The organism is Nitratireductor sp. ZSWI3, from assembly GCF_024655565.1.
Taxonomy (GTDB): domain Bacteria; phylum Pseudomonadota; class Alphaproteobacteria; order Rhizobiales; family Rhizobiaceae; genus Nitratireductor.
In genome coordinates this window covers 1-54,047 of sequence record NZ_JANKOF010000021.1, presented here as the reverse complement: position 1 = coordinate 54,047, position 54,047 = coordinate 1, and the positions used below count along the sequence as shown (strand labels likewise).

The 54,047-nt window shown below is 66.0% G+C and carries 61 protein-coding genes, 1 tRNA gene and 1 pseudogene (1 of these 63 running past the window's edge); 31 read left to right on the top strand and 32 right to left on the bottom strand.

Annotated elements, in window-relative coordinates; all coding sequences use genetic code 11:
- Window positions 1-991 carry the 5' portion of a cation:proton antiporter gene (locus NUU27_RS09420; RefSeq protein ID WP_257761841.1) on the bottom strand. Its footprint begins 218 nt before the window's first position, so only the first 991 of its 1,209 coding nucleotides appear in the window; its start codon is at window positions 989-991; its stop codon lies off the left edge, out of view.
- A complete protein-coding gene (locus NUU27_RS09415; protein ID WP_257761840.1) occupies window positions 991-1,815 on the bottom strand; it encodes a lipo-like protein in 825 nt (274 codons plus the stop codon). Before NUU27_RS09415 ends, NUU27_RS09420 begins: the two co-directional genes overlap by 1 nt.
- Window positions 1,816-2,030: 215 nt before the next feature.
- On the opposite strand from NUU27_RS09415, the gene NUU27_RS09410 reads away from it, so the two are divergent.
- From NUU27_RS09410 to mbfA, 5 genes are all read left to right on the top strand, one after another.
- A complete protein-coding gene (locus tag NUU27_RS09410; RefSeq protein ID WP_257761839.1) occupies window positions 2,031-2,696 on the top strand; it encodes a CerR family C-terminal domain-containing protein in 666 nt (221 codons plus the stop codon).
- A complete protein-coding gene (locus NUU27_RS09405; RefSeq protein WP_257761838.1) occupies window positions 2,693-3,661 on the top strand; it encodes an HlyD family secretion protein in 969 nt (322 codons plus the stop codon). The genes NUU27_RS09410 and NUU27_RS09405 overlap by 4 nt, the downstream gene beginning before the upstream one ends.
- A gap of 104 nt (window positions 3,662-3,765) precedes the next feature.
- A complete protein-coding gene (locus NUU27_RS09400; RefSeq protein ID WP_257761837.1) occupies window positions 3,766-4,683 on the top strand; it encodes an ABC transporter ATP-binding protein in 918 nt (305 codons plus the stop codon).
- Window positions 4,680-5,813 carry an ABC transporter permease gene (locus tag NUU27_RS09395; RefSeq protein WP_257761836.1) on the top strand — a complete coding sequence of 378 codons (1,134 nt, stop codon included), beginning with the start codon at window positions 4,680-4,682 and terminating at the stop codon, window positions 5,811-5,813. The genes NUU27_RS09400 and NUU27_RS09395 overlap by 4 nt, the downstream gene beginning before the upstream one ends.
- Window positions 5,814-5,880: 67 nt before the next feature.
- Window positions 5,881-6,864, top strand: a complete 984-nt coding sequence (gene mbfA / locus NUU27_RS09390) for an iron exporter MbfA (RefSeq protein WP_257761835.1) — start codon at window positions 5,881-5,883, stop codon at window positions 6,862-6,864.
- Between the two features lie 5 nt (window positions 6,865-6,869).
- Here mbfA and NUU27_RS09385 read toward each other — a convergent pair whose 3' ends face one another.
- From NUU27_RS09385 to NUU27_RS09375, 3 genes are all read right to left on the bottom strand, one after another.
- Window positions 6,870-7,217, bottom strand: a complete 348-nt coding sequence (locus tag NUU27_RS09385) for an antibiotic biosynthesis monooxygenase (RefSeq protein ID WP_257761834.1) — start codon at window positions 7,215-7,217, stop codon at window positions 6,870-6,872.
- Complete coding sequence (locus tag NUU27_RS09380) at window positions 7,214-7,546, bottom strand: NIPSNAP family protein (protein ID WP_257761833.1); 333 nt, start codon at window positions 7,544-7,546, stop codon at window positions 7,214-7,216. Before NUU27_RS09380 ends, NUU27_RS09385 begins: the two co-directional genes overlap by 4 nt.
- Before the next feature lie 116 nt (window positions 7,547-7,662).
- Window positions 7,663-7,935, bottom strand: coding sequence for a DUF1127 domain-containing protein (locus NUU27_RS09375; protein ID WP_257761832.1), 273 nt, complete (start codon window positions 7,933-7,935; stop codon window positions 7,663-7,665).
- Window positions 7,936-8,003: 68 nt separating this feature from the next.
- On the opposite strand from NUU27_RS09375, the gene NUU27_RS09370 reads away from it, so the two are divergent.
- Window positions 8,004-8,684: a helix-turn-helix transcriptional regulator gene (locus tag NUU27_RS09370; RefSeq protein WP_257761831.1), complete on the top strand. Its 681-nt coding sequence runs from the start codon at window positions 8,004-8,006 to the stop codon at window positions 8,682-8,684.
- A gap of 233 nt (window positions 8,685-8,917) precedes the next feature.
- Window positions 8,918-9,064, top strand: coding sequence for a hypothetical protein (locus NUU27_RS09365; RefSeq protein WP_257761830.1), 147 nt, complete (start codon window positions 8,918-8,920; stop codon window positions 9,062-9,064).
- Here NUU27_RS09365 and NUU27_RS09360 read toward each other — a convergent pair.
- From NUU27_RS09360 to NUU27_RS09335, 6 genes are all read right to left on the bottom strand, one after another.
- On the bottom strand, window positions 9,061-9,420 hold the full coding sequence (locus NUU27_RS09360) for a DUF1850 domain-containing protein (RefSeq protein ID WP_257761829.1): 360 nt from the start codon (window positions 9,418-9,420) through the stop codon (window positions 9,061-9,063). The genes NUU27_RS09365 and NUU27_RS09360 overlap by 4 nt on opposite strands.
- The gene (locus tag NUU27_RS09355) at window positions 9,417-11,537 is read right to left on the bottom strand and encodes a TRAP transporter permease (protein ID WP_257761828.1); all 2,121 of its coding nucleotides are present in this window, start codon (window positions 11,535-11,537) and stop codon (window positions 9,417-9,419) included. The genes NUU27_RS09360 and NUU27_RS09355 overlap by 4 nt, the downstream gene beginning before the upstream one ends.
- Window positions 11,538-11,726: 189 nt before the next feature.
- Complete coding sequence (locus tag NUU27_RS09350; RefSeq protein WP_257761827.1) at window positions 11,727-12,683, bottom strand: TAXI family TRAP transporter solute-binding subunit; 957 nt, start codon at window positions 12,681-12,683, stop codon at window positions 11,727-11,729.
- 342 nt (window positions 12,684-13,025) lie between these two features.
- Window positions 13,026-13,511: a dUTP diphosphatase gene (gene dut, locus NUU27_RS09345; RefSeq protein WP_257761826.1), complete on the bottom strand. Its 486-nt coding sequence runs from the start codon at window positions 13,509-13,511 to the stop codon at window positions 13,026-13,028.
- Window positions 13,512-13,583: 72 nt separating this feature from the next.
- On the bottom strand, window positions 13,584-14,075 hold the full coding sequence (locus NUU27_RS09340; protein ID WP_257761825.1) for an SRPBCC family protein: 492 nt from the start codon (window positions 14,073-14,075) through the stop codon (window positions 13,584-13,586).
- On the bottom strand, window positions 14,072-14,392 hold the full coding sequence (locus NUU27_RS09335) for a helix-turn-helix transcriptional regulator (protein WP_257761824.1): 321 nt from the start codon (window positions 14,390-14,392) through the stop codon (window positions 14,072-14,074). Before NUU27_RS09335 ends, NUU27_RS09340 begins: the two co-directional genes overlap by 4 nt.
- Window positions 14,393-14,538: 146 nt before the next feature.
- Here NUU27_RS09335 and NUU27_RS09330 point away from each other — a divergent pair, with 146 nt between their 5' ends.
- From NUU27_RS09330 to NUU27_RS09300, 7 genes and pseudogenes are all read left to right on the top strand, one after another.
- On the top strand, window positions 14,539-16,128 hold the full coding sequence (locus NUU27_RS09330) for a peptide chain release factor 3 (RefSeq protein ID WP_257761823.1): 1,590 nt from the start codon (window positions 14,539-14,541) through the stop codon (window positions 16,126-16,128).
- Window positions 16,129-16,309: 181 nt separating this feature from the next.
- Complete coding sequence (locus NUU27_RS09325; RefSeq protein ID WP_257761822.1) at window positions 16,310-16,969, top strand: peroxiredoxin; 660 nt, start codon at window positions 16,310-16,312, stop codon at window positions 16,967-16,969.
- Between the two features lie 152 nt (window positions 16,970-17,121).
- Window positions 17,122-17,466 (top strand): MliC family protein, encoded by a 345-nt coding sequence (locus NUU27_RS09320; RefSeq protein ID WP_257761821.1) that lies wholly within the window; start codon window positions 17,122-17,124, stop codon window positions 17,464-17,466.
- A gap of 78 nt (window positions 17,467-17,544) precedes the next feature.
- Window positions 17,545-17,892: a helix-turn-helix transcriptional regulator gene (locus NUU27_RS09315; protein ID WP_257761820.1), complete on the top strand. Its 348-nt coding sequence runs from the start codon at window positions 17,545-17,547 to the stop codon at window positions 17,890-17,892.
- 42 nt (window positions 17,893-17,934) lie between these two features.
- Window positions 17,935-18,483: an SRPBCC family protein gene (locus NUU27_RS09310; RefSeq protein ID WP_257761819.1), complete on the top strand. Its 549-nt coding sequence runs from the start codon at window positions 17,935-17,937 to the stop codon at window positions 18,481-18,483.
- Window positions 18,484-18,639: 156 nt separating this feature from the next.
- Window positions 18,640-19,080 (top strand): annotated as a pseudogene (locus NUU27_RS09305) (SRPBCC domain-containing protein); the annotation flags it as partial.
- Window positions 19,081-19,104: 24 nt separating this feature from the next.
- Window positions 19,105-19,485, top strand: a complete 381-nt coding sequence (locus NUU27_RS09300; RefSeq protein ID WP_257761849.1) for a VOC family protein — start codon at window positions 19,105-19,107, stop codon at window positions 19,483-19,485.
- Between the two features lie 47 nt (window positions 19,486-19,532).
- Here NUU27_RS09300 and NUU27_RS09295 read toward each other — a convergent pair whose 3' ends face one another.
- From NUU27_RS09295 to ubiE, 7 genes are all read right to left on the bottom strand, one after another.
- Window positions 19,533-20,450, bottom strand: a complete 918-nt coding sequence (locus NUU27_RS09295) for a pirin family protein (RefSeq protein WP_257761818.1) — start codon at window positions 20,448-20,450, stop codon at window positions 19,533-19,535.
- Window positions 20,451-20,558: 108 nt separating this feature from the next.
- Window positions 20,559-21,080, bottom strand: a complete 522-nt coding sequence (locus tag NUU27_RS09290; protein WP_257761817.1) for a GNAT family N-acetyltransferase — start codon at window positions 21,078-21,080, stop codon at window positions 20,559-20,561.
- Complete coding sequence (coaBC, locus tag NUU27_RS09285) at window positions 21,077-22,327, bottom strand: bifunctional phosphopantothenoylcysteine decarboxylase/phosphopantothenate--cysteine ligase CoaBC (RefSeq protein WP_257761816.1); 1,251 nt, start codon at window positions 22,325-22,327, stop codon at window positions 21,077-21,079. The genes NUU27_RS09290 and coaBC overlap by 4 nt, the downstream gene beginning before the upstream one ends.
- Window positions 22,328-22,340: 13 nt before the next feature.
- Window positions 22,341-22,766 carry a type II toxin-antitoxin system VapC family toxin gene (locus NUU27_RS09280; protein WP_257761815.1) on the bottom strand — a complete coding sequence of 142 codons (426 nt, stop codon included), beginning with the start codon at window positions 22,764-22,766 and terminating at the stop codon, window positions 22,341-22,343.
- Window positions 22,750-23,007: a plasmid stabilization protein gene (locus NUU27_RS09275; RefSeq protein WP_257761814.1), complete on the bottom strand. Its 258-nt coding sequence runs from the start codon at window positions 23,005-23,007 to the stop codon at window positions 22,750-22,752. Before NUU27_RS09275 ends, NUU27_RS09280 begins: the two co-directional genes overlap by 17 nt.
- Window positions 23,008-23,386: 379 nt before the next feature.
- Window positions 23,387-24,961 (bottom strand): 2-polyprenylphenol 6-hydroxylase, encoded by a 1,575-nt coding sequence (ubiB, locus tag NUU27_RS09270; protein WP_257761813.1) that lies wholly within the window; start codon window positions 24,959-24,961, stop codon window positions 23,387-23,389.
- Between the two features lie 10 nt (window positions 24,962-24,971).
- Window positions 24,972-25,748, bottom strand: coding sequence for a bifunctional demethylmenaquinone methyltransferase/2-methoxy-6-polyprenyl-1,4-benzoquinol methylase UbiE (ubiE, locus tag NUU27_RS09265; protein WP_257761812.1), 777 nt, complete (start codon window positions 25,746-25,748; stop codon window positions 24,972-24,974).
- Window positions 25,749-25,856: 108 nt separating this feature from the next.
- Between ubiE and NUU27_RS09260 the strand changes: the two genes are divergently transcribed.
- The 3 genes from NUU27_RS09260 to NUU27_RS09250 all read left to right on the top strand — a co-directional run bounded on the left by NUU27_RS09260 (window position 25,857) and on the right by NUU27_RS09250 (window position 28,284).
- On the top strand, window positions 25,857-26,837 hold the full coding sequence (locus tag NUU27_RS09260; RefSeq protein ID WP_257761811.1) for an adenosine deaminase: 981 nt from the start codon (window positions 25,857-25,859) through the stop codon (window positions 26,835-26,837).
- Window positions 26,838-26,908: 71 nt separating this feature from the next.
- On the top strand, window positions 26,909-27,538 hold the full coding sequence (upp, locus tag NUU27_RS09255; protein ID WP_257761809.1) for a uracil phosphoribosyltransferase: 630 nt from the start codon (window positions 26,909-26,911) through the stop codon (window positions 27,536-27,538).
- Between the two features lie 173 nt (window positions 27,539-27,711).
- Window positions 27,712-28,284 carry a TIGR02281 family clan AA aspartic protease gene (locus NUU27_RS09250; RefSeq protein ID WP_257761808.1) on the top strand — a complete coding sequence of 191 codons (573 nt, stop codon included), beginning with the start codon at window positions 27,712-27,714 and terminating at the stop codon, window positions 28,282-28,284.
- 3 nt (window positions 28,285-28,287) lie between these two features.
- Here the strand turns inward: NUU27_RS09250 and deoA are convergent, their stop codons facing one another.
- Genes deoA through NUU27_RS09220 form a run of 6 tightly spaced genes read right to left on the bottom strand, consistent with a single transcriptional unit; the run spans window position 28,288 to window position 34,454 of the window.
- Window positions 28,288-29,607: a thymidine phosphorylase gene (gene deoA, locus NUU27_RS09245; RefSeq protein WP_257761807.1), complete on the bottom strand. Its 1,320-nt coding sequence runs from the start codon at window positions 29,605-29,607 to the stop codon at window positions 28,288-28,290.
- A 7-nt stretch (window positions 29,608-29,614) separates the two neighbouring features.
- A complete protein-coding gene (locus NUU27_RS09240; protein ID WP_257761806.1) occupies window positions 29,615-30,421 on the bottom strand; it encodes a purine-nucleoside phosphorylase in 807 nt (268 codons plus the stop codon).
- Complete coding sequence (locus NUU27_RS09235; protein ID WP_257761805.1) at window positions 30,418-30,813, bottom strand: cytidine deaminase; 396 nt, start codon at window positions 30,811-30,813, stop codon at window positions 30,418-30,420. The genes NUU27_RS09240 and NUU27_RS09235 overlap by 4 nt, the downstream gene beginning before the upstream one ends.
- Window positions 30,813-31,784, bottom strand: coding sequence for an ABC transporter permease (locus NUU27_RS09230; RefSeq protein WP_257761804.1), 972 nt, complete (start codon window positions 31,782-31,784; stop codon window positions 30,813-30,815). The genes NUU27_RS09235 and NUU27_RS09230 overlap by 1 nt, the downstream gene beginning before the upstream one ends.
- Before the next feature lies 1 nt (window position 31,785).
- Window positions 31,786-32,925, bottom strand: coding sequence for an ABC transporter permease (locus NUU27_RS09225; protein ID WP_257761803.1), 1,140 nt, complete (start codon window positions 32,923-32,925; stop codon window positions 31,786-31,788).
- Window positions 32,922-34,454 (bottom strand): ABC transporter ATP-binding protein, encoded by a 1,533-nt coding sequence (locus NUU27_RS09220; protein ID WP_257761802.1) that lies wholly within the window; start codon window positions 34,452-34,454, stop codon window positions 32,922-32,924. Before NUU27_RS09220 ends, NUU27_RS09225 begins: the two co-directional genes overlap by 4 nt.
- A 195-nt stretch (window positions 34,455-34,649) precedes the next feature.
- On the opposite strand from NUU27_RS09220, the gene NUU27_RS09215 reads away from it, so the two are divergent.
- The 4 genes from NUU27_RS09215 to NUU27_RS09200 all read left to right on the top strand — a co-directional run bounded on the left by NUU27_RS09215 (window position 34,650) and on the right by NUU27_RS09200 (window position 36,138).
- Window positions 34,650-34,853: a SlyX family protein gene (locus NUU27_RS09215; protein ID WP_257761801.1), complete on the top strand. Its 204-nt coding sequence runs from the start codon at window positions 34,650-34,652 to the stop codon at window positions 34,851-34,853.
- 382 nt (window positions 34,854-35,235) lie between these two features.
- A complete protein-coding gene (locus NUU27_RS09210; RefSeq protein ID WP_257761800.1) occupies window positions 35,236-35,478 on the top strand; it encodes a hypothetical protein in 243 nt (80 codons plus the stop codon).
- A gap of 17 nt (window positions 35,479-35,495) precedes the next feature.
- On the top strand, window positions 35,496-35,852 hold the full coding sequence (locus tag NUU27_RS09205) for an EF-hand domain-containing protein (protein WP_257761799.1): 357 nt from the start codon (window positions 35,496-35,498) through the stop codon (window positions 35,850-35,852).
- Window positions 35,853-35,889: 37 nt separating this feature from the next.
- A complete protein-coding gene (locus NUU27_RS09200; protein ID WP_257761798.1) occupies window positions 35,890-36,138 on the top strand; it encodes a hypothetical protein in 249 nt (82 codons plus the stop codon).
- A gap of 120 nt (window positions 36,139-36,258) precedes the next feature.
- On the opposite strand, the gene rpsA is transcribed toward NUU27_RS09200, so the two are convergent.
- The 4 genes from rpsA to aroA all read right to left on the bottom strand — a co-directional run bounded on the left by rpsA (window position 36,259) and on the right by aroA (window position 40,831).
- Window positions 36,259-37,959: a 30S ribosomal protein S1 gene (gene rpsA / locus NUU27_RS09195; protein ID WP_257761797.1), complete on the bottom strand. Its 1,701-nt coding sequence runs from the start codon at window positions 37,957-37,959 to the stop codon at window positions 36,259-36,261.
- Between the two features lie 145 nt (window positions 37,960-38,104).
- The gene (gene cmk / locus NUU27_RS09190) at window positions 38,105-38,755 is read right to left on the bottom strand and encodes a (d)CMP kinase (protein WP_257761796.1); all 651 of its coding nucleotides are present in this window, start codon (window positions 38,753-38,755) and stop codon (window positions 38,105-38,107) included.
- Window positions 38,756-38,760: 5 nt separating this feature from the next.
- Window positions 38,761-39,465 (bottom strand): SDR family oxidoreductase, encoded by a 705-nt coding sequence (locus NUU27_RS09185; protein WP_257761795.1) that lies wholly within the window; start codon window positions 39,463-39,465, stop codon window positions 38,761-38,763.
- Window positions 39,466-39,493: 28 nt separating this feature from the next.
- A complete protein-coding gene (gene aroA / locus NUU27_RS09180) occupies window positions 39,494-40,831 on the bottom strand; it encodes a 3-phosphoshikimate 1-carboxyvinyltransferase (protein ID WP_257761794.1) in 1,338 nt (445 codons plus the stop codon).
- Between the two features lie 279 nt (window positions 40,832-41,110).
- Between aroA and NUU27_RS09175 the strand changes: the two genes are divergently transcribed.
- The 7 genes from NUU27_RS09175 to NUU27_RS09145 all read left to right on the top strand — a co-directional run bounded on the left by NUU27_RS09175 (window position 41,111) and on the right by NUU27_RS09145 (window position 46,183).
- Window positions 41,111-41,512 (top strand): TIGR02300 family protein, encoded by a 402-nt coding sequence (locus NUU27_RS09175; RefSeq protein ID WP_257761793.1) that lies wholly within the window; start codon window positions 41,111-41,113, stop codon window positions 41,510-41,512.
- A 172-nt stretch (window positions 41,513-41,684) separates the two neighbouring features.
- Window positions 41,685-41,760 (top strand) — tRNA-Ala (locus tag NUU27_RS09170).
- 241 nt (window positions 41,761-42,001) lie between these two features.
- A complete protein-coding gene (glnH, locus tag NUU27_RS09165) occupies window positions 42,002-42,742 on the top strand; it encodes a glutamine ABC transporter substrate-binding protein GlnH (protein WP_257761792.1) in 741 nt (246 codons plus the stop codon).
- Window positions 42,743-42,806: 64 nt separating this feature from the next.
- A complete protein-coding gene (gene glnP / locus NUU27_RS09160; protein ID WP_257761791.1) occupies window positions 42,807-43,463 on the top strand; it encodes a glutamine ABC transporter permease GlnP in 657 nt (218 codons plus the stop codon).
- Window positions 43,460-44,188, top strand: coding sequence for a glutamine ABC transporter ATP-binding protein GlnQ (glnQ, locus tag NUU27_RS09155; protein WP_257761790.1), 729 nt, complete (start codon window positions 43,460-43,462; stop codon window positions 44,186-44,188). Before glnP ends, glnQ begins: the two co-directional genes overlap by 4 nt.
- On the top strand, window positions 44,178-45,239 hold the full coding sequence (locus NUU27_RS09150) for a C45 family peptidase (RefSeq protein WP_257761789.1): 1,062 nt from the start codon (window positions 44,178-44,180) through the stop codon (window positions 45,237-45,239). The genes glnQ and NUU27_RS09150 overlap by 11 nt, the downstream gene beginning before the upstream one ends.
- A 26-nt stretch (window positions 45,240-45,265) precedes the next feature.
- Window positions 45,266-46,183: a MurR/RpiR family transcriptional regulator gene (locus NUU27_RS09145; RefSeq protein WP_257761788.1), complete on the top strand. Its 918-nt coding sequence runs from the start codon at window positions 45,266-45,268 to the stop codon at window positions 46,181-46,183.
- A 53-nt stretch (window positions 46,184-46,236) separates the two neighbouring features.
- Here the strand turns inward: NUU27_RS09145 and NUU27_RS09140 are convergent, their stop codons facing one another.
- The 4 genes from NUU27_RS09140 to NUU27_RS09125 form a co-directional block, all read right to left on the bottom strand.
- Window positions 46,237-47,283: a LacI family DNA-binding transcriptional regulator gene (locus NUU27_RS09140; protein WP_257761787.1), complete on the bottom strand. Its 1,047-nt coding sequence runs from the start codon at window positions 47,281-47,283 to the stop codon at window positions 46,237-46,239.
- Window positions 47,284-47,322: 39 nt separating this feature from the next.
- Entirely contained in the window at window positions 47,323-48,837 is a 1,515-nt protein-coding gene (locus tag NUU27_RS09135) for a tripartite tricarboxylate transporter permease (protein ID WP_257761786.1), read from the bottom strand.
- An 8-nt stretch (window positions 48,838-48,845) separates the two neighbouring features.
- Complete coding sequence (locus NUU27_RS09130) at window positions 48,846-49,265, bottom strand: tripartite tricarboxylate transporter TctB family protein (protein WP_257761785.1); 420 nt, start codon at window positions 49,263-49,265, stop codon at window positions 48,846-48,848.
- Between the two features lie 72 nt (window positions 49,266-49,337).
- Entirely contained in the window at window positions 49,338-50,384 is a 1,047-nt protein-coding gene (locus NUU27_RS09125) for an ABC transporter substrate-binding protein (RefSeq protein WP_257761784.1), read from the bottom strand.
- A gap of 245 nt (window positions 50,385-50,629) precedes the next feature.
- Between NUU27_RS09125 and araD the strand changes: the two genes are divergently transcribed.
- From araD to NUU27_RS09110, 3 genes are all read left to right on the top strand, one after another.
- The gene (araD, locus tag NUU27_RS09120) at window positions 50,630-52,372 is read left to right on the top strand and encodes an L-arabinonate dehydratase (RefSeq protein ID WP_257761783.1); all 1,743 of its coding nucleotides are present in this window, start codon (window positions 50,630-50,632) and stop codon (window positions 52,370-52,372) included.
- A gap of 19 nt (window positions 52,373-52,391) precedes the next feature.
- Window positions 52,392-53,291, top strand: a complete 900-nt coding sequence (locus NUU27_RS09115; RefSeq protein WP_257761782.1) for a dihydrodipicolinate synthase family protein — start codon at window positions 52,392-52,394, stop codon at window positions 53,289-53,291.
- Between the two features lie 47 nt (window positions 53,292-53,338).
- Window positions 53,339-54,047, top strand: a 709-nt coding sequence (locus NUU27_RS09110) for a ribonuclease activity regulator RraA (RefSeq protein ID WP_257761781.1), incomplete at its 3' end; no start/stop codon positions are given.

The window sequence follows — 54,047 nt, the reverse complement described above, 5'->3', positions numbered from 1 at the left end:
CGAGCATCGCCAGGAAGACCGGCACCATGCGCACGACCGTCAGGCTGAGGGCGGCGTAGACAACGGCCGGGCCTATGTCGGATCCGAGCGCGCGGGGCAGCATCACGGCCCCGAAGATCAGAAATGTCAGATTCGTCAGGATCGAGCCTTCGGTCTTGGCGAAGTTGCTGGCCTTCTCGACCGTGTCCGCCGGAAGGTGCCAGCCGAAGGCGAGCCCGGCCGAGAAGGCCGCGAGAAACCCGTTGCCGCCGAGCTGTTCGGCGGCAAGGTAGGCAAGCCCGGCCAGCGCCACCATGATCGGCGTGCGCCCGGCCGGGTTGGACAGTCCGCGGGCGGATGTGTATCGCGCGGCGACTGCGCCGGCGTAGCCGACCGCAAGACCGCCGAGCGGGCCGAACACCACCTGCTTGAGGAAGAAGGCGGCATGGCCGGTCATCCCGTCGCCGCCGCGCGTCTCCGCCGCGAGCGCCAGCGCGATCAGCAGCAAGGGCAGGCAGAGGCCGTCATTCAGCCCGCTCTCCACATCGAGCGCCTCGCGCTCGACCTCGGGCAGCCCGTCATTGCCGAAGACCGGCTGGGCCAGCGCCGCGTCGGTCGGCGTCAGGACGATCGCCAGCACGAGCGCGCCGAAGAAGCCGAGGGCGGGAAACAGGGCCAGCCCAGCAAGCGTGCCGGCCACGATGGTCAGCGGGATGCCGAGGAACAGGAGGCGCGCCGAAAGGAGCGCGGTCGCCCGTTCGGCCATCACGTTCGAGATGCGGATGTTCGCCGCGTCCCGGAACAGGATGATGGCGAGCGTCGCCGTGGCCAGGAATTCCACCACTGAATTGTCGAGCGGCGAGATCAATGCGGCGTCGAGGCTGAAGAAGACGTATCCCACGCCGGTGAAGAGGATCGGCCCGGACAGGACCGAGGTTTCCAGCCACCGGGCGACCAGCGAATAGAGGGTGAAGCAGAAGAACAGCAGCACGAGCGCGGCGTGAAGGTCCATCAGGTCTCCCCCTGGGGCGGCACGGCTTCCGCAGAGGTCTCGTCGCGCGCCCATTTCAGCAGCTTGTAGTCGAAGCCGTAGGCGAGCGTCGGTTTGACGATCTCGAAATAGGGTGACAGGTCGAAATCGCGCGGCGTGAACAGCGTGTGGTGGCGGATGTGCAGGATTTCGCGCTTCGAATAGGTGGATTGCGCCGAGGCATGGCCCGGCGCCTTGATGATCTCGGGCAGGATCGGATAGCGCACCTGCTGGAAGGCCTGGGCGATCAGCGAGGAGCAGATGGCGCGCGTCGGATCGCCCGAGCCGAGGGCGATCATGCGCCGCCGCCAGCGAACGGGCACGGGCGGCGTGGGCATGAAATAGCGCAGAAGATCGAATATGTTGCGCATGTCGTATCGCAGCCCGATCTTGTCGACCATGAAGGTCACGACAGCGGTGCGGTCATCGGGCGTCAGTCCGATCGGCCGGCAGATGCGAGTGTTGTAGGTGCGGTATTTGGACAGCGGCACCGCGATGCAGCCATCCCCCAGAACGACTTCGATGAGCCGTGGACGCTCGGAGCCGTCTTCCGGGTCCGGCAGCGCATCGCCGACATAGAGCGCGGAATGGCTCCAGGTCGACTGGGTAAGGTATTTGATCGCCGCCGAAATGCGCTGGTTGCCTTCGACGAGAAGAATGTCGCCCGGCTGGAGGGTGCGGTGCAGGATATCGGGATCGGAAGGCGTGTAGGGCTCGTAGCCCGACGATTCGCTTTGCAGCCGACGCGCCAGAAAGCGGCCGACCCGATCGAGCAGCGTGCTGGTACCTTCGCCTACCGGCGTCATCGTCAGCCTTCCAAAGAGGTGTTCCCGAAACTTTGGTCCTGACCCTAATGCATTTCGCCCGCCGGTGAAAACGCCTCCGTAACGGTCTGCCGACACAGGCAGCGCCGCAGGTTGCGGACACATTGCGCGGGACATTTGTTACGCTTGACTTTATTCAATCGCTTGATTAAAAGCAAATCATGACATCTCGTGAAGACCCCATGCGGAGCGGAAAGATGCGGCTCACATCGGCCGAGCACACTCGGCTTGCACTGGTGCAGGCAGGCCTGCAGCTCTTCGGCGAGAAGGGGTTCGAAGGCACCACCACGCGCGAGATCGCGACGGCTGCGAAAGCCAATATCGGCTCCATCTCCTATCATTTCGGAGGCAAGGAGGGGTTGCGCGCGGCCTGCGCCGACCACATCGTCTCCCTGATCGGCGAGATCGCCGGCCCGGCCCTCGATCTCGGGATCGAGAGGAGCCGAGGCCTGTCTGCGCAGGAGGCCCGCGCGACGCTGGAACGCGTCCTCGACACGATGACGGGATTCATCATCGCCAGGCCGGAGGCCGGCCTCATCGTCAAGTTCGTGCTGCGCGAGCTCACCCATCCGACGGTGGCGCTCGACCGCATCTATGACGGCATCTTCGCGCCGGTCCACAAGCGGTTGTGCGGGGTCTGGGAGGCAGCGACCGGCGAGCCGGCCGAGAGCGACGTGACCAAGCTCACCGTGTTCACCCTCATCGGCCAGGTCGTCTATTTCCGCATCGCTGCCGAAGCGGTGCGGCGACGCATGGACTGGGACGAGATCGGCGGCGGCAATGCCTCGGCAATCTCCGCGGTCGCCATTGGAAACCTCCACGCCATCCTTGCCGCGCGGGATGCTCGAAAGGGAACGTCATGAGTCTGTTTTGTGCCATTCCGGTGATCGCCGGTCTGTTCGGCGCCTGTGCGCCCGAAGCCCCGCTGGCGGTCGGCTATGTGGAGGGCGATTATGTGTTGCTGGCGCCCACCGAGGTCGGGCAGCTCGGCTCGGTCTCCGTGCGGCGCGGTGCGCGCGTGGAGGCCGGCGCGACGGTGGCGACGCTGGATCCCACCGGCGCGGAGATCGCTGTCACGCAGGCCGAAGCCGCGCTTGCCGAGGCAGAGGCGCAGCTCGCCGATCTCAGGGAGGCGAAGCGCCCGGAGGAAATCGCCGTGCTCGAGGCGACGCTGGCCTCGGCCGAAGCGGAGGCCTCCGAGGCGGGCCGCGTCCTCACACGCACGCGGGACCTCTTCGGGCGCGGCATCGCCACGCGAGCCGAGCTCGACAAGGCCCAGACGGCGATGGAACTGGCCGAGACGCGCATCGGCCAGGCCAAGGCCAACCTCGCGGTCGCCCGTCTGCCGGCGCGTATCGAAGCGATCAACGCCGCCGCCAAGCGCCGCGACCAGATGCAGGCGGCGCTGGAGCAGGCGCGTTGGCGCCTGTCGGAGCGCGCCATCAGGGCGCCGGCCGCCGGCCGCATAGACGATGTCATCCGCAACGCCGGCGATGTCGCCGGGCCGTCCGCGCCGGTCGTTTCGCTGCTGTCCGACGGGGCCTTGCGGCTGAAGGTCTATGTTCCGGAGGCCTCGTTCTCCTCGCTGCAGCCCGGTGCGCTGCTGTCGGTCAATTGCGACGGCTGCCGGGCGGGGCTGACGGCGCGGATCTCCTACATCTCGCCGGAGCCGGAATTCACCCCGCCGGTGATCTATTCCCTCGAGACGCGCCAGAAGCTCGTCTACCTGGTCGAGGCTCGGCCCGAGGGCGATGCCGCCGGCCTGCAGCCGGGGCAGATCGTCGACGTCAGATTGGCGGAGGATGCGATGGCGAGCAGCGGCCAGTAGAAGCAGGAGCGGCCCCGGCTCCCGTCCCCAAGGCGAGCGCAAGTCCCCAATTGCGCCTTCTCTCCGCTGCTCACCCTTGCATCCGGCCACCGAAAGGAGCCGCAATGAATGCGATAGACGTCCACGGCCTCGTCAAGCGCTTCGGCGACAAGACCGTCGTCAACGATGTCTCGATGACGGTGAAGACCGGCGAGATCGTCGGCTTCCTCGGCCCCAACGGGTCCGGCAAGACGACGACGATCCGCATCATGTGCGGCCTGCTGACCCCGGATGAGGGCAGCGGCACGGTGCTCGGCCTCGATCTTCGGACTGAGGCCCTGATGATCAAGCGCGAGGTCGGCTACATGACGCAGCGTTTCTCCTTCTACGAGGACCTGACCATCGCCGAGAACCTCGCCTTCGTGGCGCGGCTCTACAAGCTGAAGCCGGTCGGCGAGCATGTCGACCGCACGCTCGCCGATCTCGGCCTCTCCTCGCGGCGCAACCAGCTTGCCGGGACGCTCTCGGGCGGCTGGAAGCAGCGTCTGGCGCTCGCCGCCTGCATCATGCACAAGCCGAAGCTGCTCCTGCTCGACGAGCCCACCGCCGGCGTCGATCCGAAGGCGCGGCGCGATTTCTGGGACGAGATCCACCTGCTCGCCGCCGACGGGCTGACGGTGCTGGTGTCCACCCATTACATGGACGAGGCGGAGCGTTGCCATCGCATCTCCTACATCTCCTACGGAACGATGCTCGCCAGCGGCACCGTGGACGAGGTGGTGCGCGATGCGGGCCTGTTCACCTATCTCGTCGATGGGCCGAGGCTCGAGCGGCTGGCCAGCGAGCTGCGCCGCCGCCCGGGCATCGAGCAGGTCGCGCCCTTCGGCTCCAGCCTGCATGTCGTGGGCTCGGACGATGCGGCGCTGAAGGCGGCGCTCGCCGACCTGGAACAGCGCCAGGACATCACCGTGCGGCGCGGCGAGACCAGCCTGGAAGACGTCTTCATCCAGTTCATGGCCAACGCGACGGACAATATGCAATGAACGGTATCTTCTCCCTGAGCCGGCTCGGCGCACTGCTCATCAAGGAGTTCATCCAGATGCGGCGCGACCGCATCACCTTCGGCATGATGCTCGGCGTGCCGCTGATGCAGCTCGTGCTGTTCGGCTACGCCATCAACAACGACCCCAAGGCCCTGCCGGCGGCCCTGGTGACGCTGAGCCAGGACCACTACAGCCGCGCCATGGTTTCGGCGCTGGAGAACACCAACTACTATCGCTTCGACCACGTCGTCGGCAGTGCCGCGGAGGCGGAAGAGCTGATGGCCACCGGTGCTGTGGTGTTCGTCGTCACGATCCCGTCGGATTTCGCGCGCCGTGTCGACCGCGGACAGCGCCCGCAGATCCTCATCGAGGCGGATGCGACCGACCCGTCCGTCGCCTCCGGGGCGATCTCCACCCTGGGCACGGTGGCCTCGCAGGCGCTGCTGCGCGAACGCGGCATCCCGCAGTCGGAGGCCGAACCGGAGGACCGCCTGGAGGTGGTGGTGCACCGCCGCTATAATCCCGAGGGCATCTCGCAATACAACATCGTGCCCGGCCTGCTCGGCGTCATCCTGCAGATGACCATGGTCATGATGACCTCCATCGCCCTGACCCGTGAGCGCGAGCGGGGCACGATGGAGAACCTGCTTGCCATGCCCGCGAGCCCTCTGGAGATCATGCTCGGCAAGGTGCTGCCCTATCTGGTGGTCGGTGCGGTGCAGGTGGCGGTCATCCTCGGCGCGTCGAAGCTTCTGTTCGGCATCCCCTTCGTCGGCAGTGTCATGCTTCTGCTCGTCGCCGTGCTGATTTTCGTGCTGGCGCTGGTGCTGCTCGGCTACACCATCTCGACCATCGCCCGCACGCAGATGCAGGCCATGCAGCTCACCTTCTTCTTCTTCCTGCCGTCCCTCCTTCTGTCCGGCTTCATGTTCCCCTTCCGCGGCATGCCGGACTGGGCGCAGTGGCTTGGCGAGACCTTCCCGCTCACCCATTTCCTGCGGATCATCCGCGCCGTCATGCTGAAGGGGGCGGACCTGCCGGCCATCGCCTTCGAGACCGGCATCCTGGCCCTCTTCATCGTCATCTATGCCGGCATCGCCCTGTTCCGGTTCCGGCGCACGCTGGATTGAGCGAAGGCTTGACGCACCGCATGGCAATCCATAGTTTAGAATAATTCTAAGTTATGGATTGCCGCACATGCTGTCACGTTTCTTCGGCGCGCACCGGCGCCCCTTCTCCTCGCTCACCGAACAGGAAATCCTGGCCCTTGCCATCTCGTCCGAGGAGGACGACGCCCGCATCTATCGCAGCTACGCCGACGGGCTGCGCGAGGATTTTCCGCATTCGGCCGCCGTCTTCGACCAGATGGCGGAGGAGGAGGACGGCCACCGCGCCGCGCTGATCGCCGTTCACCAGGACCGCTTCGGCGACCGCATCCCGCTCATTCGCCGCGAGCATGTGCGCGGCTATTACGAGCGCAAGCCCGACTGGCTGGTGCGTCCACTCGGGCTCGACAGGGTGCGCGCGCAGGCCGAGCTGATGGAGGAGCAGGCGCACCGCTTCTACATCGAGGCCGCCAAGCGCACCGAGGACGCCGGCACCCGCAAGCTGCTGGGCGACCTTGCCGCCGCCGAGAAGAGCCATGAATCCCTCGCCCATCGCCTTTCCGAAAGGCATCTGGGCATCGAGGAGCGGGCCGAGGAGGACAGCACCGCGCACAAGCAGTTCGTGCTCACCTATGTGCAGCCCGGCCTTGCCGGCCTGATGGACGGCTCGGTCTCCACATTGGCGCCGATCTTCGCGGCGGCTTTCGCCACCGGCGACACCTGGCAGACCTTCCTGGTGGGTCTTGCCGCCTCCATCGGCGCCGGCATTTCCATGGGCTTCACCGAGGTCGCCTCCGACGACGGCGTCATCTCGGGACGCGGCTCGCCGATCAAGCGCGGCATCACCACGGGCCTGATGACAGCGCTGGGCGGTCTCGGTCATGCGCTGCCGTATCTGATCCCGCATTTCTGGACGGCGACGGCGATCGCCTTCGTCGTCGTCTTCATCGAGCTGTGGGCCATCGCCTGGATCCAGAACCGCTACATGGAGACGCCGTGGAGCCGCGCCACCTTCCAGGTGGTGCTGGGCGGTGCGCTGGTCTTCGCCGCCGGCATGCTGATCGGCAACGCCTGACGGCCTCAGCCGCCATGCATGGCGCGGCTGTCGGCCGGCGCCTGCGCGCGCTCGTCCATGCCGTAGTCGCGCACCACATGGGCGATGCGCAGCCGATAGCCGGCGAAGATGCCGCCACGCCCGGCGCGCTGCGCCGCACGGTGCTCTTGTGTGTTGCGCCAGGCCTTCACCGCTTCCTCGTCGCGCCAGAAGGACAGCGACAGGATGCGGTTTGGGTCGTTGAGGCTCTGGAAGCGCTCGATCGAGATGAAGCCGTCGATCCCGGCGAGCAGCGGGCGCAGATCGGCGGCGATGCCCAGATAGGCGTCGCGCTTTCCGGCCGCCGGCTCGACCTCGAAGATGACCGCGATCATGGCCGCACCCGTTCGGCATGGGGTGCCGAGGCGAGCTTCAGGAAAAGGCGATCCTCCTTGAGGATGAAGCGCTCGCGCCTGGCGAAGTCATAGTTCTCGCGCCCCTCGGGGCTGGCTGCCAGGCGCTGGCGATAGGCTTCATAGGCTGCCAGGCTGTCGATCGTGTAGACGCCGTAGGCGGTGGTGGCCGAGCCCTCGTGCGGGCTGAAATAGCCGATGAGGTCGGCTCCCGCGCGCGGGATAGCCTCGCCCCAGACGCGCGCGTAATGCTCGAAGGCGTCGCGCTTGAACGGATCGATCTCGTAACGAATGAAGCAGGTGATGCTCATGGGATTCTCCTTGGGGTTCGAATGCTGCCATGCTTCGATCGGCATAAAAACATCGGTGAGAAAAATTAGCGGATCCTGGCCTTGGGGGACCGCTCAGTCTTCTTGTCTCTCCGCCTTCATGGGGAGTCGGAGGAGGGTGCCGAGACCAGCCAGAACGGCTTGGCGCATTCGCGCTCCACATCCGGCCGGGCAAGGCCGATGTCGGCGAGCAGGCGGTCGTCGAGCTCGGCCAGGTGCCGGCGCTGGCGATAGCGCTGCGAGGCGAGGAGGAAACGGCCGAACAGCGCCTTCAGCATGCCTGGAAGGGCGAACCAGGCGGCGTTGCGTGAGTGCGGGAGCACGGTCGGGCGGCTCGGGTTTGGCCTCGGGTTTGGCCTCGGGTTTGGCATGGGATCTTCCTTTCGACGATCCCAGAATAGCGATTGTTCGACATTGATAGTTCGGTTAGCATCTAACTATGAAAGCAGGAACGGACCTCGCGCAGATCGCAAGCCTCGTCGGTGATCCGGCGCGCGCCAACATGCTGGCGGCGCTGATGGGCGGCGCGGCTCTGACCGCCAGCGAATTGGCGCTGGAAGCCGGCGTGACGCTGCCGACGGCGAGCGCGCACCTGTCGAAGCTGACCGGCGGCGGCCTGCTGCGCATGGCGCGCCAGGGGCGTCACCGCTATTACGCGCTGGCCGACCACCAGGTGGCGGGCATGCTGGAATCCATCATGGGCGTGGCGGCCACGCTCGGGCCGAAAAAGGTGCTGCCGGGCCCGCGCGACAACGCCATGCGCGAGGCGCGCATCTGCTACGACCACCTGGCCGGCGAGATGGGCGTCGCCATGTTCGACGCCTTTGCGGCGCGGGGGCTTCTGGCGGTCAACGGATCGGAGATCGCCCTGACGGAAAGCGGCTGCGGCTTCTTCGAGGATTTCGGGCTCGACCTTGCGGCCATGCGTGGCAAGCGCAGGCCGATCTGCCGCGCCTGCCTCGATTGGAGCGTGCGCCGCTCGCATCTGGCGGGCAGTCTTGGCGCGGCCCTGCTCGACCGCTTCGTCGCGCTGAACTGGGTGCGCCGCGAGAAGGACAGCCGCATCATCCGCTTCACGCCGCCCGGCCGGCGGTCCTTCGCGCTCATGCTGCGGGACTGAGCCGCGCAGTCCTCCCCGTCGGCCCCCCCTGCACCGACCGACCTGTGGCACTTTGGCAACAGGCGTCGGCAATGCATCATCTGCCGCAGCTTTGCCCGGATTCATTCATGTTTCGGCCATGGGGCACCGGTTGATTTAACCTGGTGTTCACGGAGAATTCATTCCGCGAGCCTAGAATGCGATTGTTGTGAAACCGACGGCAACGGAGGCGCCGTCAAAGCTGGACGAAGACCATGGGACTGCTCGGACCGTTAGTGCGTATCGTCAACGTCATCCGCGGATTGCTCGCGCCGCGTTACCATCCCGAACGCCATTACATGCGCGGCCCCGGCCCGGCCTGCGAAAAACGCGGCATCGACGGCAAGATTGCCTCGCTCTAGCCGCAGGGCTTGAGGATCACCGGCGCTCCGGCGCTGGCGCCGAGCGTCATGCAGCGGCCGCCGGCGCACAGGAGCCAGCTTTCGCCGGTCGCTCCCGAGGCGGCAAGGCGGATCTCCGGCAAGGGCGGCAGAGCCGGCTCATAAACCCACCATCCATTGTCGAAGCGCGCCTCCGGGGGCGGCTCCATGCCGGCGCCGGAGCCCTGCACGCGGGCCTGGAGCACTTCGAGCCCCGCGGGCGTGACACGCCAGTGCTCTTCCCAGCGGATCTTCTCCACCGAATGCGTCCACGACAGGGTGAACAGCGTGGCGGCGATGGTCGCCGCCTTGCCGCCCGCCAGGACGCAGAGGCTCATTCGAGCGTCCGCCCGGCCGCCGCCGGCGGCTCCATGCCGCGCGTGCGGTACCAATGCAGGCCAAGGAACAGCACCGAAAGCGCGAAGCCCACCTCGTCGGTGACGGGCAGGGCGGCCACCAGCGTGAAGGCGGCGGCTGCCGCCAGCAGGCGCTCCCAGACGGCCAGCCGCGCCCGTAGGAAGCCGATCACCGCGGCGCCCCACAGCATGATCGCCAACACGGCCTTGAAGACGATATAGGCGACCGCCGGATAGTAGCCGATGCTTTCGGCGAGCGGGCCGCCGTCCTGCAGCATCAGGGCAGGCGTATAGACCGCCATGAAGGGAATGACGAAGCCGGCCGCAGCCACCTTGATCGCCTCCATGGAGATCTTCAGCCCGCTCTCCTTGGCGATCGGTCCGGCAGCGAAGCAGGCCAGCGCCACGGGCGGGGTCAGGTCCGCCAGGATGCCGAAATAGAAGACGAACATGTGGCTGACGATCAGCGGCACGCCGAGGGCGAGCAGGGCCGGACCGGCGATCGACGAGGTGATGATGTAGTTGGGGATGGTCGGGATGCCCATGCCCAGGATGATGCAGGTGATCATCGTCAGCACCAGCGACAGGAACAGGCTCTGCTGCCCCACCGAGACGATGAACTGGCCGAAGGTGTTGGCGACGCCGGTCAGCGTCATCGTGCCGATGATGATGCCGACCACGGCGCAGGCGACGCCCACCGGCAGCGCCGTCTTGGCGCCCTCGGCGAGCGAGTCCCGGCAGATCGCAAGCGTCTTGCGGCCGCCGTCGACGAAGATGTTGGCGGCGACGAGAAGGGCGGCGGCGGCGAGGATCGCGTTGATGCCATAGCGGAAGAAGCTGGCGGCGACGAGGCCGAGGCCGATCCAGAACAGGATGCGCAGCACCTGCGAGGGCAGGCCGAGCGCCACCGAGCCGCCGAGGATCAGGAGCACCGTGAGCGACAGGCCGATCGTGCCGGCAAACAGCGGCGTGTAGCCGGAAAAGAGCAGGTAGACGAGCACGGCCAGCGGCAGGATCAGGTACCAGCCCTTCTGCAGCGCCCGGCGAGCCGAGGGCAGCTCCGAGCGGGGCAGGCCGTAGAGCTGGAATTTGCCGGCTTCCAGATGCACCATCCAGAAGGCGGAGGTGAAGTAGAGCACGGCCGGGATGATGGCCGCCTTGACCACTTCGTAATATTCGATGCCCAGCGTCTCGGCCATGATGAAGGCGACGGCACCCATGACCGGCGGCATGATCTGCCCGCCCATGGACGCGGTCGATTCGACGCCACCGGCAAAGGCGGCGCGATAGCCGAAGCGCTTCATCAGGGGAATGGTGAACTGGCCGGTGGTGACGACATTGGCGACACCCGAGCCGGAGATCGTTCCCATCAGCCCCGACGAGATGACCGACACCTTGGCCGCCCCGCCGCGCGCGTGCCCGACGAGGCCGAGCGACACGTCGGTGAAGAGCCGGATCATGCCGGCGCGCTCGAGGAACGAGCCGAACAGGATGAACAGGAAGATGTAGGTGGCCGAGACGTAGATCGGGATGCCGTAGATGCCCTCGGTGCCGTAGGCCATGTGGTCGATGACCTGCGAGAAATCATAGCCGCGATGGTTGAGCGGGGCGGGCAGATATTCTCCGAACAGGCTGTAGGCGAGGAAGGCGCCGGAGATGATGGGCAGCGCCGGCCCCATCAGCACATAGGCGGCGGCGAACACGGTGAGAAGCGCGACGACGCCGAAGGCGATGTCGAGCGGCAGCGGATCTCCGGCCCGTAACAGCAGCGGCTTGTATTCGACATACTGGTAGAGCGCAACGGCGACGCCGGCCAGCGCGAAGGCCCAGGCCAGCGCCTTGAGGACCGGCCCCTTGTCGCGCGCCTGCGCCACGAGGGGAAACACGAGCAGCATCAGGAAGCCGACATGGAAGGCGCGCAGCACCTGGCTCGGCAGGTTGAGCACATGCGCCGCGGTGGCGATCTGATACAGCGAGAAAATGACGGCGACCCAGAAGAGGAAGCGGCCGATGCGATCCGTGCCGAATTCCCCATGGGCCGATTCTAAGAGGTCTGGCGTGGCCTGGCCGACGGCCGGACCTTGCTGCGCGTTCGTCATCGATGTGCTCCGCATTCCCGGATCGAGGCCTTTGCGGCCGTCGGTTCCCGCCGCGGGGCCGGGAAGCCGGCGGCGAAGTTGTTCTGCCGCTTCACCGGGGCGATTCCGATTTCTGCGGAATCGCTCCGGTGAAGCAAGGAAAAAGAACCCCGCCCGGCGACATGGCTGAGCGGGGCATGGGCTCAGGCCTTAGAGGAGGCCCTTTTCCTTGTAGTAGCGCTCGGCGCCGGGATGCAGCGGCAGCGGCAGGCCCTTGGGTCCGTTCTCGGGCGAGATCGCCTTGGCGGCGGCATGCGCGGCCACCATGTCGGGCAGGTTCTCGAAGAGCTGCTTGGTCATATCGTAGGCCATCTCGTCCGACACGTCGGAATGGGTGACGAGGATGTTGGTGATGGCGAGCGTCGGCACGTCCTCGGTCTGGCCTTCATAGGTGCCGGCGGGAATGGTGGCCGACAGGAAGGGCGCGCCGAGCTTCTCGGCAACGGTCTCCGGCACCGACACGACGGTGACCGGCAGCGACAGCGCCAGATCCTTGATCGAGGCGACGCCGAGGCCGGCCGACTGCAGCGTGGCGTCGAGCTGGCGGTTCTTGATCAGCTCGACCGATTCGCCGAAGGGCAGATATTCGGTCTGGCCGAGGTCGTCGTAGCTCATGTCCATCGCTTCGAAGATGCGCCGGGCGTTGAGTTCGGTGCCGGATTTCGGCGCGCCGACCGACAGTCCCTTGCCCTTGAGATCGGCGAAGTCCTTGATGCCGGACTCCTTCGAGGCGACGATCTGGATGTAGTTCGGATAGATGGCGGCGATGCCGCGCAGCTTGTCGAGCTTGGCGTTGAAGCCGGCCTCGGTGTCGCCTTCCCAGGCCGACTTGACCGAATCGCCGAGCGCGAAGCCGATCTCGCCCTTGCCCTGCTGCAAGAGGTTCAGGTTCTCGACCGAGGCCTTGGTGGACTGCACCTGGGTGCGGGCGCCCTCGATCTTCTCGCCATAGATCTTGGCGAGCTGCGCGCCGAGCGGGTAATAGACGCCGGACGTGCCGCCGGTCAGAACGTTGATGAACTCCTGAGCCGTGGCGCCGGCCGGCGCCAGGCCGAGCGACAGTGCCACCGCGCCGGCTGCAATCAGTTTCCTGCTTCCGTGAAACATCGTGTCTCCTCCAGTATCGAACGTTGCTGGCAAGCCCGCGGGCCCAAGCCATGGGGGACTGTAGACCACAGCGCGCCCTTGCCAACAGGAAAGCGGCGAATAAAGGGCCTTGCGGCCGATTTCAATGCAGAAAATCAGCTTTGCGGGCAGGTCGCAACGGATGACCTAGAGCGGGATGAGGAAAAGTGTGAAGCGGTTTTCCGCCCGCATCCCGCTCTAATTTTTTGGAATCGATCGCGTTTATGATCTTGGATTGATTCAATCCAAGATCATCGCGATCTAGCGGCAGGCGTGCTGCCGTCTCCCACGAAAGTCCGAGGCTTGGGGAAGCGGAGCGCCGGCTCAGGCGATGCCGGTCGAGCCGAAACCGCCGGTGCCGCGCGCCGTCTCGCCCGCATGGGTGCGCTCCTCCACCGCCGCGCGGCAGACCGGGGCGATGAGGAGCTGGGCGATGCGCAGGCCCCGCGTGATGGCGAAATCGTCTTCACCAAGATTGACGAGCAGCACCTGCACCTCGCCGCGATAATCGGAATCGATGGTGCCCGGCGCATTGAGGCAGGTGATGCCGTGCTTGAGGGCAAGGCCGGAGCGCGGCCGGACCTGGCCTTCGAAGCCGTCGGGGATCTCCAGCGTGAAGCCCGTCGGCACCAGCACACGGCGGCCGGGCAGGAGAACGATGCGGCGGTCCTCGGGGACGGCGGCGCGCAGGTCCATGCCCGCGGCACCACGCGTCTCATAGGCGGGCAGCGGCAACCCCTCGCCATGCGGCAGGCGCACGACGCCGACGGTCGTTCCGATCACGGGCAGGGGGGCAGCAGAATTCACCATGTCCCCTATCTGCAGCCGGATGTCGCAGAGGTCAATTCACCGCGCGTTGCCGCTGCCGCTTTTCAACGTCTTTCATCGACCCGTCGGCCGCGCGAACAGGTCGGCGAAGCGCTGCAAGTAGAGCGGCCAGCCCTCCTCCCCGCCGACGCCGTCGCGCACGCCCTCCCAGCCCTGGCCGTGGCGCTCCAGATGCCGGTGCTCGATTTCGACGCGGGTGCGGCTCGCCGTCTCGGCGGTGAACCGCACTTCCCATTCGCTGGTCCTGCCGAGGTTCGTCTCGATCTGCCATCGCGGGCTGATGTCCCAGCTCATGAGCAGGCGATTGGGCGGCTCGTAGGCGAGCACACGCGCCCAGCGGCACAGGCTCCCGTCGATGCCGCGGTCGTAGATATGGCCGCCGACCTGCGGCTCGAACACCGTCTCGGCGATCGCGACGCCGAGCAGGTTGTGCTCGGCAGGCTTGAAACGGCCGAAATCCTTGACGAAAACCTCGAAGGCGCGGGCGATCGGCGCTTCGACCACGATCGACTGCTTCACCGATGTGGCTGCTGCATGCGTGTTCATTGCGGTTCCTCCTTCGGTGTGTTTTCGACGGCCGCCTTGTAGGCCGTCAGGGTCTTGCCCCAGAACCGGTCGAGCTCCGCGCGCAGGCGCTCCAGCCCGTCGGGATCGATGTGGTAGATATTGCTGGCCCCCTTTGGCACGGCGCGGACGAGCTGTGCTTCCCGCAACACCTTCAAATGCTGCGAGACGGCCGACTGGGTCACCGTCAGGGCGCGGGTGATCTCCGCCACCGAGCGGGGCCGCTCCGCCACCAGTTCGAACACGGCCCGCCGGGTGGGATCGGCCAGCGTCGTGAATTGCGGATAATCATAAGTCATAACTAATGATTAATATGTGCTAATGATAGAGTCAAGGGGCGCGCTGCTGGAAACCTCACTGGCGGGCGCCTATATGCGAACGGATTTTCGTTCGACAGCGACGGCGATGACTGCTAAGAGCGCCGCCGTCAAAGGGATCTCAACACATGGCCGAGAAACTCGCCGACGCGGTGGCGCGACGCCGCACTTTCGCGATCATCTCGCACCCCGACGCGGGCAAGACGACACTGACGGAAAAGCTGCTGCTGTTCGGCGGCGCGATTCAGCTCGCCGGCGAGGTGAAGGCGAAGAAGAACCGCGTGCAGACGCGCTCGGACTGGATGAACATCGAGCGCGAGCGCGGCATTTCGGTGGTCACCTCGGTGATGACCTTCGAGTATGGCGACCATGTCTTCAACCTGCTCGACACGCCCGGTCACGAGGACTTCGCCGACGACACCTACCGCACGCTGACGGCGGTCGACAGCGCCATCATGGTGATCGACGCCGCCAAGGGCATCGAGCCGCGCACGCTGAAGCTGTTCGAGGTGTGCCGGCTGCGCGACATCCCGATCGTCACCTTCGTCAACAAGCTCGACCGCGAGAGCCGCGATCCGTTCGAGATCCTCGACGAGATCGAGCAGAAGCTGGCGCTCGACACGGCACCGGTGACCTGGCCGATCGGTCGCGGCAAGAGCTTTTCCGGCACCTATCACCTGGCCAACAACACCTTCCGCCGCTCCGACGACGACAGGGAACCGATCGCCGTCAACGGGCCGGAGGCGGAGGCCATCGCCGGGCTCCTGCCCGAGCACGAGCGCGAGGCGCTGATCGAGGAGATGGTGCTGGCCAAGGAGGCCTGCCGTCCCTTCGACCTGACGGCCTTCCGGGAGGGCCATCTGACGCCGGTGTATTTCGGCTCGGCCCTGAGGAATTTCGGCGTGCGCGATCTGATCGAGGCGCTCGGTGCCGTCGGCCCCGCGCCGCGCGCCCAGGATGCGGATTCGCGCCGCATCGAGGCGACGGAGGACAGGATGACCTCCTTCGTCTTCAAGATCCAGGCCAACATGGACCCCAACCATCGCGACCGCATCGCCTTCGTGCGCGTGTGCTCGGGGCGGCTGGAGCGCGGCATGAAGGCCAAGCTGGTGCGCACCGGCAAGCCGATCAGCCTTTCGGCGCCGCAATTCTTCTTCGCCAAGAACCGCATCACCGCCGACGAGGCCTTTGCCGGCGACGTGGTGGGCATTCCCAACCACGGCACGCTCCGGATCGGCGACACGCTGACCGAGGGGGAGGATCTGATCTTCCGCGGCGTGCCGAACTTCGCGCCGGAGATCCTGCGCCGTGTGCGCCTGGGCGACGCGATGAAGGCCAAGAAGCTGCGCGAGGCGCTGCAGCAGATGGCGGAGGAGGGCGTGGTGCAGCTCTTCCTGCCGGAGGACGGCTCGCCGGCAATCGTCGGCGTGGTCGGTGCGCTGCAGCTCGACGTGCTGAAGGAGCGGCTGAAGATCGAATACGCGTTGCCGGTCGATTTCGAGATGGCGCGCTTCTCCGTTTGCCGCTGGATCTCCTCGGACGAGAGGGGCGAGGTGGATCGCTTCATCGGCGCCCATCGGGGCGACATCGCCCGCGACCTGGACGACGACCCGGTGTTCCTGGCGCCGCACGAGTTCGGACTCAATTACGAGGCGGATCGCTGGAAGGCAGTGAAGTTCGCCGCTGTGAAGGATTACCAGACGCGCAAGGCGGCTTGAGCTGGCGTCGTGGCCGAGAACCGGGAAAATTTTTCTCGACAGGTCCGGTTTTTCGGAATGAGATAGCCGCAAGCCGCGTCAATTTGATCCTGGAAGAGGCTCAACGGAGCGTGCTTAGCTTGATAAGCTGTCAGGCAGGATTCCAATAGTCGCGTTTCATCTCATCCAGGAGGAGAGAACGATGAGTCTTCGTATCAACGACACGGCACCGGATTTTACGGCCGAGACCACCCAGGGCACACTCAGCTTTCATGACTGGATCGGCGACGGTTGGGCGGTGCTGTTCAGCCACCCGAAGGACTTCACGCCCGTCTGCACGACGGAGCTCGGCACCATGGCGGGTCTGGAGGACGAGTTCACGAAGCGCAACACCAAGATCATCGGCATCTCGGTCGATCCGGTGGAGGACCATGTGCGCTGGAAGGCCGACATTCAGAAGGCAACCGGCTTCGACGTCGATTACCCGATGATCGGCGACAAGGACCTGAAGGTCGCCAAGCTCTACGACATGCTGCCGGCCGATGCGGGCGACTCCTCGCAGGGCCGCACGCCGGCCGACAACCAGACCGTCCGCTCGGTCTACGTGATCGGCCCGGACAAGAAGATCAAGCTGGTGCTCACCTATCCGATGACCACCGGGCGCAATTTCGCGGAGATCCTGCGCGCCATCGATTCGATCCAGCTCACCGCCAGGCACCAGGTGGCGACCCCCGCCAACTGGCAGCAGGGCGAGGATGTGATCATCACGGCCGCCGTATCGAACGAGGACGCGATCAAGCGTTTCGGCTCGTTCGAAACGATCCTGCCGTATCTGCGCAAGACCAAGCAGCCCGCCGCCTGAGACCGCCGGCCAGATCGACCAAAACCCACTCCGTCGATATAAGCCCCGGAAGGCGATGCCTCCCGGGGTTTGCTGCATTTTGGCATCGGTCTTGAAATCGACACGCTGCATGGCAAACCTGTCCGCTGGGGGAAGCGAATCAGGAGGCATTCATGCGCCATTTCGCCATTGCCCTCGTTGCCGTGTTCGCCGCCGTGCCGGCCGCGAATGCCGAGACCGTCGCGATCGATCTGCCGGGCACGCTGGAAAGGACCGAGGTGGCCTATCGCTGCGCGGACAGCGAGATTGCCGCCACCTATTACAATGCGGGCAGCAATGCGCTTGCCGTGCTGCGTTTCGGCGAGCAGACGCTGGTGATGGCCAATGTGCTCGCCGCCTCCGGCGCCAAATATGCCGGCGGCCAATATGTCTGGTGGACCAAGGGCGACACCGCCGATCTCTACGACATGATGAAGGGCGAGGATGCCGACCCGGTCTCCTGCGCGGCCAGCCAATAGGTGCTTCGGAACGCGTTCCGTCGACAAATACTCAACCGATCGGTTGACATTTAAGGCGGACGACGTTAACTCAACCATATGGTTGAATATAGATCATCCCATCTCGATGCGGTGTTTCACGCCCTGGCCGATCCGACACGGCGTGCCATGCTGCATCGGCTCGCCGACGGCGAGCGGAGCGTCAGCGAACTGGCGCAGCCCTTCGACATGTCGCTGGCCGGTGCGTCCAAGCATGTGAAGGTGCTCGAAACGGCGGGTCTGGTGCGCCGGCGCGTGGCCGGCCGGATCCACTATTGCCAGCTCGAAGCTACAAGGCTTGCCGAGGCCCAGGCCTGGTTCCGCCACTATGAACGGTTCTGGGCCGGCCGGCTCGACCGGCTGGAAGCGCTGCTGGTGGCGGAAGACCGGCGTGCCGCGGACGATTGATCGCACCGTCGCAAATATTTCTCGAACGCCCTGGAGGCAGTGATGAGACAGGTTGATCCGAATGGTTTTGGTATCGCGACCGCACCCGACACGGTGCGCTTCGAGCGCCTTCTGCCGGGGCCGGCGGAACGGGTGTGGGCCTATCTGACCGAGGCCGACAAGCGCCGCCAATGGCTGGCCGGCGGCGAGATGGAGCTGAAGCCGGGCGGCGCCGCGACGCTCGTCTTCCGGCATTCCGAATTCACCGACGAGGAACCGCCGGAGCAGTATCGGAGCATGAACGAAGAAGGCTTTGTCTCGCAGGGACGCATCATCGAATGCGACCCGCCGCGGCTGCTGGCCATGAGCTGGCCCGGCGACGGCACGGAGAGCCAGGTGCAGTTCGAGCTCTTTCCGGAAGGCGAAAAGGTGCTCCTGGTCGTGACGCACACGCGGCTCGCCGACCGTGGCGAGATGGCCAATGTCTCCGGCGGCTGGCACGCGCATCTGGGCGTGCTGCGGGCGGTCCTGGAAGGCGGCGAGACACCGGCCTTCTGGTCGCGCATCGAGGCCCTGGAGCAGGAATATCGGAAACGCTACCGCGCCGACTGATGCTGGTGGTGCGATCCCGACAGATGGGTACCATCTGTCGGGAAAAATTACCCACCAGATCAATATCTTAGTGACCCGCTTATCCCAACCAGACTGATCAGTTTGGCTGGGGCAGGACACCAGGAGCGGCAGGATGAGGCAAGAGAGGACAAGTGGATGAACATTGGAGTTCTTCCCGACGTCTCCGGACGTCCCCACCGGCTCGAGATTTCGCGAGTCATGAAGGCACCGCCCTCGGCACTCTATCGCGCCTGGACGGAGCAGTTCGACCGCTGGTTCGCAGCGCCCGGCACGCTGGCGATGCAGCCGCGCGTCGGCACCCCGTTTTTCTTCGAGACCGTTTTCCAAATGGACGAAAGCAGGCCCGCGACGCGGCACCCGCATTACGGCCGCTTCCTGCGGCTCGAACCGGACCGGCTGATCGAACTCTCCTGGGTGACCGGCCGGGGCGGCACGGAGGGTGCGGAGACGATCGTTACCGTCGAGCTGACGCCGCGCGGCAAGGGCGCCCGGCTGCAGCTCACGCATAAAGGTTTTGCCGACGAGGCTTCGGCCAGGCAGCACGAGGCCGCCTGGCCGCTGGTGCTGGAGCATCTGGACAAGGTGCTGGGTGATGGCAGAATGGACGAAGCGTCCGCCCGGCCCGGTTTTTCCGGCGGCCGCAACATCGCCATGAAGGTGCCCGCCCACCAGTATGAGGCGACGGTGCAGTTCTATCGCGATGTGCTCGGCCTCGAGCCGATCGAGGAACTGCTTCCCTCGGTTGGTTTCCGCTTCGGCGCCAACCAGCTCTGGATCGATCGCGCGCCGGGGATGAGCCAGGCGGAGCTGTGGCTGGAGATCGTCACCGACGACACCGCCGCTGCCGCGAAGCATCTGCGTGAAGCGGGAATCGCCCGCTGCGACGCCATCGAGCCGCTGGGCGAAAGCTTCGACGGCTTCTGGATCTCGAACCCTGCCGCCATCATCCATCTGGTGGACGGCAAGACCCAATCATGGTGAGGATAGAATGCTGACGGGCGGCGCGCCGCGCCGCCCCGGGAATCCCGTTACCGGGACGCCTTCTCGCGGATGAAGGTGCCGGCGTTCAACTCGGAGAACGCCTGGATCAGCTCCTCGCGTGTGTTCATGACGATCGGACCATGCCAGGCGACAGGTTCCTGGATCGGCCGGCCGGAGACGAGCAGGAAGCGGATGCCGCGTTCGCCGGCCTGCACCACGACCTCGTCGCCGGTGTCGAACACCACCAGCGTGCGGTCGCCGGAAAGATCGCGCAGATGCACCTCCTGTCCGTCCACCTCCTTTTCCAGGAGGACGCCGAACGGCCTGGAGGCGTCGCGGAAGGTGCCGGACCCTTCGAAGATATAAGCGAAGGCACTGCGGTAGGTATCGACGGGCAGCACCTTGCGCTTGCCGGGCGGAACCCAGATGTCGAGATATTGCGGATCGGCCGCGATGCCGTCGACCGGACCGCGCTTGCCCCAGAACTCGCCGACCACGACGCGCACCCGCGTGCCGTCGTCATCGATGACCTCCGGGATGTCGCCCGCCTTCACGTCCTGGTAGCGCGGTGTCGTCATCTTGCGGTCTGACGGCAGGTTGGCCCAGAGCTGGAAGCCGTGCATGCGGCCGTGCGGATCACCCTGCGGCATCTCCTGATGCAGGATGCCGCTGCCCGCCGTCATCCACTGCACGTCGCCGGCACCCAGCGAGCCGGCATTGCCGAGGCTGTCGGCATGGTCGACGGACCCTGCCAGCACATAGGTGATGGTCTCGATGCCGCGGTGCGGATGCCAGGGAAAGCCGGCCTTGTAGTTTTCCGGCCGGTCGTTGCGGAAATCGTCGAACAGCAGGAAGGGGTCGGCGAGTTTCGGATCGCCGAAGCCGAAGGCGCGGTCGAGCCGCACGCCGGCGCCCTCCATGGTCGGCTGCGCCTCGGAGATATGCTTTACGGGACGAATGGACATGGAATCCTCCATCGGTTGCTTGCCGCAAAGATAGGCGCATCCGCTGCCCGGCGCACCCACGCGGGCAGCGACACGGTGTTCACGTTTTGGAGACAATAGGATGCGGGATCAGCCGTATCGGAAGACGATAGTCGGCTCGTCCTTATACATGGTGCGCGCCAGCTCGCGGAAGCCGAGACGGGCGGCGAGCCTGAGCGAGGCGTCGTTTTCCACGTTGATGATGCAGGAGACGGAGAGAGACGGGTGGGCCCTGGCGCACCAGGCGAGAGCCGCCGTCATCGCTTCGCGGGCAAAGCCCCGGCCATGCGCCTGGGGAGCGAGCACCCAGCCCGCCTCCATCGTGCCTTCGATCGACGGCGTGATGGCGCGGCGGCACTCCTGCACGCCGACACTGCCGAGGAATGCGCCGGTGTCCTTCTCGATGGTCGCGAAATAGCCGAAGCCCATCAACGACCACATGCCGCTATGCATGGCGAGCCTGCGCCATGCATCCTCGCGCGACAGCGGCGCGCCGGAGGTGAACCGTGTCACCTGCGGGTCCGACCACAGCATGGCGAAGGCGTCGAGATCGGCAATCTCGTGTGCGCGCAGGATGAGGCGCTCGGTTTCCAGAACGGGTATCGGGTTCATTTTGCCGGTTTCGGTCCGAGTCGTTTGGCGACGAGCGCGGCGAGACGTTCGGCGACGTCTTCCTTGCTGAGCTCGGGCCAGCTCTGCTCGCCGTCGCGGTCGACGATGATGACGCGGTTGCGCGCCCCGCCCATGACGCCGGCGGGGCCGACGCCGCTGTCGTGCGAGACGTCGTTGGCGACGATGATGTCGGCGCCCTTCTTGTCGAGCTTGGCGCGGGCATTCTCGACGACGTTCTGCGTTTCCGCCGCAAAGCCAATGACGAGCGCCGGCCGCTTTTCGTGATGGCCGACGCCGGCGAGGATGTCGGGATTCTCGGCGAGCGCCAGCGTGGGGGCGGCCTCGCCCTTCTTTTTCTTGATCTTCTGGTCGGTCTCGCTCTGCGGGCGCCAATCGGCGACGGCGGCGACGAAGATGCCGGCATCGGCCGGCAGCAGCGCCTCGACCGCATCGCGCATCTGTCGGGCGCTCTCGACATGGGTGACGGCGACGCCCGCGGGATCGGGGATCGCGACCGGACCGGAGACGAGCTGAACGTCGGCGCCCAGGCGGGCGAGCGCCGCGGCCAGCGCGTGCCCCTGTTTGCCCGATGAGCGGTTGGCGATGTAGCGGACGGGATCGATGGGCTCGTGGGTGGGCCCGGAAGTGATGACGATCCGGCGGCCGGCGAGCGGTTTGGCTCCGCCGCCGACAAGGTCTTCGATCGCCGCGACGATCTCGAGTGGCTCGGCCATGCGGCCTTCGCCCGCCTCGCCGCTTTCCGCCATCTCGCCCCTGCCGGGTCCGACGATGTGGACGCCGTCCTTCTGCAGCGTGGCGAGGTTGCGCCGTGTCGCCGCGTGCTCCCACATGCGCGGGTTCATGGCCGGCGCCATCAGCACCGGCTTGTCGGTGGCGAGCAGCACGGTGGAGGCGAGGTCGTTGGCCTGGCCGGTGGCGAGCTTGGCCATCAGGTCGGCGGTGGCCGGCGCGACGACGACGAGGTCGGCCTCGCGCGACAGGCGGATGTGGCCGATGTCGTGCTCGTCCTGCCTGTCGAACAGATCGGTGAAGACGTGGTCCGCCGAAAGGGCGCCGACGGAGAGCGGCGTGATGAACTCCTGCGCGGCCTTCGTCATGACGCAGCGAACGGCCGCTCCGCGCTCACGCAGGCGGCGGATCAGGTCGAGACATTTATAGGCCGCGATCCCGCCGCCGATGACGAGCAGGATGCGCATCGCGTCGAGCGCCTGGTTCTGTTTCGACATTGCCGCCGTTCTTTCAAGCCGATTTCAAGGCTGGTTCTATATCGGTATGGACGAAATCGTCGCCCTTGAAAAGGAGCGGCAGGTTACGGGACTTGGCGAGGGCGTAAGCGAAACAGTCGCCGATGTTGAGGGCGGCCGGATGGCCCGTGCCCAGGCCGTAGATTGCGTAAGCGTTACGGGCAACGCTCAGTTGCTCCTCGTCAAAGTCTACCGTTTCGGGCGCGAGTTCGACGAGGAGGGTGCTGAGGCGCGCGTTCCCGTCGACGAGGGCCGGATGCTTGGCGACGTAATGGGCCTCGAAAATGGTGGCCGGGCTGATGAGAATGGCTTCGGCGGAAAGAAGCGCCGTGCGCAGAGGTTCCGCGTCGGGCTCGTCGTTCAGCACCGCGATCAGGGCGGATGTGTCGACGACGAAGGCGGTGTCAGAGGGTGCGGGCATTCCAGATCTCATCGCTGACCGCTTTCAGGTCGAACGGCTCGGTGGGCTTCGCGGAGATTTTGCGCAGCGCCTCCATGCGCCGCTTGCGTTTCTCCTGGCGTGACGGTTCCTCGGGCTGGGTGACGCTGCGCGCCAGAATCCGACGGACCTCTTCTTCCATCGAGACGTCGTTTTCGGCGGCGCGCTTGCGCAACGCCTTGCGGATTTTTTCGTCGACGTTGCGGATCGTCAGCGTCGCCATGGGCCGCTCCCGGATTCTCCAAACGAGGCGTCTGACAGCAATGACGGCGTTGCTGTCAGGGGCGGATTTGGGGGTGGCAGCATTGCTTTCACGCGGCGAATTCTTGAACGGCGATGTCTTTCCGGCGCCATGACGCGCCCCGATTTCCACGGCTGTGGAATCGCAAGATATATAGCCTCTGCCTTCATTGCTGTCATTAACGGCAACGCTGAAACCGAAGTTCTCCAGAACAAAAAATGCTAAAGATTCTAACGCCTTGACTTGCCTTTGCTAGCAATGCTGTCATTGCAGTCTGCAGAGGTTTCCGGCAATTGTCGAATTAGCGGATGCTTTGTGGACAGGCGCCGGCGAGGAGCCGCAGGCAGCGCTTTCAGGGCAGTCAGGAGATCTGCCAGGCGATTGCTGCGAGTGCTAAGGCGATGACCCAAAGGGCCAGCCTGCCGCTGCGCGTGTGGCGCGCTTCGGCGCGTCCGATGGCCTCCGCCGTCTCGGCATCGAAGCGCAGGCCGTTCGCCGCCATGGCATCGATCTCGCGCGACAGCCGCTCGGTGCGGGCGGCAAGGTCGGGAGCCTGCCTGGCGAGCGCGACGAGCGCCGTGACGCCCTCGCGCGCATCGCTCAGAATGCCGCGCGGTCCCAGATTGGAGGCGATCCAGTCGGAAACGACGGGCTCTGCCGCCTTCCACATGTTGAAGTGCGGGTCGAGCGTGCGCGCGACGCCTTCCACCACGACCATCGTCTTCTGCAGGAGCAGGAGCTCGGGCCGGGTCTGCATGTCGAACAGTTCGGTGACCTCGAACAGCAGCGTCAGCAGGCGGGCCATGGAGATGGTCTCGGCCGACTGGCCGTGGATCGGCTCGCCGATGGCGCGCAGCGCCTGGGCGAAGGCGGCGACGTCGTGATGGGCGGGAACATAGCCCGCTTCGAAGTGCACCTCGGCGACGCGCCGGAAGTCACGCGTAATGAAGCCGTAAAGAATCTCGGCCAGGAAATGCCGCTCCTTCCGGCCGATCCGCCCCGTGATGCCGAAATCGACGGCGACGATCGTGCCGTCGCCCTCGACGAACAGGTTGCCCGGATGCATGTCGGCGTGGAAGAAGCCGTCGCGCAGCGTGTGGCGCAGGAAGGACTGGATCAGCGTCCGGGCCAGCGCTTCGAGATCGTGCCCCGCATGACGCAGCGCTTCGACATTCGACATCTTGGTGCCGTCGACCCATTCCATGGTGACGACGTCGCGGCCGGTGCGCTGCCAGTCCACCGTGGGGACCCGGAAGCCGGGATCGTTCCTGGTGTTCTCGTGCAGTTCGGAGATGGCGGCCGCTTCGAGCCGCAGATCCATCTCGATCTTGGTCACCTGCGCCAGCGTCTCGGCGACCTTGACGGGTTTCAGGCGCCGCATCGAGGGCATGAAGCGTTCCTGCAGGCGGGCCGCCAGGAAATAGCTTTCCAGATCGTTGCTGAAGCGGCGGCGCACACCAGGCCGGATGACCTTCACCGCAACGCGCTTGATGCCGTTGTCGGTCGCCACCCGCGCTTCGTGCACCTGGGCGATGGAGGCGGCGGCCACGGGGCCGTCGAACTCGGTGTAGAGCGCCTCCACCGGCTGGCCGAGCGATGCCTCGATGGCGGCGCGGGCCTGGGCGTCGGGAAACGTGTCCATGCGGTCCTGCAGGCGGGCGAGATCGTAGGCGAGATCGTGCCCGACCACATCGGGGCGCGTCGCCAGGAACTGCCCGAGCTTGACGTAGGACGGACCCAGCCGGTTGACGGCCTGGGCGAGCCGTTCCGGCCGGTCGCGGCGTTTGGAGCGGCGGCGCGACAAGAGCTTCGCAATGCGCCAGCCGAGCCGTGGCATGCCTTCGAGCTGGTCGCCCGGCATCGCGGCAACGACGCCCTCGCGGACCAGAATCCAGCCCGCACGGGTGAGGCGGAGATATGCGCCGACCACACTCATCGCCTTGCCGTCAGATCTTCCAGCCGGAGTGCAGCGTGGCGATGCCGCCGGAGTAGTTGCGCCAGGTGACGCGCGAGAACCCGGCGCGGCGGATCATGGCGGCGAAATTCTCCTGATTGGGGAACTTGCGGATCGATTCGACCAGGTAGCGATACGGCTCGCCGTCGCCGGTGACCGCCTTGCCGATGCGCGGGATGGCATGGAAGGACCAGGCTTCGTACACCCGGTCGAGAAGCGGCGTGTCGACCTCGGAGAACTCGAGGCACAGGAAGCGTCCGCCGGGCTTCAGGACGCGGAAGGCCTCGCTCAGCGCCTTCTCGATGTCCGGCACGTTGCGGATGCCGAAGGCGATGGTGTAGGCATCGAAGGCGCCGTCCTCGCAAGGCAGCTCCTCCGCATTCGCCTCGACGAAGGTCAGCTTGTCGGCGATGCCCTTCTTCTCGGCACGGACACGGCCGACGTCGAGCATCGATCCGTTGATATCGAGAACGGTGACGTGCGCGGCCCCGCGCGAGGCGTCGACGATGCGGAAGGCGATGTCGCCCGTGCCGCCGGCCACGTCGAGGGTCCGGTAGCCCGGCCGCTTCGACGGCGCGAGCCAGGAGACCATCCCATCCTTCCACAGCCGGTGCAGGCCGCCCGACATCAGGTCGTTCATGACGTCGTAGCGTTCGGCGACCCGGTGAAACACCGTGTTGACCAGACCCTGCTTCTCGCCCTGGCCGACTTCGCGGAAACCGTAGGCGGTCTCCATGCCGCCATCGGCCGTGGTGCGCTCGTTCGACATTGCTACCCTTTCGAAAACGCCGGGACCATAGCCCATTGCCCGCCGGGGCGCTATTGTCAAAAGCGCGATGAACGGCCGCGCCGGCGGTCTTGTGAGGATGGAGCGCGCATGGTTCCGAAAGCCGAGCTGCACTGCCACATCGAGGGTGCCGCCTCACCCGCCCTCGTTGTCGCGCAGGCCCGCAAATACGGTATCGATACGTCCCATTTCATCCGGGACGGCGCCTATTTCTGGTCCGACTTCACGAGTTTCCTCGCCGCCTACGACGCTGCCGCGGGGCTGTTCCGCACCGAGGAGGACTATGTGGCCCTGGCGGAGGAATACCTGACCGGGCTGGCGCGCGAGGGAGCCGTCTATTCGGAGGTCTTTATCTCGCCGGACCACGCCGAGCGATCCGGCCTGTCGCGCACCGCCTACACCAACGCCCTCGGAGAAGGGATCGCCCGAGCCCGCGCCGCGACGGGCATCGAGGGGCGCATGATCGTCGTCGGGATCCGCCATTTCGGCGCCCCGGCGGTGGAGGACGCGGCCCGCTTCGCGGCCGCCTGCAGGCACCCGCTGGTGAGCGGTTTCGGCATGGCCGGGGAGGAGCGTTTCGGCAACATGCGCGACTATGCCCGCGCCTTCGACATCGCCCGCGGCGCGGGGCTCGGCATCACCGTGCATGCCGGGGAACTGGCGGGCTGGGAAAGCGTCGAGGCGGCGCTCAACCACATCCGCCCGTCGCGCATCGGCCACGGGGTGCGGGCCGTCGAGAATCCGGACCTGGTGCGCAGGATCGCCGGCGAGGGCGTGGTGCTGGAGGTGTGCCCGGTCTCCAACGTGGTGCTGAAGGTGTTCCCCGACTTTGCCCATCATCCGTTCCCGCGGCTGCTGGCCGCTGGATGCCGGGTGACGCTCAATTCGGACGACCCGCCGCATTTCCACACCTCGCTGGCGCGCGAATACGGCGTTGCCGCCACGCATTTCTCGCTCGACGAGAGTGCGTTGCGGCTCATCACCAGAACGGCGCTCGAGGCCGCCTTCGTGGACGAGCCGACGCGGGCGCTCCTGCTGCGCGCGCTGGATGACAAAACTGTGGCTCACTGAGCCTTACGGTATGCCGCACGTCCTCGAGGCGTTACAGTGGCGGCAGGAACGAAGCTTTCGGAGAAGAGCACATGCAGGGCGTCACCGTTGTCGACCACCCGCTTGTCCAGCACAAACTGACCATCATGCGCGACAAGGAAACGTCGACGGCCGGGTTCCGCCGGCTCCTGCGCGAGATCTCCCTGCTTCTGTGCTACGAGGTCACGCGCGACCTGGAGCTGACGACGCGGCGGATCGAGACGCCGCTGCAGACCATCGATGCGCCGACGCTGGAAGGCAAGAAGCTGGTGTTCGCTTCGGTGCTGCGTGCCGGTAACGGTTTGCTTGACGGTATGCTGGATCTCGTGCCGGCGGCGCGCGTCGCCCATGTCGGCCTTTATCGCGACCACGAGACGCTGCAGGCGGTGGAGTATTTCTTCAAGGCGCCGAGCGACCTTGCCAACCGTCTGGTCATCGTCGTCGACCCGATGCTGGCGACGGCCAATTCGGCCATCGCCGCCGTCGACAAGCTGAAGGAGAAGGGCGCCACCAATTTGCGCTTCCTCTGCCTGCTGGCTGCGCCCGAGGGCGTCGAGCGCTTTCGCGCCGCCCATCCCGACGTGCCTGTCTTCACCGCCTCGATCGACGAAAAGCTCAACGAGAAGGGCTATATCGTCCCGGGCCTGGGCGACGCCGGCGACCGTATGTACGGCACCAAGTAACGGTGGAACTTACGTATCCGATGCTTCTGCAACAACGGCGAGCAGAGGTCGCGCCGAAGAGGCTGCGCTTCGTGTAACGCTCGCTTAACCATCCCGGCGCATCGCGTTTCTCCGTTAAGGCAAAGACCGTCCCGCGTGCTTATGCTTACCCCAACGGTTGTTGGGTGGCGGGCATGTTGCGCAAGTTGATCTTTCTGGGAATTGCGGTCGGCTCGGCGGGGGCCGTACCGGCGGTTTACCAGACCAATTCCGATCGGTTTCACGAACTGATACGGTTGGTCCTCAGCAACGATACGCCCGGACAGGACCGGCCCCAGCCGACGCGCGTCTCGGCGAGCCGCCTGGAGTTCAAGGGCGAGACGTCGGTGTTGCTCGGCAGGAAAGTACGGATCGCCGCCGATGCCCGCGGCCACTACATGGGCCGCTTCAAGCTCAACGGGCGGGAAGTCTCCGCACTGGTCGATACCGGTGCGACCTTCATCGCCATCAACAGCTCGCTCGCCCGCCGGATCGGCCTGCAGCTTGCGCCGAACGACTTCAAATACGAGGTCAGCACCGCCAACGGCAAGACCAGGGCGGCAGCGGTGCGGATCGGGACGCTGCAGATCGGCCGCATCCACGTCGAGGATGTGGAGGCGGCGGTGCTCGACGATCGCGCGCTCGACGGGGTGCTGATCGGCATGAGCTTCCTGAAGCGCCTGTCCCGCTATCATGTGGAAGGCGGTGCGCTGGTGCTCGAACAATAGCGTTTACGTATCACCGGCAACCCGGCGCAGGATGCTCTTGCGCGCACGCGGCTTCTCGTCGGCGATGCGGTAAGCTGCGATCACCGCGGCGATCGCCTGCCTCGCATCGCTCTCGCTGCGCGCGTGAACCATCGCCAGCGGCTGGCCGCGGCGCAGCTCTGTGCCGATGGACAGGCAGCCGGTGAGGCCCACCGCATGGTCGATGGCATCCTCCGGCTTGCGTCGGCCGCCGCCCAGCTCGATGACGGCGACACCGAGGGCGCGCGTCTCGATGCTGCCGACGAACCCGTCGCGCGGGGCCTCGACGGGCACGATCGTCTCGGCGGCCGACAGATGCTTTCGGGCGTTTTCGACGAAATCGGCCGGGCCGCCGAGCGCACTCACCATGCGGCCGAACAGCTCCGCGGCGCGCCCGCTGCCGAGCGCCTCGCCGGCGCGGTCGAGCGCTTCGCGTGGAGAGCCGGCAATGCGGGAGGCAAGCAGCATCTCGGCGGCCAGCGCCAGGGTGACCTCCTCGAGCCGCCGGTCACGCCGGCGACCGGTCAGGAAATCCACGGCGTTGAGCACCTCCACCGCATTGCCGCAGGCGGAGGCCAGCGGCTCGTTCATGTCGGTGATCAGCGCCGTCGCCGGCAGGCCGGCACTTCGGGCGACCGTGACCAGATTGGTGGCCAGGCTGCGTGCGTCGCGGCCGCTCGCCATGAAGGCGCCATTGCCGGATTTGACGTCGAGCACGAGCGAGGACAGGCCGGCGGCGAGCTTCTTCGACAGGATCGACGCGGTGATCAGCGGCACCGATTCCACCGTGCCCGTCACGTCGCGAACGGCATAGAAGCGCTTGTCGGCGGGCGCCAGGTCGGCCGTCTGGCCGATGATGGCGCAGCCCACCTCGCGCACGGTCCTTGCAAACAGCCGGTCGTCGGGCTGGCTCGTATAGCCGGGGATCGAATCCATCTTGTCGAGCGTGCCGCCCGTATGGCCGAGGCCGCGCCCCGAGATCATCGGCACGAAGGCGCCGCAAGCCGCCACGATGGGCGCCAGCATCAGCGAGACGTTGTCGCCGACGCCGCCCGTGGAGTGCTTGTCGGTAACGGGGCCGGGAAGGTCCGACCAGTCGAGGACCTTGCCGGAATCGCGCATGGCGCGTGTCAGCGCCGCGCCCTCGCCGGCGGTCATGCCGTTGAGGAACATCGCCATGGCGAGCGCGGCGATCTGCCCTTCGCTCCAGGTGCCGTGCGCCAGGCCGTCGACGAAATCGGCGATCTCTGCTTCCGACAGGGGCTGGCCGTCGCGTTTCCGGCGAATGATTTCCTGCGGCAGCATCAAGCGCTCAGCCTTCCGGCAGCCCGTCGGCGCAGAGCCGGCCGAGGATCCGCTCCAGGCGCGCGCCGCCGATCGGCGCCATGTCCTTGGTCTCCTGGTGCGACAGCTCCCCGGCGCTCATCCCGGCGCCGAGATTGGTGATGACAGAGCAGGCCGCCACCCGAAGGCCGAGATAGCGCGCCAGGATCACCTCCGGCACGGTCGACATGCCGACCGCATCGGCACCCAGCACCCGCGCCATCCGGATCTCGGCGGGAGTCTCGAAGGTGGGACCGGAGAACCACATATAGACGCCCCGGTGCAAGGTCTCGCCGGCCTGCTCGGCGGCCCTGGCGATGGCCGCGCACAGCTCCGTATCGTAGGCCTCGCTCATGCCGACGAAACGTCGGTCGCTCGGCTCGCCGATGAGCGGGTTGGCGCCGGAGAAATTGATGTGGTCGTCGATCATCATCACGGAGCCGGGCGGCATGTCGACGCGTAGCGATCCCGCCGCGTTGGTCAGGATCAGGGTCGTCACGCCGATGCCCCATAAGGTCTCGATGGCCGGGCGCATCGCAGCCGGATCGCCGTGCTCGTAGTAATGCGAGCGTCCCGCCAGCATGATGACCGGCGTGCCGGCCAGAAGCCCCGCGACGATCTCGCCTGCGTGGCCGGTGACGCCGCTCGGCGGAAACCCGGGCAGGTCACCATAGGGAATGCGCACCGGGTTCTCCACCGCGTCCACCAGCCTGCCGAGGCCGGAGCCGAGCACCAGGCCGAGCCGCGGGGCAAGCCCCTCGAGGCGCTCTGTTAAGTGGTCCACCGCCTCCTTCATTTGCCGCTCTCCAGGGCGAAGCCGCGCGGGAAGACGGCGGAGAAGGGCACGGTCTCGACGACGCCGTCAAGATCGCACAGATGCAGCACCGCCCCGTCGGCGGCGAACTCGGCGAGACGCTGGCGGCAGCCGCCGCAGGGCATGATCTTCGGCATCTTCTCCGCCACCACGGCGATCTCGGTCACCTTGCCGCCGCCGGCCATCACCAGATGGCCGAGCGCCGTCGTCTCGGCGCACCAGCCCTCGGGATAGGAGGCGTTCTCGATGTTGCAGCCGGCGTGCACGGTGCCGGCCTCGGTCTTCACCGCCGCCCCCACGGGAAAGCGCGAATAGGGGGCGTAGGCCCGCTGCATCGCCGTCTTGGCTGCGGAAAACAGGTCTTCGGCGCTCATCACCGCTCCTTCACATAGGGCACGCCGCCGGCGCGCGGGGGAATGGCCTTGCCGATGAAGCCGGCCAGCAGCACCACGGTCAGGATATAGGGCAGCGCCTGCATAAGCTGCACCGGCACCTGGCCGATGAGCGGAAGGGGCGTTCCCTGGATGCGGATGGCGAAGGCATCGAGGAAGCCGAACAGCAGGCAGGCGAACATGACCGGCACGGGACGCCATTTGGCGAAGATCAGCGCCGCCAGGGCAATGAAGCCGCGCCCCGCGGTCATGTCCTTCACGAAGCCGGCGTTCTGGGCCAGCGACAGGTAGGTGCCGGCCAGGCCGGTGAGAAGACCGGTGCACATGACGGCGCGATAGCGCAGCCAGGAGACCGAGATGCCGGCGGTGTCGACGGCAGCCGGGTTCTCGCCGACGGCCCGCAGGCGCAGGCCGAAGCGCGTGCGGAACAGCACCCACCAGGTGAAGGGGACGAACAGGAAGGCGAGGTAGACGAGAAGTGAGTGGCCGGAAATCAGCTCCGCATAGATCGGCCCGAGGAACGGCACGTCGCGCAGGGTGTCTGCGAAGGGCAGGTGGAGCGCGCCGAAGCGCGCATCGCCGGGCAGCGAGGGCGTGCGCCCGCCCTGGCGGAACCAGGCCTGGCCGAGGATGATGGTGGCGCCGGCGGCGATGAAGTTGATGGCGACGCCGGAGACGATCTGGTTGCCGCGATGGGTGATCGAGGCGAAGCCGTGCACGAGGGCGAGGAACACGGAGACCAGCACCGCGGCCCCCAGCCCCGCCCAGGCGGAACCGGTGACGGCGGCCGCCGCCCCGGCGGCGAAGGCGCCGGCCAGCATCTTGCCTTCCAGCCCGATGTCGAACACACCCGACCGCTCCGAATAGAGGCCGGCGAGGGCGGCGAGCAGCAGCGGCACGCTGAGCCGTACGGTGGAATCGAGGACCAGGATGAGCGTGGTGAAGAAGTCCATCTCAGCCGCCCTCCCCCTGGCGCGCCTCGACGCCGGCGGCTTGCGGGCTGAGGCTGGCGAACAGGGCCTGCACGCTGGGCCTGAACATGTTCTCGAGCGCGCCTGCGAAGAGGATGACGAGCCCCTGGATGATGACGATCATGTCGCGCGAGATGTTGGGCATCTCGAAAGCGAGCTCGGCGCCGCCCTGGTAGAGCATGCCGAACAGAATCGCCGCCGGCACGATGCCTGCCGGATGCGAGCGGCCCATCAGCGCCACGGCGATGCCGACGAAGCCCGCCCCGGTGACGAAATCCATCTGCAGCCGGTTCTGGTCGCCCATGACCGGGTTGAGCGCCATCATGCCGGCCAGCGCCCCCGAAATGAGCATGGCGATGATGATGATCTTCGTCTCGCTGACGCCGGCATAGCGCGCCGCCTTGGGGCTGAAGCCGCGCATGCGGATCTCGTAGCCGAGCCTGGTGCGCCAGATGAGCACCCAGACCAGGAAGGCGGCGAGGAGCGCCAGCAGGAAGGAAAGGTTGAAGGGCGCCGAGCGCACGGAAAAGCCGAGCGCTTCCAGCACGAAGTTGAGCTTCGGCAACTGTCCGCCTTCCAGGAACGTGCGCGTTTGCGGCGCCTGGCTGCCGGCCGGCTTCAGCACGTTGACCAATAGATAGACCATCAGGCTGGCGGCGATGAAGTTGAACATGATCGTCGTGATGACGATGTGCGAGCCGCGCTTGGCCTGGAAATAGGCCGGAATGAAGGCCCAGGCGGCCCCGAACAGCGCCGCACCGGCGATCGCCAGGGGGAACACCAGCCACCAGGGCAGCACGCTGTCGAAGGCGAGGCAGACCAGGGCGACGCCCAGCCCGCCGACATAGGCCTGTCCCTCGCCGCCGATGTTGAACAGGCTGCAGTGGAAGGCGACGGCGACGGCGAGGCCGGTGAAGATGAAGCTCGTCGCGTAGTAGAGCGTGTAGGCGATGTTCTGGCCGCGCCCGAGCGCCCCCTCGACGAGGATGGCGGCGGCGCGGATGGGGTTCTCGCCGACCAGCATCACCACCAGTCCGGCGACCAGGAAGGCGACGGCAAGGTTGATGAGCGGGATCAGCCCGTAATCGGCCCAGGCGGGAAGTTTCGCATAGGGCGCGCTCATTCGGCCGCCTCCTTCTTCTCGACGCCGGCCATCAGCAGGCCGAGCTCGCCCTCGGTGGCTTCGGGACCGCGCTCGCCGACCACGCGGCCCGCGAACATCACCAGGATGCGGTCCGACAGCGAGCGGATCTCGTCGAGTTCGACGGACACCAGAAGCACCGCCTTGCCCTGGTCGCGCATGTCGATCAGCCGCCTGTGGATGAATTCGATGGCGCCCACATCGACGCCGCGCGTCGGCTGGCCGACGATCAGCACCTTGGGATCCTGCTCCATTTCCCGCGCCAGCACGATCTTCTGCTGGTTGCCGCCGGAGAAATTGGCGGTCTTCAGCCGGCAGTCGGCGGGGCGGATGTCGTATTTCTCGATCTTCCTGCGCGCATCGTCGCGGATCGCCTCGATGTCGAGGAGGGGCCCCTTCAGGTATTTGTCCTGCCAGTGATAGCCGAGCATGGCGTTCTCGTTTTCCTCGAAGGGCAGGACGAGGCCGACATGGTGGCGGTCTTCCGGCACATGGGCCATGCCGCGCTTGCGCAGGTCCACCGGGTCGGCCTCGCCGGTGAGCTCGACCGGCGTGCCGTCCAGCGTGACGGTGCCGGAGACGGCCTGGCGCACGCCGGTGATCGCCTCCAGAAGCTGCGACTGGCCGTTGCCGGCGACGCCGGCGATGCCGACGATCTCGCCCGCCCGCACGTCGAAGGAGACGTCGTCGACCATGGTGACGCCGCGTGAATCCTTCACGGTGAGGTTCTTCACCGAAAGCATCACGTCGCCGGCCCGGCCCTCGCCCTTCTCGACGCGCAGGAGCACGTGGCGGCCGACCATCAGCTCGGCCAGTTCCTCGACCGTGGTCTCGGCCGTCTTGCGCGTCGCCACCATGGCGCCCTGGCGCATGACGGAGACATTGTCGGTGATCGCCATGATCTCGCGCAGCTTGTGCGTGATGAGGATGACGGTCTTGCCCTCCTCCTTGAGCTGCCGGAGGATGCGGAACAGGTGGTCGGCCTCGGCCGGGGTGAGCACGCCGGTGGGCTCGTCGAGGATCAGGATGTCGGCGCCGCGATAGAGCGCCTTGAGGATCTCGACCCGCTGCTGCAGGCCGACGGGAAGGTCTTCGATGAGCGCGTCGGGATCGACCTCGAGCCCGTAATCGCGCTCCAGCCGCTCGAGCTCGTCGCGCGCCTTGGCGATCGAGGTGTTGAGCAGCGCCTCGCCCTCCGCGCCCAGCATGACGTTCTCGAGCACGGTGAAATTCTCCACCAGCATGAAGTGCTGGTGCACCATGCCGATGCCGAGCGCGATGGCGGCGCTCGGCGTCTTGATGGACGCCGGCTTGCCGGCCACCTGGATGCGGCCGCTGTCGGCCTGGTAGAAGCCGTAGAGGATCGACATCAGGGTCGACTTGCCGGCCCCGTTTTCGCCGATGATGCCGTGGATCGTCCCGGCCGTGATCTTCAGATCGATGTTGCGGTTGGCGTGAACCGCTCCGAAGCTCTTGCTGATGCCGTTGAGCTCGATTGCCGTGTGCGCCATCGGCGGCCCGCTTCCCCGTTTTTGACCTTTTGGTCAATGAACTATCATGCAGGGCCTTGCGTGCCAACCGCTGGCGCGAGGCAAAAGCTATAGCCCGAAACACTCTCGACAAAAGGGGGTGGACTTGTCAATTTTCGGCAGCGAGAAAAGCGCAGGCATCACTGCGCAACAGGCGCAACCGGAGATTTTTCGAGCATGGACGAGGACAGGCTGACGGCGCTCGAAATGCTGGCCGCCGAGCAGGAAAAGATAATCGAGGAGCTTTCTGCCGAGGTGACGCGGCAATGGCGCGAGATGGAGGAACTGCGCCGCAAGCTCGACCGCCTGACGGAGCGCTTCCTGGCGCTGGAAGAACAGACCGCGCCCGATGTGCCGGTGACCAAGCCGCCGCATTGGTGAAGGGCGGGCAGCCCGCCGCATAGGCCAGCGACATCGAGGGCGGCAAGCCCCGCTTTCATCCTTGCGGAATGCTCTCCACAAGGATGCCTCATTGCTTTCCGCATTCATGCCCCTGAGGGGATGCCTCATCGGAAACATTTGGCAGTTGATGTCGCTGAGAAGCGATAGAGATCGGAAGTCTTCGAGTCTCTGGAAAATAGTTAATCTCACACCGTTCCAAAATCTCACGAATTGAATGCACCATTACTTTTGCAATCGAATATATTAAATCGTGATGATTCCCCATCTATGAACCAAGTTCGTTTTTGTCTTTTCTGTGGCTCCGAAGATACCTGTCGCTGATTGTCACGCGATGGATTCGGTCGAGAAATCGGAGGGACACATGAAACGGCACACAATCGGCGCAGTTGCGGCTGCCGCGCTGCTGGCAGGCTGCCAGGCCAGCTCGGACCCGCAGGTTCAGGCACGCAATCACGAGTTCGGCTGCATCGCCGGAACCGTCGGCGGTGCGATCGTCGGAGGGTTGATCGGCAGCACGATCGGTGGCGGCAGCGGCACCGTTCTGGCCGAGGCCGTCGGCATCGGCGGCGGCGGCTATCTCGGCAATCGCCTGGCATGCCGTTAGGAGAGGGAGACAGGGCCATGAAACACATGCTTTGCGGCGCCACCTTGGCACTTCTGATCGGCGTGAACGCCGCCGCCGCCCAACAGCAGGGCGCGAGCCTGAGTGAGGGGCACCTTGATCAGGTCGACGGAAACAAGGATGGCACGGTGAGCCAGGCCGAGTACCAGACGTTCATGACATCGGCCTTTTCCCGACTGGACGCCAATGGCGACGGCGTTCTGGCTCAGAGCGAAGTGTCGACGATCTTATCGCCCGACCAGCTTGCCGCCACGGATGCGAACGGTGACGGCAATCTCAGCCGGCGGGAATTCATGGATCAGGTGATGAAGGATTTCCAGGCCGCCGACAGGTCCGGCGACGGGCAGCTCAAGTAGGCGACAAGCAGCAGAACCAAGTGAAGGAGGAAGAGCATTGAAACATGCGCTATACGCGACTTTGCTTTCTGCATTGCTGGCGGTGGCCGGCTGCACGACCGATGATGGCTATGATGGTTGCCATGGCGTTGGCTGCTTGGTCGATGATCCCGATGCCGGCGATCAGACCATCGACGAGCGGCCGCAATTCGACCGCGAGGGCAATCCCAATTTCGATACGGAAGGCAATTACCAGGGCTGCCACGGGATCGGCTGCGAGGTCGATGATCCGGACGACGACGCGTAAGGCCTGCGGCGGCGAAAGGAGCGGTCAGTCACGAGCGCATTCTCTCTGGTTCGCATCCTCCCAATAAAAAACCCGCCGGAGCGATCCGGCGGGTTTCTTCGTTTCGGCCTGGCCGAAAGCTTATTCGCCGCCCTGCTTCTTCAGCGCGGCGCCGAGGATGTCGCCGAGCGAGGCGCCGGAGTCGGTCGAGCCGTACTGGGCCACCGCTTCCTTCTCCTCGGCGATTTCCAGCGCCTTGATGGAGACGGAGATGCGGCGCGTCTTCTTGTCGAACTGGGTGACGCGGGCGTCCACCTTCTGGCCGACCGAGAAGCGCTCGGGGCGCTGCTCGTCGCGGTCGCGCGACAGGTCGGAACGCTTGATGAAGGTTTCGACGTCGTGGTCGACCAGCTTCACCTCGAGACCGCCGTCCTTGACGCCGGTGACTTCGCAGGTGACGACGGCACCCTTGCGCAGGTCGCCCGAGGCCGCGGCCTCGCCGATGGCGTCACGGCCGAGCTGCTTGATGCCGAGCGAGATGCGCTCCTTCTCGACGTCGACGTCGAGAACCTGCGCCTGAACCACGTCGCCGCGGTTGTACTCCTCGATCACCTGCTCGCCCGGACGGTTCCAGTCGAGATCGGAGAGATGGACCATGCCGTCCACATCGCCATCGAGGCCGATGAACAGGCCGAACTCGGTCTTGTTCTTGACCTCGCCCTCGACCACCGAGCCGACCTGGTGGTTGCGCGCGAAGGCTTCCCACGGGTTCTCCAGCGTCTGCTTGAGGCCGAGCGAGATGCGGCGCTTGACCGGGTCCACCTCGAGCACCACCACTTCGACTTCCTGCGTCGTGGAGAGGATCTTGCCGGGATGGACGTTCTTCTTGGTCCAGCTCATCTCGGAGACGTGGATGAGGCCTTCGATGCCCGGCTCCAGCTCCACGAAGGCGCCGTAGTCGGTGATGTTGGTGACGCGGCCCAGGACCTTCTTGCCGAGCGGGTACTTGCCGCCGATGCCGTCCCACGGATCGGCCTCGAGCTGCTTCATGCCCAGCGAGATGCGGTGCGTTTCCTGGTTGATGCGGATGATCTGCACCTTGACCGTCTGACCGATGTTGAGGATCTCGGTCGGATGGTTGACGCGGCGCCATGCCATGTCGGTGACGTGCAGCAGGCCGTCGATGCCGCCGAGGTCGACGAACGCACCGTAGTCGGTGATGTTCTTGACCACGCCCTCGACCACCTGCCCCTCTTCGAGGTTCTGGACGATCTCCGAACGCTGCTCGGCGCGGCTCTCTTCGAGAACCGTGCGGCGCGAGACGACGATGTTGCCGCGGCGCTTGTCCATCTTGAGGATTTCGAAGGGCTGCGGGGTGTGCATGAGCGGCGTGACGTCGCGGATCGGACGGATGTCCACCTGCGAACGCGGCAGGAAGGCCACGGCGCCGTCCAGATCGACGGTGAAGCCGCCCTTGACCTGGTTGAAGATGAAGCCCTCGACGCGCTCGCCCTTGGCGAACTTCTCTTCGAGCTTGACCCAGCTTTCCTCGCGGCGTGCCTTTTCGCGGCTCAGCATGGCCTCGCCCAGCGCGTTCTCGATGCGCTCGACATAGACCTCGACTTCGTCGCCGACCTTCAGCTCGCTGTCCTTGCCCTTGGCGCCGAATTCCTTCAGCGGCACGCGGCCCTCGACCTTCAGGCCGACGTCGATGATCGCCATGTCCTTTTCGATGGCGGTCACGATTCCCTTGACGACGGCGCCTTCGGCGGCGTCGCGTTCGGTAAAGGATTCTTCGAGAAGGCTCGCGAAATCTTCGCGAGACGGATTGAGTTCTGACATTGATGCTCCTGAAATGCCCCTTGTCTCAGTGCGGGGCGGCGCCGGTGGTTCGTGTTGCGTTTCACCTCACCCGGCATCCGAGCGGATCGCTCTATGGCCGCCGAGGCGGCAAATCCGGCGCATGAGAATGCGGGCAGGCGGTTCTTCAGTCTTCGCTCCGCAGGCCGAGCTTGCCATCGATGATGGCGCGAGCCGCGCGGAACGCCGTCTCTATATCCATTTCGCTCGTGTCGAGCAAGTGCGCGTCTTCGGCGGGCCTGAGCGGACTTGCCGCGCGTTCCGTGTCGCGCGCGTCGCGGCGCTTGATGTCGGCTAGGATTCCGGCATAGTCGGCGGTCCCGCCGCCTGCCTCGATCTCGCGCCAGCGGCGCGTGGCACGCACCTCCGGCGAGGCGATGACATAGAGCTTCACCATCGCATCCGGGCAGACGACCGTGCCGATGTCACGCCCGTCGAGCACGGCGCCGGGCGGCGCGGCGGCAAAGGCGCGCTGCTTGTCGACCAGCACCTCGCGGACGGCCGGCATGACCGCCACCTTCGAGGCCGCTTCGGCGACGCCATGGGCGGACAGGACGCTGCGGTCGAGCGTGGCGAGGTCGAGCGCGCGTGCCGCCTTCTCGGCCGTCCCTTCGTTGTCGAGCGGCAGGCCGGCATCGAGAAGCGCCTTGGCGACGCCGCGATAGGTGAGGCCGGTATCGAGATGGCGCAGCCCGTAATGGGCGGCGAGCCGGCGGGCCAGCGTTCCCTTGCCGGAAGCGGCGGGTCCGTCGATGGCGATGGTGAGGTGCCTTGTCATCCCTGTCACACCGAACGGGTGATGCCGCCGTCGATGCGGATGTTCTGGCCCGTCACATAGCTCGATTTATCGCCGGCCAGGAAGAGGACCAGCTCCGAGACCTCCTCGACACGGCCGTAGCGGCCCATGGGGATGCGGGCGCGGCGATCCTCCTTCTCCGGCAGGGAATCGATGAAGCCCGGCAGCACGTTGTTCATGCGGATGTTGTCGGCCGCGTATTTGTCGGCGAAGAGCTTGGTGAAGGCGGCAAGCCCGGCTCGGAACACGCCCGAGGTCGGAAAGGCCGCTTCCGGCTCGAAGGTCGCATAGGTGGAGATGTTGACGATGGAGCCCGATTTCTGCGCCTGCATGATCGGCGTGACGAGCCGCGCCGTGCGCACCACGTTGAGCAGGTAGAACTCCATGCCCGTCTGCCACTCCTCGTCGGAGATCTCCAGAACGTCGCCTTTCGGCCCATGGCCGGCACCGTTGACCAGCGCGTCGATGCGGCCGTAGCGCTCCATCGTCAGATCGGCGAAGCGCTTGAGATCGTCCGGCGATCGATTGGAGCCGGTGAAGCCGAGCCCGCCGAGCTCGGCAGCCAGCGTCTCGCCCCTGCCGGAGGAGGAGAGGATAGCCACCCGGTAGCCGTTGGCGGCGAGCTTGCGGGCGGCGCCGGCGCCCATGCCGCTGCCGCCGGCGACGATCATTGCGACTTTCTCGGTGGCCATCATTGTCTCCTTCCAAAAAACGTTGCGTTCAGCCGAACTGCGCCCCCAGGCCCTGCATCAGCCCGGTGAAATCGGGAAAGCTGGTGGCGATCATCGCCTGGTCGTCGATGGTCACCGGTTTCTCCGCCGCCAGCCCCATGACGAGGAAGCTCATGGCGATGCGATGGTCGAGATGGGTTTCCACCGTGCCGCCGCCCAGCCCCTTGCCGCCGGGGCGGCCGGTGACGGACAGCGAAGCCTCGCCCTCGACGCAGTCGACGCCGTTGATCTTCAGTCCGTTGGCCACCGCCGACAGCCGGTCCGATTCCTTGACGCGCAGCTCCTCCAGGCCCTCCATGCGGGTCTCGCCCTCGGAAAAGGCGGCGGCCACGGCAAGCACCGGATACTCGTCGATCATCGACGGCGCCCGCTCGGCCGGCACCGTGACGCCCTTCAAGTCGGAGCTGCGCACGTGCAGGTCCGCGACATCCTCGCCGCCCTCGTTGCGCCGCTCGAGAATGGTGATGTCGGCGCCCATCTCCAGGAGGGTGGCGACCAGCCCGGTGCGCGTCGGATTCATCAGCATGTTCTCGATGACGAGGTCGGAGCCCGGCACGATCAGCGCCGCCACGAGTGGAAAGGCGGCGGAGGAGGGGTCACCCGGCACGGCGATGGTCTGGCCGACGAGCCTCGGCTGGCCTTCGATGCGGATATGGCGCACGCCCTCGGCGTCGGTCTCGACCTCAAGCGCGGCGCCGAAGCCGGCCAGCATCTTCTCCGTATGGTCGCGCGTCGGCACGGGCTCGATGACGGTGGTGACGCCCGGCGTGTTGAGCGCCGCCAGAAGGACGGCCGACTTGACCTGGGCGGACGGCATCGGCACGCGATAGGTGATCGGCGCCGCGTGCCTGGGCCCACGCAGTGTGATCGGCAGACGGTCGCCCGGTTCGGCGGAGACGACCTGCAGGCCCATCTCCTTCAGCGGTTCGAGCACGCGCCCCATGGGCCGCTTCGACAGCGAGGCGTCGCCGACGAAGCGCGTCGTCATGTCGTAGGAGCCGACCAGCCCCATGGTCAGCCGCACGCCGGTGCCGGCATTGCCGAAATCGAGCGGCTCCCTCGGCTCCAGCAGCGCGCCGTTGCCCGTGCCGGTAACCAACCATTCGCCGCCGCGCCGTTCGATCAGCGCGCCCATGGCGCGCATCGCCTCGCCCGTGCGCAGCACGTCCTCGCCCTCGAGCAGGCCGGTGATGCGGGTTTCGCCGGCGGCCAGCCCGCCGAACATCAAGGACCGGTGCGAAATCGACTTGTCGCCCGGAACACGGACGCGGCCGGACAGGGCGGGGGATTTCGTGGCCCTGAGCGGGCGCGACTGCGGATGGTGCATCTTGCGGTCCTCGACGATGACGATCCGGCCCGCGGGGAGGCCGCAGGATCGGAGATTTTCCGCGCAGGCTCTAGCATGATGGAGATAACGGGTCATCCCCCGGTTGACGGATCGCCGCCGTCCGGTTTCTAAAGAAGCGGGTGCGCTTCTTTATGCTTTGACAGGTGCGCGGCTTGCCGCTAAGGGGACGAAAATTTCAAAAAGGCAAAGAGCGCTGAGGATGCCCGCCGCGATGAGCCGTCGCAGGCCGGGCCGACCGCAAGACGATGAGGCAGCAAGGTGGCTAAACCGCAACTCGGAACAAAACGCATCTGCCCGGAAACGGGCCGCAAGTTCTACGATCTGAACAAGGATCCGATCGTATCGCCCTATACGGGCCACTCCTATCCGCGCAGCTATTTCGACGCCGTGGGCGACACCTCCATGGAGGAGGAAGAGGAAGTCGAGGACAAGGAGCTGGATGGCGAGGACGATGCGCCGGAGATCGTGTCCCTGGAGGACGCGGACGAGGAGACCTCGACCGGTGACAAGGGCGACCTTCCCGACCTTGGCGACGACGACGACGATGTCGATCTCGGCGACGAAGATGACGACGCGACCTTCCTCGAAGACGACGAGGACGATGACGGCGACGACGTGAAGGACTTCATCGGCGTCGGCGACGACGACGAGGATCGTTGAGAGCAACGATTTTCGGGAGGATCTCCCCGGCCTGGGCCACAAGGTGGCGCGAAGGTGAAAAACGGGCTTGATCTTCCTTACGGGCGAGTCTAGAAGCCGCTCACACGGTTGGCCCAGCGGGCCTTCCGGACCTCTTCGCCGGAGACGGCGACCGGTGCGATCACCGGAGTGTGGGGCCATAGCTCAGTTGGGAGAGCGCTTGAATGGCATTCAAGAGGTCAGGGGTTCGACTCCCCTTGGCTCCACCAAATCCTTCTTCCTTTCAATCCTCTGATGCCTCCTGCCGCCGTTGCGGCATCCGCCGGGCCTGTCCGCCCGGTCTCTCGCCGACAGCATAATGCTGGCCTGAAGGCCGACGGCGGGCGCCGGCGAGATTTGCGCAGCGAAAGCGATGCAAATTTTAAAGGCGACAAATTTAAAAAAGCATTCTATATTTGCATCAAGAGGCAGCTCGATCTGCGCTCTCAAGACAAGAACAGGGGAATGAAGATGAAACTCCGCACCATGCTTTTCGCCGCCGTCGCGGCCTCTTCCGTGCTCTTCCAGCCGGCAATGGCCGACGACCTCGTGGTGGCGACCGACACCGCGTTCGTTCCGTTCGAGTTCAAGGAAGGCGACAAATATGTGGGCTTCGACATCGATCTGTGGGATGCGATCGCCCAGGATCTCGGCCTGGCCTACACGCTGCAGCCGATGGACTTCAACGGCATCATCCCCGCCCTGCAGACCGGGCAGGTCGACGTGGCGCTCGCCGGCATCACGATCAAGGACGAGCGCAAGAAGGTGATCGATTTCTCCGACGGCTACTATGACAGCGGCTTTCTGCTGATGGTGCCGGCCGACAGCGCGGTCGAGAGCGCCGACGACCTGAAGGGCAAGACGCTGGCGGTCAAGACCGGCACCTCGGCGACCGATTACGCCAAGGAGAACTTCAAGGAGACGGAGCTGCGCCAGTTCCCCAACATCGACAACGCTTATCTGGAGCTGCAGACGGGCCGCGTCGACGCGGCCATGCACGACACGCCGAACGTGCTCTATTACGTGGCGACCGCCGGCGGCGGCAAGGTGAAGGCCGTCGGCAAGCAGATGATGGCCCATCAGTATGGCATCGGCTTCCCGAAGGGCAGCGAGCTGGTGGCCAAGGTCAACGCCTCGCTCGCCAGGCTGAAGGCCGACGGCCGCTACAACACCATCTACAAGAAGTGGTTCGGCGCCGAACCGAGCAACTGATCGGGGAAAGCGGGCAGGCCCGACATCGGCCCGCCCGCCTGCATCCTGCTCCAGGGAGCCCATCATGGAATTCGAATGGTCTGTGATCGTCGGCGCGCTGCCGGCGCTGCTCGGCGGCGCGAGGCTGACGGTTCTGATTGCGCTGGCCGGTTTGATCGGCGGCCTGATCGTCGGCTTGGTCACGGGGCTCATGCGAGCCTACGGAAACCGCCTTCTGAACGGCATCGCCTTCGCCTATGTCGAGATCATCCGCGGGACGCCGATCGTCGTGCAGGTGATGTTCATCTACTTCGCGCTGCCGGTCATGGCCGACATCCGCGTCAACCCCATGACCGCGGCCGTCACCGCCATCGTCATCAATGCCGGCGCCTACATCGCCGAGATCGTGCGCGGCTCGTTTCTGTCCGTCCACAAGGGCCTGAGGGAGGCCGGCCTCGCCCTCGGCCTGCCCATGTGGAAGGTGCTCGTCTACATCATCGGCCCGGTCGCCTTCCGGCGCATGATCCCGCCGCTCGGCAACCAGTTCATCGTCAGCCTGAAGGACACCTCGCTGTTCATCGTCATCGGCGTCGGTGAGCTGACGCGCCAGGGGCAGGAGATCATGGCGGCCAATTTCCGCGCCGTCGAGATCTGGACGGCCGTCGCCGTGCTGTACCTGATCATGACCGGCACGCTGACGTTTCTCCTGCGGCTGACCGAGAAGAGGATGCGGATCCTATGAGCATCGTGGAGTTTCGCAAGGTCACCAAGACCTTCGGCAATGTCGTCGTGCTCGACGAGGTGGATCTTAGCGTCGAAGACGCCGAGGTGGTCGTGCTGATCGGACCGTCCGGATCCGGCAAGTCGACCCTGCTGCGCTGCATCAACGCCCTCGAGGAGATCAACGGTGGCGATCTCGTGGTCGACGGCATCAGCGTCAGGGAAGGACGCGCCAGGGTGCGGCTCATCCGCCAGGAGGCCGGCATGGTGTTCCAGCAGTTCAACCTGTTTCCGCAGATGACGGCGCTCGACAATGTTGCCTTCGGCCCGCGCCATGTGCGCGGGACAAGCCGCGCCGAGGCATTGGAGCAGGCGCGGGAGCTGCTCGGCAAGGTCGGGCTCGCCGACCGTGGCCACCACTATCCGGCCGAGCTGTCCGGCGGCCAGCAGCAGCGCGTCGCCATCGCCCGCGCGCTGGCGGTGAAGCCCAAGCTGATGCTGTTCGACGAACCGACCTCGGCGCTCGATCCCGAGCTTCGCCAGGAGGTTTTGCGCGTCATGCGCTCGCTGGCGGAGGAAGGCATGACGATGATCGTCGTGACCCATGAAATGGCCTTTGCCCGGCAGGTCGGCACGCGGCTGATCTTCATGGAGAACGGCAAGATCTCCGTCGACGGCGACCCCGCCGCCCTGCTGGCGAACCCGGAAAATCCGAGACTGCGAGAGTTCCTCCAGCATGTTCACTGAGACCCGTCCGCGCCTGTCGTTCATCGAGATCGAAGGAACGCCCCGGGAGGTGGGGTTGGCGCTGGGGCGCCACGGCGCCGCCATCGTCAACGGATATCTGACGCGCTCCCATGCCTGGGCGAGCGTCATGGCGTTCCGGCACGATCCGCGGATTGCCGAGGCGAGGGCGCTGGTGGAGACCCTGTATCCGCGCTACTGGCAGGAATTGCACGGCCTTGCCGAGGGGCTGGGCCTGCCCTTCGACGACGTCTTCACCTGGAACTGCCGCGGCGATGTGTGGGCGATGGCGCCGGATGGCTGCACCACGATCCAGCTGCCGGGGCGGACATCTGTGCTGGGGCACAATGAGGACGGTGACCCGCGGCTGGCGGCGCATTGCGTGCTGGCCTCGGTCCGCGCGGCCGGCGGGCGCCCGTTCGTCGCCTTCGTCTATCCCTGCTCGCTTCCCGGGCACACTTTCGCCGCCAACGAGGCGGGACTCGTGCAGACCGTCAACAACATCCGCTCGCGCCGCACGGGCGGTGGCCTGCCGCGCATGGTGCTGACACGGGCGGTGCTCGACTGCGCCGACATCGACGAGGCGGTCGGGACGATCGCCGGCGCAAAGCGCGCCGGCGCCTTCCACTCGACCCTCGCACAGGCCGGCGACGGCCGCCTGGTCAGCGTCGAGTTCACGCATTCGGCCTGCTCGGTCCTGACCGTGTCCGAGCCGCAGTGCCACGCCAACCACCTGGTGCACGCCGGGACGGCGAGCGAGGCGCAGATCGTCACCGCCTCCTCGCGGGCGAGGCAGGAGCGCGGCGAGGAGATCGTCGGCGCCGCAACCGGGGAGCCGCAGGCGCCCCTCTCGCTACTGTGGGACACCAAGCGCCCCGACCTGCCGATCTACCGCCGGCAGCCCGACGACCCGGATCACGAGAACACGCTCGCCACGGCCGTCTTCGAGGTCGGTGCAGACAAGCTTCGATGGCGTGTCTATGATGGTTGCGGCCAGGCCCCGCGCCATGCGTTCGACGGGCTCGTCCGGCTGGACATGGCGGCAAGCGGATAACCATCAGCAAGGACAGCACGACGATCATGACAGCGAGCCGGCCGCCCCGCAGCATCGACGAATTGCGGGACCTCGTCGTGTCGATCCGCCGGCAGCAGAGCGACATCCTCCTGGGGGACAAGGCGCTGGATGCGCTGGCCAAGCTGGTCGACGCGCCGGAGCGGGCGGCGGTCCGCACCATCTCCGAGCTTGGCGAGCTGCTGTCGGTCAACGCCTCCACGCTGACGCGCCTGGCCAAGAAGCTGGGCTTCGCCGGCTTCAGCGATTTCCAGAGCGTCTTCCGCGCCGAGATCGCCGACGACGAGCGCTATTTCTACAGCCGCCAGGCCGGCCGCCTGCTGTCGACGGTGCCGACGGGCGTCGAGGAGGTCGGCGTCTTCGAGCGGCTGGCCCGCGAGACGGCGGCCAATGTCGACGGTTTCATGGGGCAGCTCGACGCCGGGGCGCTGCACGAGGCGGCCTCGCTGCTCGCCGGGGCGCCGCGCGTGCGGGTGCACGGCGTGCGCCAGTTCCACGCCTTCGCCAGCTTCCTCACCTATGGCCTCGGCATGCTGCGCAGCGACGTCGCGCTTCTCGATGCGCCACGGCTTGGCGAGGCGGAAGCGCTTTCCCAGCTCAGCGGCGGCGATGTCGTCGTCGTGGCGAGCTGCGAGCCTTATACGCGGAACGTGGTGGATGTCGCCGAAGCCGCCGCCGCGCGCGGGCTCGACGTGGTGGCGATCACCGACATGCGGGCCTCGCCGCTGGTCGCTCCCTCGCGCCACGCCTTCTTCGTGCCGCATGCCAGCAGCTTCTTCAGCAACAGCATGGCAGCCTATATCGTCTTCGCCGAAGGCCTGCTCAACCTGGTCGCACGTGTGATGGGCGACGCGGCGGTGAAGGCGCTTGCCGAGCGCGAGAAGCTGATCGTCGACATGCGCATCGAGACCCGCGGTCGGCCGTAACGCGCCGGCCTCCATTTCCCGCGCGATGTGATCCAGGCCGAACCGGAGAGACCCTATGCGGAGTCCCTTCGGATGATCTCGAAGCCCAGATCGATGACGTTCTCGGGCGTTCCCGTGGCTTCGAGCCTCGCCAGCAGGGCTTCCGCCGCCTTGCGGCCGAGCGCTTCGCGATCGATGCGCACCGTGGTCAGCGCCGGCTGTATGTGCCGGGCGAAATCCTGGTCGCCGAAGCCGATGATGGCGATCTCCTGGGGGATGCGGATGCCGCGCACATGCGCCTCCACCACCGCCCCGTGGGCCATCAGATCGGAACTGCAGAAGACCACGCCGGATTCGAAGCCCTGATGGTCGATCAGGTCGGCAAGGCCCCGGCGTCCGCCCTCGATGCTGGCGGGGCCCTTCACGTCGTAGGCGAGCACCTTTGATCCCGTCAGCTTCGCGAAGCGCTCGGTGAAGGCGCTCTTGCGGCGCAGCGCGCGCTCGTCGCCGGCCGTTATCGTGCCGGCACGCCGGTATCCGGCCTCATGGGCGAAATCGGCCACGGCGCGGGCCGTCTCGACATGCGAAAAACCCACGCAGAGATCGATGGGGCTGTCCGTGATGTCCCACAGCTCGATCACCGGGATGTCCGCGCCGAGCAGCATCTTGCGCGCCTCGGCCGAGTGGTTGATGCCGGTCAAGAGGACGGCATCCGGGCGGCGCGAGAGGTGGGCGGCGATCAGCTTCTGCTCTTCCTGCGGCGCAAAACCCGTTTCCGAAAGCAGGATCTCGTAGCCGTGCCCGCGCATCTCGTCGCTGAACGACTTGACCATCGCCGCATAGACGATGTTGGTGATCGAGGGGACCAGCGCCGAGATCAGCTTGCTCCGGTTCGAGGCCAACGCGCCGGCAAGCGCATTGGGAACGAAGCCGGTCACCTTGATCGCCTCGCGGATCTTCGCCAGCGTCTCGGGCGACACTTTCGACGGATCGCTCAGCGCCCGCGACACGGTGACCTGGGAGACGCCGGCAAGACGGCCCACCGCTTTCATCGTGACGCTGCGCGAATGGCTTTTGCGTGCGGCTTTCGGGCCGGTCTTGTCTGTGTTGTCTGCGTCCATTGTCGGCATAATTGTTCGGCGGTGCGGCCGATGCAAGCGTCAGGGTGCGGTGCCGCGGCTTGTCTGCAGATCCACTTGAGCCTTGCGCTTCCGGGCCATGGTGATCGACCCCACCAGGGACGCGAGCACGAGGCCCCAGAGCACCATCGCAATCCAGCTCTTGGTGAAGAAGATGGTGAGATCGCCGAAGGACTCGAGGCTCTTCACGAAGTAGATCTCGGCCGACGGCCCGAGGATGAATCCGATGATGAACGGCGCGATCTCAAGCCGGATCTTGGTCGCCAGCCAGCCGAACAGGCCGAAGATCAGCAGCGTCCAGACGTCGAACATGACACCATAGTTGATCGTGTAGGCGCCGATCACGCACATCATCAGGATGATCGGATAGAGCACGTGCTTGGGAATCGTCACCACGAGCGCGAAATAGCGGATCGCGAAATACATCATGGCGAACATCGCGATGTTGGAGATGACCATCGCCAGGATCATCGCGTTCCAGGTGTCGGGATGGTCGCCGATGAAGAGCGGCCCGACCTGGATGCCCTGCAGCGTGAAGGCGCCGATCAGCAGCGCCGTGGTGGAGTCGCCGGGAATGCCCAGCGACAGGAGTGGCACGAGCGCGCCGCCCGTCAAGCCGTTGTTGCCGGATTCGGAGGCGATGATGCCGGCCGGCTCTCCCTTGCCGAAGCGTTCGGGCGTCTTCGAGAAGGTCTTGGCGTTCGAATAGGCGAGGATGGACGCCGCCGAGCCGCCGACGCCCGGCAGGATGCCGACGAAGGTGCCGATGGAGGACGAGCGGATCAGATTGCCGATCTGGCCCCTGAAGACCGAAAAGGAAAAGCCCGAACCCTTGCCGATCTTCAGGCTGGAGGCGGTGCGCGTCAGGCCGACGCCGTTCTCGGCTTCCTCGAGGATCGCGGCGAGACCGAAGACGCCGATCAGGACTGGAAGCAGCGAGAAGCCGCTTTCCAGCCAGTATTCGGTGCCCGGCGGCACGAGGCGCAGGGCGCCGTTGCCGCCACGCTCGACGTCATAGGCGCCGATCAGGCTGATGAAGATGCCGAGGAAACCCGAGAAGATGCCCAGCAGCATGTCGGACGACAGCGCCGCCATCACCGTCAGTGCGAACAGGATGATCAGGAATTTCTCGACATAGGAGAACTTGATCGCGAAGTCGGCCAGCGCCGGCGCGAACAGGAAGAGCGCCAGGAGGCTGATCAGGCCGCCGATCAGCGACGAGACGACCCCGATGCGCAGCGCCTTCTCCCCCTCCCCGCGCTGTGCCATCGGATAGCCGTCGAAGGTGGTGGTGATCGAGCTCGGCGTGCCGGGAATGCCGAGCAGGATGGCTGGCACGAGCCCGCCTGAAATGCCGCCCACATAGAGCCCGAGCAGCAGGGCAAGCCCGTTTTCGAGGCCCAGCGAATAGGTCAGCGGCAGGCAGATCGCCACCGCCATGGTCGCCGTCATGCCGGGGATCGCACCGAAGATGATGCCGATGAGCGTGCCGCCGACGATTAGCGACAGGAAGAGGGGGGAGATGATCTCGAACATTGCGGCAGTCACGGAAGGGTGAGGAAGAAGGGATAGGTGAACAGCCACCAGACGAAGGCCGGCGCCACCACCGCGGTCACCGCAACGGGCAGCGCCGCGGCGGGCGTGCGCTCGCGCATGAACAGCAGCCCGGTCAGGAGGACATAGGGCACCGAGCAGATCAGGAAGCCCAGCCCCGTGTTGGGCCAGAGCCGGCCGACCGGCTCCATCAGGACAAAATAGATCAGCGTGAGCCCGATCGTGCCGAAGAAGCGCGGTTTGTCGGCCTTGCCGAAGACATCGCGCCAATAGGCGCCGGCAGCGAGGATCTGCCGGCGGTCGCGGATCGCGATGGCGAGACCCAGAAGGCCGAGACCTATGGCGATGATGGCCGGGAAGACCAGATGCGATGTCTCGAAATCGATGCTGATCCGGGTGAGTTCACCCATGGCGCGATCCTCCGCAGCAGACAGCAGGAGACCCGGCCGGAGCACGGCCGGGCCGATGCGTCGGGTCTACTTCTAGTCGCCCGAGATTTCCGCGATCACCTTGGCATAGGTGTCGCGCTTGGCCGAAAGATGCGCCTGGGCTTCCTGCGAAGGCAGGAAGTTGGGAATGAAGAAGGCCTCCTTCTGGCGCTCCTGGATCTTGCCCGCGGCGAAAATCTCGGTCAGCGCCGTGTCGATCTGCGCGACGATCGCCGGATCCATGTCCTTGTTGTACAGGAAGAAGAATTCCTTATCGAAGGTGAAGTCCGATGTGCCGTCCAGGGTCACGCTGGTCGCCGGGCTCGTGAAGCCGAGCAGCTGGTCGCGGCTGGTCTTGCCCATCCCTTCCGCCGGCGCCTGGGCGATGGTCTCGGGCCGCGCGGTGATCCACACGAAGCGCATGGCCTTGGCGTCGTCGGCGGGCAACTGGGTGAACTGCTCGTTGGCCTGGATCGAGCCATTGATGACGTCGGCCAAATCATCCCACATGGCCTGATTCTTGTCCGACTGCGAGCCGGTGTTGACGGGCACGATGTTGGCCTCGGAGCCCGGTGCCCGCACGCGGGCGGCGTTCTTCAAAGCCGAAAAGCCGATTTCCGACACGCCGCCGGGCTGGATCGCCACGCGGATGCGCTCGCCCTTCTCCGCCGCCTTGAGGATGTCCTCCATCGAACCATAGGGCGAATCGGCGGCGACCAGATAGGCGTTGCCGGGATTGATCGCCACGCTCGGGCCGACGGTGTATTTTTCGAACGGATCGTCGTAGCCGGGAACGCCGTAGAGATTGGCGAGGTAGGACTGATCGTGGAAGATCATGATCGTCGTGCCGCGGCTGTCCCTCTCGAGGATCTTGAAGGCTTCCGAGGCGCCGACGGCATCCACCTTGACGTTGATGCCGAGATGCTCGGAGAGGGCTTCGGCAACGATCGCCGAGTTCTGGTAGGTGTCGCCTCCCGTCGATTTCGAGCCGATCACGAGGCGCACGTTGCGCGGCAGCTGCTGAGCCTGCGCGGCGAGCGGCTGGGCGAGCAGAACCGCGGCAGCGGCGGTTGCGAGAATGTTGCGGCGGGTCAGTTTCATGATGTCCTCCCAAGGGCCGCAGCTACGGCCGATCACCCGGTTGGCGCGGACATTCCTCTCATGCCCGCTCGCGCAATGAATGCGCATACATACTTGTGACCACATAATTCCATGAACTGTCAAGGCTGCTTGGATCAATATATGGAAAGTGCCGGTGACGCCGCGAGATCGCATCAATTTGATTGTTGACGCGCGATCATGAAAGCGCATACATCGAAATGATCAGACTTGCGGCAGGAGACACCATGGCGGTGACGACCAGGAAAACGCCCGACGAATTGCGCAGCGCCCGGTGGTTCGGCCCCGACGATCTGCGCAGTTTCGGCCATCGCTCGCGGATGATGCAGCTCGGCTATTCGCAGGAGGAGTTTCGCGGCAAGCCGGTGATCGGCGTGCTCAACACCTGGTCGGAGCTCAATTCCTGCCATTCCCATTTCCGCGAGCGTGCGCAGGACGTCAAGCGCGGGGTCGCGCAGGCAGGCGGCTTTGCCGTCGAGCTGCCCTCGCTTTCGGTCGACGAGAGCTTCACCAAGCCGACCTCGATGCTCTACCGCAACCTGCTGGCCATGGAGGTCGAGGAGACGATCCGCTCGCACCCGCTCGACGGCGTGGTGCTGATGGGCGGCTGCGACAAGAGCACGCCGGGCCTGGTGATGGGGGCGTTGTCGGCCGGCGTGCCGATGATCTACCTGCCGGCCGGCCCGATGTTGCGCGGCAACTATGCGGGCAAGGTCCTGGGCTCTGGCTCCGATGCCTGGAAATACTGGGACGAGCGCCGCGCCGGCAACATCTCCGACGAGGAATGGCTGGGGATCCAGGGCGGCATCGCGCGCTCGGCCGGGGTGTGCATGACGATGGGCACCGCTTCCACCATGACGGCGATCGCCGACGCCATGGGCCTCACCCTGCCCGGTGCCTCCTCGATCCCGGCGACCGATTCGGGCCACCAGCGCATGTCGGGCGCCTGCGGGCGGCGCATCGTCGAGATGGTCTGGGAAGACCTCACTCCCGACAGGATCGTCACTGAGGCGGCCTGCCGCAACGCCGCCATCGTCGCCATGGCCACCGGCTGCTCGACCAATGCCGTCGTCCACCTGATCGCGATGGCGCGGCGCGCCGGCGTCGGGCTGACGCTCGACGACCTCGACGCGCTGGGCCGCGAGACGCCGCTGATCGCCAATGTCCGGCCCTCGGGCGAGGTCTATCTCATGGAGGACTTCTTCTATGCCGGCGGCTTGCGCGCACTGATGAAGCAGCTCGAGGACCGCCTCGACACATCCTGCCTGACGGTTACCGGCAAGACGCTCGGTGAGAACCTCGAGGGCGCTGAGGTCTACAATGACGACGTGATCCGGCCCTTGTCGAACCCGGTCTATCACCAGGGCTCGCTGGCCGTCCTGCACGGCAATCTCTGTCCGGACGGCGCGGTGATCAAGCCGGCGGCATGCGATCCGAAATTCCATGTCCATGAAGGGCCGGCGCTGGTGTTCGACAGCTACCCGGAGATGAAGAAGGCGGTCGACGACGAAAACCTCGACATCACTCCGGACCATGTTCTGGTGCTGCGCAATGCGGGGCCGCAGGGCGGGCCGGGCTTCCCCGAATGGGGCATGCTGCCGATCCCCAAGGCGTTGATCCGCCAGGGCCACCGCGACATGCTGCGGATTTCCGACGCGCGCATGTCGGGCACCTCCTATGGCGCCTGCGTGCTGCACGTCGCGCCGGAAAGCTTCGTCGGCGGTCCGCTCGCCCTCTTGAGAACCGGCGACATCGTGCGGCTGGACCTGCCGATGCGGCGCCTCGACATGCTGGTGGACGAGGCCGAACTGGCGCGCCGCCGCGCTGCGTGGCAGGCGCCGAGCCCGCGCTTCGAGCGCGGCTTCGGCTACATGTACACCCGTCACGTGACGCAGGCCGACCAGGGCTGCGACTTCGATTTTCTGCAAAGCGATTTCGGCCGGACGGCGGGCGAACCGGACATCTATTGATTTTTGAGGGGAGGATCGCATGGCTTTGACGCTCGATCAGGCGTTGACCGGAATCTCGGGCATTCTCGTGACGCCCTATGACGACAGCGGCGAGATCGCGCCGCAGCGCCTGTCGCCGATCATCGACCGCGCACTCGGCGCGGGGCTGCACATGCCGGTGGTGAACGGCAACACGGGCGAGTTCTACGCGCTGACCACGGACGAGGCCTGCGCTATGGCGCGCGAGGTGGTGGGCATGGTCGGCGGCCGCGCTCCCGTTCTTTGCGGGGTCGGGCGGGGCGTCCGCGACGCCTGCCGGCTGGCCAGGGCATCGGCCGATGCCGGCGCCACTGCCCTGATGGTCCATCAGCCGCCGGATCCTTTCGTCGCCGCACGCGGCATCGTCGACTATCTGCAGGCGGTGGCGGACGCGTCGGGCGGACTGCCGATGATGCTCTATCTGCGCAACGACGCGATCGGCACGGCGGCGATCGCCGATCTTTGCGCGGTCGAGGGGGTGAAGGGCGTCAAATGGGCGACCGCCAATCCCATGAAGCTGGCCGACGCCAAGGCGGCCTGCGATCCGTCCATCGTCTGGGTCGGTGGTCTCGCCGAAATCTGGGCGCCGGCCTTTTATGCCATGGGCGCGCGCGGCTTCACCTCCGGCCTGATCAATGTCTGGCCGGAGCGCTCGCTGGCGATCCACTCCGCCCTGGAAGCGGGCGACTATGCTGAGGCCAACAGCCTGATAAGGGGAATGAAGGCTTTCGAGGAGATCCGTGCCGAGGAGATGAATGGCACCAACGTAACGGGCGTCAAGGCCGCCCTGATGGCGCTCGGTCGCGACTGCGGCCCGACGCGCCCGCCGTCGGCGTGGCCGTTGACCGGGGCGCAGCAGGCGCGGCTGGATGCTTTTCTGAAGGCCAACGACCTGAAATAAGGGAACCGGCGTTCGCCGGCCGAAGAGAACCGAACAGGGGTTGAAGGATGGATGAGACGATCCGAGAGCAGTTGATGGGTGTTTCGGTGGCGACGCTGGCCACCGCGCTCTACAAGCGCGGCCTGCGCAACCAGGTCATCCAGGGCGTCCGCCCCGTGGCACCCAAAGGGCGCAACATGGTCGGGCCCGCCTTCACCCTGCGCTACATCCCGGCGCGCGAGGATCGCAACACGCTCGCCGAGTTCCGCAATCCCCGCCACCCGCAGCGGGTGGCGGTCGAAACCTGCCCGCCCGGCCATGTGCTGGTCATGGACAGCCGCAAGGACGCGCGCGCCGCCTCCGCCGGCGATATCCTCGTCACGCGCCTCATGATGCGCGGCGTGGCGGGTGTGGTGACGGATGGCGGCTTCCGCGATGCGGGCTTGATCGGCCAGTTGGACATCCCGGCCTACCACACGCGCCCGTCGAGCCCCACCAACCTGACGCTCCACGAGGCCTACGACCTTGACGTGCCGATCGGCTGCGGTGATGTCGCCGTGTTCCCGGGAGACATCCTCGTTGGCGACGAGGATTGCGTCATCGTCATCCCGCACCATCTCGCCGCCGAGGTGGCGGCCGAGGCGGTGGAGATGACCGCCTATGAAGATTTCGTCGTCGAGCAGGTGAAGGCGGGGGTGCCGATCATCGGCCTTTACCCGCAGACCAAGCCCGAATTCGCCGACGCGTTCAAAACCTGGCGGGAGGAGAACGGGCGCT

Coding starts and splice junctions, on each gene's coding strand:
- NUU27_RS09415 (WP_257761840.1), bottom strand. CDS start 1,815: ATGACGCCGGTAGGCGAAGGTACCAGCACGCTGCTCGATCGGGTCGGC.
- NUU27_RS09410 (WP_257761839.1), top strand. CDS start 2,031: ATGCGGCTCACATCGGCCGAGCACACTCGGCTTGCACTGGTGCAGGCA.
- NUU27_RS09405 (WP_257761838.1), top strand. CDS start 2,693: ATGAGTCTGTTTTGTGCCATTCCGGTGATCGCCGGTCTGTTCGGCGCC.
- NUU27_RS09400 (WP_257761837.1), top strand. CDS start 3,766: ATGAATGCGATAGACGTCCACGGCCTCGTCAAGCGCTTCGGCGACAAG.
- NUU27_RS09395 (WP_257761836.1), top strand. CDS start 4,680: ATGAACGGTATCTTCTCCCTGAGCCGGCTCGGCGCACTGCTCATCAAG.
- mbfA (WP_257761835.1), top strand. CDS start 5,881: ATGCTGTCACGTTTCTTCGGCGCGCACCGGCGCCCCTTCTCCTCGCTC.
- NUU27_RS09385 (WP_257761834.1), bottom strand. CDS start 7,217: ATGATCGCGGTCATCTTCGAGGTCGAGCCGGCGGCCGGAAAGCGCGAC.
- NUU27_RS09380 (WP_257761833.1), bottom strand. CDS start 7,546: ATGAGCATCACCTGCTTCATTCGTTACGAGATCGATCCGTTCAAGCGC.
- NUU27_RS09375 (WP_257761832.1), bottom strand. CDS start 7,935: ATGCCAAACCCGAGGCCAAACCCGAGGCCAAACCCGAGCCGCCCGACC.
- NUU27_RS09370 (WP_257761831.1), top strand. CDS start 8,004: ATGAAAGCAGGAACGGACCTCGCGCAGATCGCAAGCCTCGTCGGTGAT.
- NUU27_RS09365 (WP_257761830.1), top strand. CDS start 8,918: ATGGGACTGCTCGGACCGTTAGTGCGTATCGTCAACGTCATCCGCGGA.
- NUU27_RS09360 (WP_257761829.1), bottom strand. CDS start 9,420: ATGAGCCTCTGCGTCCTGGCGGGCGGCAAGGCGGCGACCATCGCCGCC.
- NUU27_RS09355 (WP_257761828.1), bottom strand. CDS start 11,537: ATGACGAACGCGCAGCAAGGTCCGGCCGTCGGCCAGGCCACGCCAGAC.
- NUU27_RS09350 (WP_257761827.1), bottom strand. CDS start 12,683: ATGTTTCACGGAAGCAGGAAACTGATTGCAGCCGGCGCGGTGGCACTG.
- dut (WP_257761826.1), bottom strand. CDS start 13,511: ATGGTGAATTCTGCTGCCCCCCTGCCCGTGATCGGAACGACCGTCGGC.
- NUU27_RS09340 (WP_257761825.1), bottom strand. CDS start 14,075: ATGAACACGCATGCAGCAGCCACATCGGTGAAGCAGTCGATCGTGGTC.
- NUU27_RS09335 (WP_257761824.1), bottom strand. CDS start 14,392: ATGACTTATGATTATCCGCAATTCACGACGCTGGCCGATCCCACCCGG.
- NUU27_RS09330 (WP_257761823.1), top strand. CDS start 14,539: ATGGCCGAGAAACTCGCCGACGCGGTGGCGCGACGCCGCACTTTCGCG.
- NUU27_RS09325 (WP_257761822.1), top strand. CDS start 16,310: ATGAGTCTTCGTATCAACGACACGGCACCGGATTTTACGGCCGAGACC.
- NUU27_RS09320 (WP_257761821.1), top strand. CDS start 17,122: ATGCGCCATTTCGCCATTGCCCTCGTTGCCGTGTTCGCCGCCGTGCCG.
- NUU27_RS09315 (WP_257761820.1), top strand. CDS start 17,545: ATGGTTGAATATAGATCATCCCATCTCGATGCGGTGTTTCACGCCCTG.
- NUU27_RS09310 (WP_257761819.1), top strand. CDS start 17,935: ATGAGACAGGTTGATCCGAATGGTTTTGGTATCGCGACCGCACCCGAC.
- NUU27_RS09300 (WP_257761849.1), top strand. CDS start 19,105: ATGGACGAAGCGTCCGCCCGGCCCGGTTTTTCCGGCGGCCGCAACATC.
- NUU27_RS09295 (WP_257761818.1), bottom strand. CDS start 20,450: ATGTCCATTCGTCCCGTAAAGCATATCTCCGAGGCGCAGCCGACCATG.
- NUU27_RS09290 (WP_257761817.1), bottom strand. CDS start 21,080: ATGAACCCGATACCCGTTCTGGAAACCGAGCGCCTCATCCTGCGCGCA.
- coaBC (WP_257761816.1), bottom strand. CDS start 22,327: ATGTCGAAACAGAACCAGGCGCTCGACGCGATGCGCATCCTGCTCGTC.
- NUU27_RS09280 (WP_257761815.1), bottom strand. CDS start 22,766: ATGCCCGCACCCTCTGACACCGCCTTCGTCGTCGACACATCCGCCCTG.
- NUU27_RS09275 (WP_257761814.1), bottom strand. CDS start 23,007: ATGGCGACGCTGACGATCCGCAACGTCGACGAAAAAATCCGCAAGGCG.
- ubiB (WP_257761813.1), bottom strand. CDS start 24,961: ATGAGTGTGGTCGGCGCATATCTCCGCCTCACCCGTGCGGGCTGGATT.
- ubiE (WP_257761812.1), bottom strand. CDS start 25,748: ATGTCGAACGAGCGCACCACGGCCGATGGCGGCATGGAGACCGCCTAC.
- NUU27_RS09260 (WP_257761811.1), top strand. CDS start 25,857: ATGGTTCCGAAAGCCGAGCTGCACTGCCACATCGAGGGTGCCGCCTCA.
- upp (WP_257761809.1), top strand. CDS start 26,909: ATGCAGGGCGTCACCGTTGTCGACCACCCGCTTGTCCAGCACAAACTG.
- NUU27_RS09250 (WP_257761808.1), top strand. CDS start 27,712: ATGTTGCGCAAGTTGATCTTTCTGGGAATTGCGGTCGGCTCGGCGGGG.
- deoA (WP_257761807.1), bottom strand. CDS start 29,607: ATGCTGCCGCAGGAAATCATTCGCCGGAAACGCGACGGCCAGCCCCTG.
- NUU27_RS09240 (WP_257761806.1), bottom strand. CDS start 30,421: ATGAAGGAGGCGGTGGACCACTTAACAGAGCGCCTCGAGGGGCTTGCC.
- NUU27_RS09235 (WP_257761805.1), bottom strand. CDS start 30,813: ATGAGCGCCGAAGACCTGTTTTCCGCAGCCAAGACGGCGATGCAGCGG.
- NUU27_RS09230 (WP_257761804.1), bottom strand. CDS start 31,784: ATGGACTTCTTCACCACGCTCATCCTGGTCCTCGATTCCACCGTACGG.
- NUU27_RS09225 (WP_257761803.1), bottom strand. CDS start 32,925: ATGAGCGCGCCCTATGCGAAACTTCCCGCCTGGGCCGATTACGGGCTG.
- NUU27_RS09220 (WP_257761802.1), bottom strand. CDS start 34,454: ATGGCGCACACGGCAATCGAGCTCAACGGCATCAGCAAGAGCTTCGGA.
- NUU27_RS09215 (WP_257761801.1), top strand. CDS start 34,650: ATGGACGAGGACAGGCTGACGGCGCTCGAAATGCTGGCCGCCGAGCAG.
- NUU27_RS09210 (WP_257761800.1), top strand. CDS start 35,236: ATGAAACGGCACACAATCGGCGCAGTTGCGGCTGCCGCGCTGCTGGCA.
- NUU27_RS09205 (WP_257761799.1), top strand. CDS start 35,496: ATGAAACACATGCTTTGCGGCGCCACCTTGGCACTTCTGATCGGCGTG.
- rpsA (WP_257761797.1), bottom strand. CDS start 37,959: ATGTCAGAACTCAATCCGTCTCGCGAAGATTTCGCGAGCCTTCTCGAA.
- cmk (WP_257761796.1), bottom strand. CDS start 38,755: ATGACAAGGCACCTCACCATCGCCATCGACGGACCCGCCGCTTCCGGC.
- NUU27_RS09185 (WP_257761795.1), bottom strand. CDS start 39,465: ATGGCCACCGAGAAAGTCGCAATGATCGTCGCCGGCGGCAGCGGCATG.
- aroA (WP_257761794.1), bottom strand. CDS start 40,831: ATGCACCATCCGCAGTCGCGCCCGCTCAGGGCCACGAAATCCCCCGCC.
- glnH (WP_257761792.1), top strand. CDS start 42,002: ATGAAACTCCGCACCATGCTTTTCGCCGCCGTCGCGGCCTCTTCCGTG.
- glnP (WP_257761791.1), top strand. CDS start 42,807: ATGGAATTCGAATGGTCTGTGATCGTCGGCGCGCTGCCGGCGCTGCTC.
- glnQ (WP_257761790.1), top strand. CDS start 43,460: ATGAGCATCGTGGAGTTTCGCAAGGTCACCAAGACCTTCGGCAATGTC.
- NUU27_RS09150 (WP_257761789.1), top strand. CDS start 44,178: ATGTTCACTGAGACCCGTCCGCGCCTGTCGTTCATCGAGATCGAAGGA.
- NUU27_RS09145 (WP_257761788.1), top strand. CDS start 45,266: ATGACAGCGAGCCGGCCGCCCCGCAGCATCGACGAATTGCGGGACCTC.
- NUU27_RS09140 (WP_257761787.1), bottom strand. CDS start 47,283: ATGGACGCAGACAACACAGACAAGACCGGCCCGAAAGCCGCACGCAAA.
- NUU27_RS09135 (WP_257761786.1), bottom strand. CDS start 48,837: ATGTTCGAGATCATCTCCCCCCTCTTCCTGTCGCTAATCGTCGGCGGC.
- NUU27_RS09130 (WP_257761785.1), bottom strand. CDS start 49,265: ATGGGTGAACTCACCCGGATCAGCATCGATTTCGAGACATCGCATCTG.
- NUU27_RS09125 (WP_257761784.1), bottom strand. CDS start 50,384: ATGAAACTGACCCGCCGCAACATTCTCGCAACCGCCGCTGCCGCGGTT.
- araD (WP_257761783.1), top strand. CDS start 50,630: ATGGCGGTGACGACCAGGAAAACGCCCGACGAATTGCGCAGCGCCCGG.
- NUU27_RS09115 (WP_257761782.1), top strand. CDS start 52,392: ATGGCTTTGACGCTCGATCAGGCGTTGACCGGAATCTCGGGCATTCTC.